This is a genomic window from Nonomuraea jiangxiensis, from assembly GCF_900099965.1.
Classification (GTDB): Bacteria; Actinomycetota; Actinomycetes; order Streptosporangiales; family Streptosporangiaceae; genus Nonomuraea; species Nonomuraea jiangxiensis.
In genome coordinates, this window is record NZ_FNDJ01000015.1 from 168848 (window position 1) to 224001 (window position 55154).

The following is a 55154-nucleotide window of genomic DNA, read 5'->3' on the forward strand; positions in this document are numbered from 1 at the left end:
GGCAGGTCGTCCCGGAATGGCAGGCGGTCCTGACCGCGCTCCAGCGACTCGACCACGTCGGCCGCGGACCCGTGGGCTACTGGGGCGTGTCGCTGGGGTGCGGGCTCGGTGTCCCGTTCGTCGCCGCCGAACCCCGGGTCGGCGCCGCGGTGCTCGGCCTGCAGGGGTCGCCGGCGCTGGCCGAGACCGCCACCCGGATCACCGTGCCGGTGCAGTTCCTCGTGCAGTGGGACGATGAACGGGTGCCGCGGGCCCACAGCCTGGCGCTGTTCGAGGCGTTCGCGTCAGCCGAGAAGACGATGCACGCCAACCCCGGCAAGCACGGAGACCTGCCGCGGTTCGAGATGGACGACGCGCTGCGGTTCTTCATCCGGCAGCTCGGCTGACACCCGTCCGTGACCCTTCGGCGCGCCGGCCGAGATCCGTTCCCGGCCGGCGCGCCGTACGGCGTCCGGGCAGGTCACGGGCACCGGCCGGCGTCGTGATCACGTCGGAGCGGCGCTAACCGGTACGGTACGGTTTGCGAATGATTTCCGCATCGCGCCCTGACGACCGGATCTCGGCCGGGTTCCGGTTCGCCGCCGAGCTGGTCGCCTGGGTCGCGACCCCCTGGGCCCTCGCCCCGCATTCCGTGCCGCTGGCCGTGCTGTCGGTCGTGGTGCTGATCGGGCTGCCCACGGTGTTCGCCACGCCGGGGGACAAGCGGAACGTGATCATCGCGGTGCCGGGAGCGGTGACTATCCTGCTGGTGCTGCTGCAACTCGTGGCCGCGGTGGCGGCGGCGTGGGCGGCCTGGAACCCGTACGTGGCCGTGCTGGTCTCCGTGCTGGCCGTGGTCGCCGTCGTCCTGGAGCTGCCGCGCTGGCGGTGGCTCGCCTCACTGCGGGGGTGGCGTCGCGCGCCTGGATGACCGATGCTGCAAGGCATGGGTCACTCGCCGCTCTCCTACACCTCCGGGGTCTCCGCCGTCCGCCTGCTGGGCGAGACGATCGGGGAGAATCTGGAGCGCGCCGCGGCCCGGCACAGGGACCGTCCGGCCCTCGTGGACGTGGCGACCGGCCGGCGCTGGACCTACGCCGAGCTCGACGCCGCGGTCGACGAGGTCGCCCTCGGCCTGCTGACCATGGGCATCGCCAAGGGCGACCGGGTCGGCATCTGGGCGCCCAACCGCGCCGAGTGGGTGCTGACCCAGTACGCCACCGCGAAGATCGGCGCGATCCTGGTCAACGTCAACCCCGCCTACCGCGGCCACGAACTGGACTACGTGATCCGCCAGTCCGGCATGCGCCTGCTGATCAGCGCCGTCGGGCACAGGACCAGCGACTACCGGGCGATGCTCGCCGAGATCGGCTACGAGGACGTGGTGTTCATCGCCGAGCCCGGCTGGGACGAGCTGGTGGCGGCCGGCCGCCGCGCCGACCCCGCCACCCTGCGCGCGCGGGCGGCCACGCTGGCCTTCGACGACCCGATCAACATCCAGTACACCTCGGGCACCACCGGCTTCCCCAAGGGCGCCACGCTGTCCCACCACAACATCCTCAACAACGGCTACTTCGTCGCCGAGGGCCTCGGCTACACCGAGGCCGACCGGGTGTGCCTGCCGGTGCCGCTCTACCACTGCTTCGGCATGGTCATGGGCAACCTGGCGGCGACCTCGCACGGCGCCTGCGTGGTGCTGCCCGCGCCCGGCTTCGACGCGGGCGCGACCCTGCGGGCCGTGGAGAGCGAGCGGTGCACGTCCCTGTACGGCGTGCCGACCATGTTCATCGCCGAGCTCGACCACCCGGACTTCGCCACCTTCGACCTGTCCAGCCTGCGCACCGGCATCATGGCCGGCTCCCCCTGCCCGGTCGAGGTGATGAAACGGGTGGCCGGCGAGATGCACATGAGCGAGGTGGCGATCTGCTACGGCATGACCGAGACCTCCCCGGTGTCCACCATGACCCGCCGCGACGACGGCCTGACCCGCCGCACCGAGACGGTCGGCCAGGTCATGCCGCACCTGGAGGTGAAGATCGTCAGCCCCGAGACCGGCCTGCCGGTGCGCCGCGGCGAACCCGGCGAGCTGTGCACCCGCGGCTACTCGGTGATGCTCGGCTACTGGGAGGAGCCCGGCAGGACCGCCGAGGCGATCGACGCGGCCCGCTGGATGCACACCGGCGACCTGGCCACCATGGACGACGACGGCTACGTCAACATCGTCGGCCGGATCAAGGACATGGTCATCCGCGGCGGCGAGAACGTCTATCCGCGCGAGGTCGAGGAGTTCCTCCACACCCATCCCGACATCGCCGACGTCCAGGTCATCGGCGTCCCCGACAGCAAATACGGCGAGGAGCTCATGGCCTGGATCGTGCCGCGCCCCGGCGCCACGCCGATCACCGCCGAGGCGGTCAGGGCCTTCTGCGCCGGCCGCCTGGCCCACTACAAGATCCCCCGCTACGTCCATCTGGTGGACGAGTTCCCGATGACCGTCACCGGCAAGATCCGCAAGGTGGAGATGCGGGAACAGGCGGTCGGCCTGCTGGGCCTGCACGACGCGGCGGCCATCGAGAACGCGTGAACAGAACGCGGCGGCCATCGTGAACGCGTGAATAGAACGCGGCGTCACCGGTAAGGACACCAGCATCCGACATCGGCTGCGGGGGGCTCAATGCCGGACAAACTGCCCAGACGTGTGCCCAAAACCGGAGCGACGTGGCTGGCCGGGTGGCGGGAGCACGGGTCGCCGGGGCCGTTCCGGCCGGCGTTCTGGCGCAGCCCGCTGCGCGGCCCCTGGCTCACGTCGGTGCTCGGCCTGGTGCTGCCGGCCGGGCTGATCATCGTCGCGGTCACCGGGCTTCTCCCGATGGTTGCTGGTCACCCTGGCGCTCTTCGTCGGCTCGGGTCTGCTCTACCTGGTACGGCGCGCCGCCTCACGCAGGGCGAGGCGGCGCCAGCCACGGCGATCACGGGGTGAACAGCCCCCAGTACGCCGCCCACGGCACGAAGACCAGCCCGCCCGCCAGCAGCAGCCCCCGCCGAACCCCGCCACCGGCCTGCCGCAGCCGGAGCGCGAGCCGCACGCCCGCGGCCACCACCGTGACCGCGAGCACCTGGAGGAGCAGCCAGACGAGGGGACGGCCCAGGACCGTGCTCCCCGCGGTGGTGGCCCCGGTCGCGACGATCGAGAAGAGGTACGTCACGGTGCCGAGCACGCACACCAGCCCACCGGCGGCCAGCACCCTGCCGGCCCACCGGCCGGTCGCGGGGCGCGTCCGGCCCCTCCTGCGGAACAGCCCGGCGGCCGGGTAACCGAGGAACGCGATCAGCATCACCGCCACCGTCGCGATCTGCAGGCCGCCCGTTTCGTACCAGGCCGGCGGCCGGAGCGGCGCGCTGGCGAGCTCCTGCGCGGGCGGCGCGTCGGCGCTCGCCCGGGGCGCTCCGCCGGCGAGCGCGGCGATCCACGACGTGACGAGCTCCAGGTATCCGGGCGCGAACCCGGAAGGCCGGACCGGGACGAAACCGTCGGTGCTGTGCCGCAGGTCGTGGTCGGCCGCAGGGACCACCCGCAGTGTGTAGTGCCGGTTGCCGCCCTCGTCCAGCGCCTGCCTGAACAGCCGGACGCTCTCACCCGGTACGGTCGAGCGGTCGTGCTCGGCGAAGACCGCCAGCAGCGGCTGCCGGACCTGCCGCAGGGTCGCCACCGGGTCGTGGCCGGTGTCCCCGAACAGGCCGGCGGCCACCATCATCCGGCTGAGGTTCACGCCGATCGGCTCCAGCAAGGACCGGGTCACCCCCGCGTGCGACAGGTACGTCCGGTTGCTCCAGAGCTGGGTCCGATCCGAGGGCAGCGCGCCGGCCCCGGCGGTGATCACGAAAGCGACGTCGGGGGAGCGGACCGCGGCCAGCGGGGCCACCCAGCCGCCCTCGCTGTGGCCCCACACGCCGACCCGCGACGGCTGCACGTCCGCGCGGGCCCGCAGCAGCCGTACGCCGGCGATGGCATCGTCGGCCAGGTCCGCGAACGAACTGGTCGCCCGGGAGTAGCCGGACCGCTTGTCGTAGATCAGCACCACGACGCCGGACCTGGCGAAGGCCTCCGCCTCGGCGCGGTAGGACTCACGGGACACGCCACCGGCGCCCGCGATGAGCACCAGCCCGGGGCGTCTCGCGCCCCCGGCCGCGGGCGCGAGCACCGTCCCGTGCAGGGGCACGGCGCCGTTGTGGAAGGTGACCTCGGTGCCGACGAGGTCATCGGCCGCCGCCGCGGGCGCGGCCGGGATCACCAGTGGGGACAGGACGATCAGCAGGGCCGCGATCCAGCGGCCTAACCAAGGGGATTTGCGTGAAGGCAGCACGAAGTGCTCTCCTTTGCTCGGAGGTCATCGGACATCAAGGACTCGCCGGAAGGCGAGGTGTCATGGCTTCCGCCTCCTGGGCCGTCGAGTGGCCGCTCGACGGCCCAGGCTTCGGTCAGGGCTCAGGTGGTCTCCTCCTGGGGCTCGGGGAAGGCGAAGAAACGGGTCAGCACCGTACGGGCCTCGAGCGGCGTCTCGTCGGCCGGACGCTGATATTTCTGAAGCAGGGCCAGGTAGTCCTCGAAGAAGGCGGCCAGCTCGTCCAGGGTCAGGCGGATGGAGCCCCGCGAGTAGGGCACGGCGTCCGCCCACGGCCCCATCCGCGCGCGGACGTCCTGGAAACGGGCGAAGGTCTCCGCATCCTCGGCGAGCCACAGCCGGTTGAGCTCCTCGATCGCCGCCCGCAACTCCGGGCTCTGCCGGCTGCGGACGGGAAAGCGGACGCTCCTGCGGGTGAGCCGCCACCAGCGCTGCCTGCCGTGGGCCCGCTCCCTGACCTCCTCGACGAAGCCGTGCTCCGCCAGCACCCGCAGGTTGTAGCTGGTGCCTCCGCTGGTGACGCCGAGCCGGGCGGCGAGCACCGTGGAGGTCGCCTCGCCCACGAGCTCCAGCTCGCGCAGGATGCGCTGGCGCAGCGGATTGGCCAGCGCCTTGGCCATCGCCAGGTCGAGAAAGTCATCAGCCACGGCTTCCACGATATTGCATGCACGACTTTTCGTGCATCCCTCGTGGGATGAGATTCTGAGCGAGCCGGCCGTTCCTCCCCCTGAGCGTGATTCCGAGGTGACGCATGACCGTCAGCAACCTGGCCAGGACCCCGCGGAGTGTGGACGTCGCCGTCGTCGGCGCGGGCATCATCGGCGCGAGCTGCGCCTTCCATCTCGCCCGGCGCGGCCTGCGGGTGGCCGTGCTGGAGACCTACGAGGGGCCGGCGATGGGCAGCTCGGGCCGGTCGTTCGCGGGGGTGCGCGCCCAGTGGACGGATCCGGTCAACATCCGGTTGTCCTGGGCTGGCATCCAGACCTACCGGGACTTCGCCGCCTTGTACGGCGTGGACGCGGGCTACCGGCCGCTCGGCTACCTGCTGCTGGTCCCCGAGGACCGCTGGGAGGCCCAGCTCGCGGCCGTCGAGCTGCAACGCTCGCTGGGCGTCGAGGTGGAGGTGCTCTCGCCGGAGGAGGCGCAGCGGCACACGAGCTTCGTCCCGGACGGAATCGGCGGGTGCACCTGGGGGCCGGGGGACGGGGTGGTCGATCCGCACCAGGTCACGGCGACGTACCTGGCGATGGCCCGCGACCTCGGCGCGACCGTGTCGTACCGGCGCGAGGTCGTCGCCGTGGAGCGGCGCCAGGGGCGCTGGGAGCTGACCACGACGGAGGGCGCGCTGAGCGCCCGGCAGGTCGTCAACGCGGCCGGTGGCTGGGCCGGGGAACTGGCGGCGCTGGCCGGGCTGCGGGTGCCGGTGCGGCACGTCAGGCGGATGGTGTTCGGCAGCGCGCGGGATGCCGTCGAGCGGCCGTTACCGATGACGATCGACGTGGCGAGCGGCTTCTTCCTGCGCGGCGAGGGGGCCCGCCTGCTGATCGGGCGGGCCAATCCCGGGGAGTCGCCGGGATACACGACCCGGGTCGACTGGGACTGGCTGGAGCACGTACTGGCCTCCGGGGTGCGGCGCTTCCCGTGGCTGGCCGAGGTGCCGATCGATCCGGCGGGGTCCTGGGCGGGCACGTACGAGATCACGCCCGACCACCTGCCCTTCCTGGGGGCCATGCCGGGCGCGCCCGGCTGGATCAACGCGTGCGGCTTCTCCGGCCACGGCGTGATGCAGGCGCCGGCGGTGGGCCGGTTGATCGCCGAGGAGGCGCTGGACGGCCGGGCGCACAGCATCGACATCGACCCGCTGCGGATCGAACGCCTCGCGGAGGCCGGCACGCGAGGCGACGCCCTCGTATTCTGACCGAAACCTTTCGGAGCCAACGCGCTGGATAACCGGGATTTTCAGCTAGTTTCCGAAAGTTTCGACATGGGATTCGACATCAAGCCAGCTCACGATGGCGCATGTGGATTCGTCTCCGAAATATTTCGGGCGTATTCTTGACATGTTTCGAGTGGATTCTCAGACTGATCGCCAACACCCCACCCGGAAGGGAGAGCCCTGGTGATCACCGGCTTGGGCCGCTCAAAACTCCGCTCGAAGGTCGTCGCGCTGGCGCTGGCGGTGATGCTCTCGGCCGCCGGAGCGGTGACGTTCGCATCCACCGAGGCAGCCGCGGCCGCCGGCGTCGAGAACGAGGGCGCCGACTGCGTCGTGACCGGCCTGCCCGACGCGGGCTCCCTCCCCACCAACTCCAGGCTGCCCGACCCCTTCACAAGGCTGAACGGCACCCGCATCACCACCAGGTCCGACTGGCGCTGCCGGCGGGAGGAGATCAAGCGGCTGGCCGAGCGCTTCGTCTACGGTGAGAAGCCCCCGAAACCGGCGAGCGTCACCGGGACCGTCTCCAGAACCGGAATCACGGTCAACGTCAACCACAACGGCAGGAGCGCCAGCTTCTCGGCCAGTGTGTCGCTGCCGAGCGGGTCCGGGCCGTTCCCGGCCGTCGTGGTGCTGGGCGGGTTCGGCGCGGACGCGGCGGCGATCAGGGCGGCCGGTGCCGCCGTCATCAGCTACGACCCCTACGCGGTCGGGCGTGAGGGCACGCCGCGCAACAACAAGCAGGGCGCTTTCTACAGCATCTACGGCTCATCGAGCAGCACCGGGCTGCTCCTCGCCTGGGGGTGGGGCGTGAGCCGGATCATCGACGTCATCGAGCAGTCGGACGGCAGCATCCTCAGGGCGGACGCCACCGGCGTCACCGGGTGCTCGCGCTTCGGCAAGGGCGCCTTCGTGACCGGCGCGTTCGACCAGCGCATCGCCCTGACCATGCCGATCGAGTCGGGCAGCGCCGGGGTCCCCATCTTCCGCGGCATCCCCGGGGAGGGCGCCCAGAGCCTGAGCAGCGCCTACGGAGAGCAGCCATGGCTGGGTGACGCGTTCGGCTCCTTCACCGGAAGTCCGGGCAGGCTGCCGGTGGACACGCACGAGATGGTGGCCATGGTCGCGCCGCGCGGGCTGTTCATCATGGACAACCCGCACATCACCAACCTGGGCCCCAGGTCCGCGATCGTGGCCGCGCTGGGCGGGGCGGAGGTCTACAAGGCGCTCGGCGCGGGCGACAACATCACCTACTGGTCCGACGTCCAGGACGGCACCCACTGCGCCAGCAGGTCCGAATGGCGGACCCCGTTGCAGCAGAACATCCAGAAGCACCTGCTGAAGACGGGCAACGCCGCCGGCGCGATGAGGATCTCCTCCAGGGCGTCCGGCAACCTGGCCGAGTGGCGGGACTGGCAGACGCCGGCCCTCGGCGACGGCGGCGGTGACACCACCGCGCCGAGCACGCCGGGCACCCCGGCCGCGACCGGCGTGACCGCCACCAGCGCCACGCTGACCTGGCCCGCCTCCACCGACCAGGGCGGTTCCGGGCTGGCCGGCTACAACGTCTACCGGGAGCAGGGCGCCACCGACCCGCAACTCGGCCAGTCCGCCACCAACTCGATCACCCTCACCGGGCTGACCGCCAACACCCAGTACCAGGTGTACGTACGGGCCCGGGACGGCGCCGGCAACCTGTCCGGCAACTCGCCGGCGGTCACGTTCACCACGACGACCGGCGGCGGCGACACCTCGCCGCCCACGGCTCCGGCCGGCCTGGCCGCCTCGGGGACGACGTCCACGGGCACGAGCCTGAGCTGGACGGCCTCGACCGACGACAACGGCGTCACCGGCTACGACATCCTGCGCGCGCCCGGCGCCAGCGGCGGCACGTTCACCCAGGCCGGGACCTCGGCCACGACCTCGTTCAACGACACGGGCCTGACCCCGAGCACCACCTACCGCTACCAGGTCAGGGCGCGGGACGCCGCGGGCAACACCTCGCCGGTCTCGAACACCGTCTCGGTCACCACCGCGCCCGGCACGTCCACCGGGGCCTGCACGGCCGCCGCGACCGTGCAGACCCAGTGGGCCACCGGGTACGTCGTCCAGCCGCTGACCATCACCAACACCGGCACCGCGACGATCACGGGCTGGACGGTCACCTTCACCCTGCCCGCCGGCCACACGCTGACCGGCTCGTGGAACGCCACCACGACCGTCAGCGGGCAGACCGTGACCATCAGGAACGTCGGCCACAACGGCACCCTCGCCCCGGGAGCCGCCACCACCAGCGTCGGTTTCCAGGTCAGCCGCCCGAACGGCAACACCGCCCTCCCGTCCGGTTACACCTGCGCCTGACCCCGAGTCACGGACCGCGGTAGATCACCCGGGAGAAGCCCATGCCCCGGCCGGACCGCCCGGGGACGGGGCCGGGCATCGGGCCGGGCAGGAAGGGCGGCTCGCCGGGCTCCTCGTCGCCCTCGGGCGTGCCCTCCCCGGAGCCCAGCAGGGACCTGGTCAGCGACTCGCGCTCGCCCAGCATCTCGTCCAGCGCCCGGGTCAGGTGGTCGCCGGTGAGCTCGGGCGCGGCCTCGCCGTTCCTGATCGCGGCGAGCACCGCCCGGCGCAGCAACTCCTTGAAGAAGGACGCCGTCGCCCCCTCGGTCCTGGTCACCACGGGGTCGAGGTCGGCCGTGAGCGACAGGCCCCGGGCGTAGAGGCGCAGCAGGGCGGCCCGGCCCGCCTCGTCCGGCTTGGGGATCCGCACGGCCAGGTCCACCCTGCCGGGCCGGTCGGCGAGCGCGCGCTCCAGCACGTCGGCCCGGTTGGTGGTGAGCACGAACGTGACGTCGGCGTCCGCGCCCACCCCGTCCATCGCGTCCAGCAACGCGAACAGCAGCGGATTGCCGCCCTCGGCCATGAAGGAACGGTCGCGGGCGACCAGGTCCACGTCCTCCAGGATGAGGATGGCCGGCTGCAGCCGCCTGGCCAGGCCCGCCGCCTGGGTCACGAACCTGATCGCGACGCCGGTCATCACGATCACCGTGCACTCGCTCATCCGGCCCATGAGGTAGCGGACGGTGTGCGTCTTGCCCGTCCCCGGCGGACCGTGCAGCAGCAGGCCGCGCTTGAGGTGCTGGCCGTGCTCGCGCAGCCGTACGGCGTGCTCGGCGATGCCGACGACGTGCCGCTCGATGGTGTCCAGCACCCCGTCGGGCAGGATCACCTGGTCGGCGGTGAGGTCCGGCCGGGGCAGGAACGTCACCAGGTCGTTGCCCCGATGCTCGCTCCAGCTGAAGGACAGCACCTGGCCACGGTAGATGTCGTGCTCGCGCATCAGCCGCTCGATCTCGTCGCGGGTCTGCGTGGCACTGGACCGGTCCGGTGCGAGCACGACCACCTGGCACTGCCCGGAGCCGTGCTCCTGGGCGCCCCGCAGCGCGACGACGACGGGTGTGCCGCCGGGGGAGCGGGTCAGGACCAGGCCGAGGGAGATGACCTCGGTGGTCTTGTCGGGCCCGATCGCCGCCGTGGCGTAGTCGACCGCGCCCGGCTCGAAGCGCTCCCATCCCCGGGCGGCGCTGGCCAGCATGTTGACGATGTCGGTGTGCTCGCGCCCCTGCCCGGCGATGCCGAACCACTCGGCGTGCGGGCTGTGCGCGGCGAGGTAGGCGTCGACGCCCCGCTGCAGGTTCGCGTGCTCCCAGGTGGGGAAGTCCTCGACCACGTTGACGACGTGCCGCAGCTCGCATGACAGGTGCCCGGTGACCCGGGCCACCAGCTCCGGCGGGGGCGACGCCTGCTCCAGTTGACGGCGGGCGTCGTTCAGCAGTTCGCTCAGCGCGCGAGCCAGGGTCGTGGCATCACTGAGATCCATTCCTTCAATCTGGCAGGCTTGGCCGCCGTCCGCGCGGCCGTTCACGCTCGACGGGACCGGCCTGAAAACCCTTTGCGCGGCGGCGGACAGGTCGCCAGACTGCCCGGGTGACCGAGAACTCGCATGCCGACGGGCGTGCCGGCATCGACGCCGGGCTGGTGAAGCGGCTGGTCGCGGCCCAGTTTCCGCAGTGGAGCGCCCTTCCCGTGACGCCGGTCGAGGTCGACGGGTGGGACAACCGTACATACCGGCTCGGCGCCGAGCTGACGGTACGCCTGCCCACCGCCGCCGGCTACGCCCCGGCGATCGACAAGGAGCACCGCTGGCTGCCGTTCCTCGCGCCGTCGTTGCCGGTCACCATTCCAGCGTCGCTGGCCAAGGGTGAGCCGGGCGAGGGTTACCCGTTCAACTGGTCGATCCGCGGCTGGCTCGACGGGGACACGGCGAGCGCCGCCCGCATCGACGACCTGTCAGCGTTCGCGACCGCGGTGGCGGACTTCGTGCTCGCCCTGCAGCGCGTCGAGGCGACCGGCGGGCCGGCGGCGGGCGCGCACAGCTTCTACCGGGGGGCGTCGCCGGCGCACTACGACGAGGAGACGCGCCGCACCCTTGCCACGCTGGACGGCCGGGTCGATGTCACGCGGGCGGCGGCGGTGTGGGACGCCGCCCTCGACGCGGCCTGGTCCGGGCCGCCGGTGTGGTTCCACGGCGACCTCGCGAGCGGCAACCTGCTGGTCAGGGACGGGAAGCTGGCCGCCGTCATCGACTTCGGGACCTCAGGCGTCGGGGATCCGGCCTGTGATCTGGTGATCGCCTGGACGATGTTCTCCGGCGACAGCAGGGAGGCCTTCCGCGGGGCCGTCGGCCAGTCGCCGGCCACGTGGGCGCGGGCCCGCGGCTGGGCGCTGTGGAAGGCCCTGATCGTGCTGGCCCAGCACATCGACCGGGACGAGCGGCAGGCCGCCGAGCAACGCCGTGTCATCGACGAGGTGCTGACAGACCATGATCGCGCCCGGTGACGTGCCGCCCTTCAGACGACGACCGAGTCGTGGGCCGCTTCGAGGATCTTCGCGGCCAGGAGCCCCGGATTGGTGAAGATCACCTCGTGGCTGCCGGGCATCTCGACGAGGCGGTAGATGCCCAGCCGGTTCGACATGCGCGGGTGCCAGGCCCACTCGCCCCGCAGCACGAGGTCCTCGGTCGCGTTGAGATAGCTCTTCGGGATCGTCAGCCCGTAGAAGCGGCGCAGGTCGAACCGGTCGATGAGCGGCTGGAAGGGCTCCGGGGAGAGCGACGCGTACGCGGAGGCCGCCAGGTCGTGGTCGGCGTCCTGGATGAACGACTCCCACCAGAGCCCGAACGGCATGGTGATGGAGTTGTCCGGCGATGCCGCCGCCAGCTCCCGGAACACCGCCCGGAGGTCCGGGGGCACCTCGTCCAGCAGGCAGTTCCCGCGCTCGGGGACGAACGCGTTCCAGAAGATCAGCCGTTCGAGGCGGCCGGGCACCTCCTCGGCGACGCGGGCGATCACGCTCCCGCCGAAGCTGTGCCCGAGCAGCACGACCTCGTCGAGGTCGTGCGCGGTGAGATGGTCGACGACGGACCGTACACAGGCGTCGTGGTCGACCGCCTTGTCGGCTCCCTTGCCGTGGCCGGCAAGGGTCGGCGTGTGGACGGTGTGGCCCGCCTTGACCAGCTCGCCGGCGACCGCCCCCCACGCCGCCCCGTCATGCCAGGAGCCGTGTACGAGCACGAAGGTCGTCACGCTCCACCCCCTTAGCGAAAAGCGATGAAACACTCAGAAGGGCGATAACGTAACAATTCTTGACATTTCGTACTAGCCGTAAAGCGTATGCCGCGTGCCATGGGGACGAAGACTTTTCCGTGGCTTCTGCGTCGGGGGGGCGGCGGAGCGGATCAGATCCCGGCGGCGACCCGGAGGAGGACGACCCCGCCGATGATCGCGCCGAAGGAGATCAGCTTGGCGGGCGTGATCTTCTCCTTGTAGATGAGGGCGCCGAGGACGACCGTGCCGATGGAGCCGACGCCGGTCCAGATGGTGTAGCCCACGCCGACGTCCAGGGTCCTCAGCGCGAGGCTGAGGGTGAAGATGCCGCCGGCGGCGCAGGCCAGCGTGAAGACCGACGGCCAGAGCCGGGTGAAGCCCTTGGTGGCGTTGGTGCCGAGCGCGAAGCCGATCTCGAAGACGACGGCGATGGTGAGATAGAGCCATTCCATGGTGACACTCCTGAGGTGGCGGGCGGGGAGGCCGATCAGCGGGTGGAGGCGGGGGAGGAGTCGCCGGCGGAGAGGCGGTCGGCGAGCTTGAGTCCCAGCACCCCGCCGATGATCAGGACGAAGGCCAGCACCTTCCACGGGGTGAGCTGCTCACCGAAGATCACGGTGCCGAAGACGACCGTGCCGACCGAGCCGATGCCGGTCCAGATGGTGTAGCCGACGCCGACGTCCAGGGTCTTCAGTGCCAGGCTCAGGAAGAAGATGCCGCCGGCCGCCGCCACCGCGGTGATCAGCGAGGGCCACAGCTGCGTGAAGCCTTCCGTGGCATTGGTGGCCAGGGCGAACACGACCTCGAAGACGGCCGCGACGAGCAGGTAGATCCAAGCCATGAGGGGCTCTCCCGAAAATACTTGTATGTATGAGCAAGTTTCTGCGAGATGAAAGCTTGCATGTACATGTATCCTCTTGTCAACCGGGTGCACGACAGTCACCGGCGAGCCACCGACCAGGAGGTCTCCATGGCAGCCTCTGCCCCCAGCACGGCACTCCCCGCGGACGCCGTCGCGATGTGGAACCGCGTCATGCTCCTGCACGCCCGCGTGGAGAGCCGGCTCGCCACCGCGCTGCAGCGGCGGCACGGCATCGGCCTGTCGGAATACCGCGCGCTCGGGCATCTGGCCGCCTCCCGCGACGGCGAACTACGCATGCAGGAACTGGCCGACCTGATCGGGCTCAACCAGAGCTCGGTGACCCGGCTGGTGGCACGTCTCAACGCGGCCGACTTCGCCTATCGGGACCTGTGTCCCGACGACAAGCGAGGGGTCTACGGCGTCATCACGGAGGCGGGCCGGGCGAAGCACGGGGAGGCGAGCCGCACGTACGAGGAGACGCTGGAGGCCGCGCTGAGGGAGGCCGGGCAGGCCGACCCGCGGCTCGCCGTGGCGGTGGCGATGCTGGGCGGCGCCATCGCCTAACCGCCCAGGGTTTGCGCGGCCCGTGCCCTCGCCGAGCTGTAACGGCTCCGGGGCCTCGGGGATCAGCGGTCTGCGGTTAGAATCCGGCAGGTGAGCCAGCAAACCGGCACCGGCGCGTCCGCCGAGCCGCAGGCCCTCGACATCGGGCCGGCGGTCGAGGGGGATCTCGCCGAGATCGTCAGAATCCTCAACCACACGATCGTGCACTCGGTGGCCTCGTTCGCCACCCGGCCGACCAGCGTGGCCGAGCAGCGCGGCTGGTTCGAGCGGTTCTCCTCGACCGGACCCCACCGGCTGCTGGTCGCCCGGCGCGGCGAGGCGGTCCTGGGCTACGCCTGCAGCGGGCCCTATCGTGACCACGAAGCCTTCCGGGAGACGGTCGAGGTGAGCGTCGCGCTGGATGCGGGTTGCCGGGGCCAGGGCGTGGGGAGCGCGCTCTATCGGGAGTTGTTCGAGTGCCTGGCCGGCGAGCCGGTGCACGTCGTCGTCGCCGGCATAGCCGTGCCCAACGACGCGTCGGTGGCCCTGCACCGGAAGTTCGGCTTCACGGAGGTCGGCACGTTCCGCGAATACGCGGTCAAGAACGGTCAGTACATCAGCTCCCTGTGGATGCAGCGCGTCCTGCCGGGCCGCTGACCGCCTGAAGATCAGCGGTGCACGGTCAGCATGCGGTCGGCGCCGCGCTGGAACTCGTAGGGGACCCTGCGCACCGCGCACACCAGCCCGTCGCTCCGCAGCTCCGCCTGAAGCTCGTCGAGGAAGTCGACCGGCTCGCCGTCGCCCATGCGGACCAGGGGGAAGATCCTCACCTCGGCCCGGCTGACCCGGCTCATCTCGGTGATCGCCGCCCGGTGCCACTCCCGGTCCAGGCGCCCGGCCCAGGTGAACAGCAGGTGCGAACAGAGCACCAGGTCGACGCTGTCGTCGGCCAGCGGGAGCCGCGGCAGCCCGGCGGCCAGGTAGGAGCCCGGATGCCGGCGGAGGTCGCTCATGAACGCGCTCCTGGCATTGAGGCGCATCTCCCGGCGCCGTTCCGCCGAGCCGTACCACTTCCACACGAACCGGTCCGCGTTCGCGTCGATCATCGCGTTGCCCTGGCTCAGGTCGGCCGCCAGCCGGTCGGCGATCGCGCCGACGCCGTGTGAGTAGAGCGGGTCCGCCGCCAGGGCCCGGACCCCCGCCGCCCTGGCCTCCGCGACGAAGCTGGACGCCCCGCCGGCGCAGTCGAGGACGACGCCGTCCAGGTCGCGGTCGTCGATCGCGAACATAGCCCGGTACTCGGCGAAGGAACGGGACGACATGATCATTTCCGCCTGGCTCACTGCCCACTCCCGTCCCCCGGCCACCCCGCGCCGCCCGGCGGTATCGGGCGTCGGGCACCCGATCATGCGGGCGCGTTCTCATAGTGACAAACACCGCGCCCACCCCTACCACGGGCCGGCCTTCACAGAGCCGGCGGAGGTCAGCGCGGTCACGATCCCGGCGACCGCCTCGTCGGCGCTGAGGGCCGGGCAGCGCGTCGCGGAAGCCTCCGTGCACTGTACGGAAAACCGTACGGCTAGCTTGGCCATCCCGCGTCGAAGGAGGATCGATGACCGAGTGGCCACGCGACTACGCGATGCTGGCGTTACGGATCAACCGGCTGATCGGCGGCGCCGCGCTGAGCGGCGGCGTGCTCATCTACCGAGGCCCCGAGGAGTGGGGCGCGCGGGCGGGCAGTGAACCGCCGGCCGCGCCGGGGAAGCTGGCCGACGACGCCGAGCGGCTGCTGGAGAGCGCCCCGACGCCCTACCTGGCCGCTCACGTCCGCGCGATGCGCGCCGTCGCCCGGTACCTGGACGGCGAGCGGCCGCCGCTGGCCGCGTACGCCCGCGAGTGCCTGGGCCTGGAGCCGCGGCGGCTGCCGGAGGAGGTGTTCGAGGAGGCGCACGCGGAGCTGGACGCCGCCCTGCCCAAGGGCCCCGGCCCGCTGGCGGACCGGCTCCGGGCCTGGCAGGCGGCGCACACGCTGGAGCCGATCGAGCGGCTGCCCGCGCTGGTGGCCAAGGCGGTGACCGAGACCCGGGCGCGGACGAACGCCATCGTGCCGTTGCCGGAGGGCGAGGTCGTCGGCTGCCGGCTCGTCGAAGGCGTGTCGTTCCACGGGGCCGGCGCGTACGAGGGCGAGCTGAGATCCACGATCCACATCAACAAGGCGATCCCCTACAACCTGGCCGACCTGCTGTATCTGGTTGCTCATGAGGGCCATCCGGGGCACATCGCCGAGTCGATGCTCAAGGAGCTCCACCTGGCGGACCGGCGGGACCAGGAGGTGCGGTTCATGGTGTCGCCGTCGTTCGTGCTCAGCGAGGGGCTCGGGCTGCTGGCCGAGGAGATCCTGTTCCCCGGCGACGAGGCACAGGTATGGCTGAACCGGCACATCTTCCCCGACCTGGGCATCCGATCCGACGGGAGCGACTTCGCGGCGATCCACCACGCCAAGAACGTACTGTGGGGCGTGTGGGGGAACGTGGCGTTCCTGGCGGACGAGGGGCGGCCGGACGCCGACCTGGTCGCGTACCTGACCCGGTGGGCGCTCTACAGCGACGAGGAAGCGGGGCGCGCCACGGGACTGCTCAAGCCGTCACCGACGAGTCCGTACATATTCGGCTATTTTCACGGGTGGGAGCTGCTGCGGCCCTGGGCGGCGCGGCGCGCCGAACGGGTCCGGCGCCTGCTCACCGAGCAACTCCTCCCAGCCGACGTGACCTCCGGGGCCGAGTCAGACCCCGGAGCCGATCCGAGAGGAACCTGACCGATCCATGGGAACTGTGCGGGCCCTGCACCGGTATCCGGTGAAGTCGATGCTGGGGGAGAGGCTGACCAGCGCGGCGATCACCGAGCGCGGGCTGGGCGGCGACCGGGTGGCCGCCGTGCTGGACGAGACGGGCGCGGTCGGCAGCGCCAAGCACCCGCGCAAGTGGGGCCGGTTGCTCGCCTGCCGGGGCAGCCTGACGGGCGGCGGCACGGTCGAGGTCGAGCTGCCCGACGGGACCGTCCAGCGTGCCGGAGACCCCGACCTGGACAAGCGGCTGACCGAGCTGCTGGGCCGGCGGGTCTTCCTGTCGGACACCCCGCCCGGGGAGGGCGGCACGCTGGAGCGGGCCGTGCCGGAATACCCGGGCGGGGTCGCCGACAGCGTGCGCGAGACGGCCTCGGCCGACGCCACCGGCGCGCTCATCACCTCCGGCCAGGTCGCGCCCGGGACGTTCTTCGACTTCGGAGCGCTCCACCTCGTCACCACCTCGACCCTGGACCGGCTGCGCGCCGCCCACCCCGCCGGTGACTTCGACCCGCGCCGCTTCCGCCCGAACCTCGTCATCGACACACCCGGCGAACCCGGCTTCGTCGAGGACACCTGGATCGGCTCGGACCTGCGCGTCGGCGAGGCCGTCCTGCGGCCCGTGCTGCCCACCCCGCGCTGCGTGGTCCCCACCTTCGCCCACGACGACCTGCCGCCAGACCCCGGCATCATGCGTACGGTCGCCCGCGAGCACCGCGTACCGGTCCTCGACCTCGGCCGGCTGTCGTGCGTCGGCGTCTACCTGGAGGTCGTGACACCCGGCACGGTACGCGCCGGCGACCCGGTCACCCGAGTGCCCCGCCCGTGAGAGACCGGCGTCCAGGCGACCACGGGCTTGGCGCACCCGTCGCGGTTGCCTAAATGCATTAGGCAACCACATAATGTCTTTCGCTCGATGGGAGGACGACGATGGTTCGCGCGGGGCTGACCGTGGAACGCCTGACGAGGGCGGGGGCGGAGCTGGCCGACGAGGTCGGCTTCGACCAGGTGACCGTCTCGGCGCTGGCCCGGCGGTTCGACGTCAAGGTCGCGAGCCTCTACTCCCACCTCAAGAGCTCCCAGGACCTCAAGACCAGGATCGCCCTGTTCTCCCTGGCGGAGCTCGCCGACCGGGTCGCCGCCGCCCTCGCCGGGCGGGCCGGCAGGGACGCCCTGGCCGCCTTCGCGGACGCCTACCGCGACTACGCCAAAGAGCATCCCGGCCGATACGCCGCCACCCGGCTCAGGCTCGACCCCGAGACCGCGGCCGCCAGCGCCGGTGTCCGGCACGCGCAGATGACGCGGGCGATCCTGCGCGGCTACGACCTGACGGAGCCGGACCAGACACACGCGGTGCGGATGCTGGGCAGCGTCTTCCACGGCTACGTCAGCCTGGAGACGAGCGGGAGCTTCAGCCACACCGCCGTCGACCTCGAAGAATCCTGGTCCTGGATCGTGGACTCCCTCGACACCCTGCTGCGCACCTGGACGCCCGGAAGAACCCCGAGCTGAGTCCCCGCGGTCCACGGCTTCCTCGACACCATCCGGTAAGGGCATCGGGACACGCCCACCGAACCGGCTGACCGGCATCGCCGGGTTCTCAGCGGTCGGGGGCGGACGCGTTCAGGTCGGACATGATCGAGGTGACCGCCTCCATCGCGCCCACCCGTACCACGAAGCGGGTGATGCCCCAGCGGCGCTCGTGCTCCGCGATCGCCGAGACGATCTCCGCCCTGGTGCCGACGAGGACGAACGGGGAGGCGAGCAGCTCGGCCTCGGTGAGACCGAGGCGCTCGGCGCGGTCGGCGACCCGCGCGCCGGCGTCGTCGGTCACCTCGACGATCTGCACGAGCGCTTCGAGGGCCGGGGGCCGCTCGCGTCCGGCGGCGCCGGCGGCGACGTGCTCCAGCTGCGCCTCGATCTCGGCGGGACGCCAGCGCACCTCGTGGCTGTGCCCATCGGACAGCGTGCGCCCGAAGCCGGTCAGGCCGACCACGTCGGCGTGCGCGCCCGCCCAGCGCAGCAGCCGCGAGTTGGCGGTGCCCAGGGTGAGCGGGATCCGGTCCTGGACGGGCCGCGGCCCGGCGAGCCGCGCGCCCCTGGCCACCAGCTCCGGCGTGTCGACGTCGATCTCCTTGCCGTCGAGCAGGCCGCGTACGGCCTCCGCCACGGCGACGCACCGCCGCACCCGGCCGGCGACGTCGGGGTAGGGCCGGCCGACCGCGTCCCACTCGCCGGGCGTGTGACCGGCCCCGATCCCGAGCCGGGCACGGCCGCCGGACAGCGCGTCCAGCGTGGCCACGTCGCCGGCCAGCAGGATCGGCTCCCTGATCCCCGCGTTGGAGACGTAGGAGCCGAGGCCGATGGTGGAGGTGACGGCCGCGGCCGCCGCCAGCTCGACGAACGGCGAGGCCGCGGTCCCCGGGTGGTCGGCCGTCAGCAGGGCGTCGAAGCCCGCCGCCTCGCACCGCCGCGCGAGGTCCAGCCAGGAGTCGACGTCGGCCGCGTTGGCTTGGAGGGAGAAGTGCGTCATACGACGAGCCTCTCGTATCGCTCCCGGGACCGGTCCCGGTTCCGCTCGAAGCGCATCACCCGGGGCCGAGCAGGGCCGTGGCCATCCGCTGTACGGAACGGGTGAAACACCGCGGGTCGCCCGGCGGTGTCAGATGGCGGATCAGGTCGCCGTCGAAGACGGACAGCAGGGCGTGGGCCAGGAAATCGGCGTCGAGATCGGGACGGCCGGCGGCGAGCAGGGCGCTGAGGTGGCCGTGCCAGAACCGGTAGCTGGGATCACCGTACTTGTCCTCGGCGCAGGCCTGCTCGTGCGCGGACAGCAGGACGGCGTTGCCTTCCGCGATCGCGCCGAGGCCGTCGAGGAAGGCGAGCAGCCGCTCCCTGGCGGGCGCTCCGGGGCCCAGGGGCGGGGGGCCGTCCGTGACCGCTTCGCGCAGCTCGCGGGATCTCTCCTCCAGCAGCGCCTGCAGCAGCCCGGCGCGGTTGCCGAAGCGGCGGAACACCGTGCCCTTCCCGACCCCGGCGAGGGTGGCGACCCGGTCGAGCGACACGTGGTCCCCGCCGCCTTCGGCCAGGAGTTGTTCGGTCGCGCGCAGCACGGCACGGCGGTTGCGGGCCGCGTCGGCGCGTTCGGTGCGCTGCTCTGCCATCGGACCGTTCCTCGTTAGACGGACTGTCGGTCCGCATATGCTATCGTCCCGCTATCCGGACTGTCGGTCCGGATGCCCCTCACCCATGGAGGAATGGACATGCGTGCACTCGTCGTCGCCCCCGACGCCCCCGGATCCCTGCGCCTCGGCACGGCTCCCGAACCCCGGCCCGCCCCCCACCAGCTCGTGCTCGGCGTCCGGCACATCTCGCTCAACCGCGGCGAGGTGGCGTTCGCCGGCCGCCGCCCGGCCGGAACCGTTCACGGGTACGACGCCGCCGGGATCGTCGAACATGCCGCGGCGGACGGCACCGGACCGGCCGCGGGCACCCGGGTCGCGGCGTTCGGCGTCGGGGCGTGGGCCGAGCGGATGGCCGTGGACACCACCGCCGTGGCCGTCGTCCCTGACAGGGTCGACCTCGCCGACGCCGCCGCGCTGCCGATGGCCGGCGTCACGGCGCTGCGCACGTTGCGCTCCCGTTCCGTGCTGGGCCGCCGGGTGCTGATCACCGGAGCGGCCGGCGGCGTCGGGCGGTACGCGGTCCAGCTGGCGGCCCTCGGCGGCGCCCACGTCATCGCCTCGGTGGGGTCGGCCGCGCGCGCCGACGGGCTGGCCGAGCTGGGCGCCCACGAGGTGGTGGTCGGCCTGGCGGGCATCGACCAGCCCGTCGACCTCATCCTCGACAACGTGGGCGGGCCGCAGCTGGCCGCCGCCTGGGAGCTGCTCGCGCCGGGCGGCGGCGTGCAGAACATCGGCTGGGCGTCGGACGAGCCGGCGGTGTTCGCGCCGTACTCGATGTTCCACGTCGGCCCGGCCAAGACGATGAGCACGTTCGGCGACGTCCATGAGGTGGGACCGGACCTGTCCACCCTGCTGGGGTTCGTGGCGGCGGGGCGGCTTTCGCCCGAGGTCGGCTGGCGCGGCTCCTGGGAGCGCGTCACCGAGGCCGCTCGCGAGCTGCTGGACCGGCGCGTCGCCGGGAAGGCGGTGCTGGACGTGGAGCCGGCCACCGCCTGACCGGCCACCCATCAGGACGCCTCCCTCGACAGCCGCTCCGACCGCGACGGGCCGCGTGTGCTACAACCCGAAGGCGCCGCCCTCGACGAGGATGAGCACGCCGATGCCGATCAGCACGACCGGCAGCAGCACGTGGCCCCAGCGGCTGAGCGCCCTGGCGACGAGCGGGCGGGTGGCGAAGAGGCGTCCTGCGGCACACCACACCGCGACCAGTACGAGGAAGACGATGACGTAGACGGTCATCGAGCCGGCCCCGGCGGTGGCGAACACCGGGACGTACACCCCGAGGTTGTCGCCCCCGTTGGCGAACGTGACCGCGGCCACCTCCAGCGCCCTCGGGCCACCGGCGGGTGCGGCCTCCCCGGTTTCCTCCGCATCGCCGTCGCGGCGGTGGTCCCGCCACGCCTGCCAGGCCGCCTTGAGCCCCAGGGCGAGGGGGAGCAGGCCCAGATAGGGCAGCACCGGCTCGGGCAGGAAGGTGGCGCCTAAGGCGGTGGCCGCGGCCACGGCGAGAATGCCCAGGAACCCGAGGTACTGCCCGGCCACGACCCGCGCCGCCGCGCCCTTGCGCCCGGCGCCCTGGGCGAAGAACAGCGCCAGGATCAGGAGGTCGTCGACGTTGGTGACGGCGAACAACCCCGCGGCCTGCCCGACGACGCCCACGCCGGGTGCGAACGCCTGCCCCGCGACACCCACATCCACGCCAGGTGCTTCCTTTTCGTCGCGTTGTGCCCCGGGAAGACCCTACCGGGTGCCGGCGAGCCGGATGATCGTGGTCATCGGGGCCTTTCAGGCCGTGCCGTGGATCACCGCGCGGGGCGCGGGACGAACCGGCAGTGGCCGGCCCGGCACTCCTCCAGGCTCTCCAGGGCGGCACGCCGGACTCTGCCCAGCTCGGCCATCCTGGCGTCGATCCGCTCCACCACCGCCTCCAGCCGCCACCGTTCGCTGTCGCACGTCGCATCGCCGGCGTCGTGCGCTGCCAGCGCGTCGACCACCTCGTCCAGGGTGAAGCCCAGCTCCTGCAGACCCTTGGCGAGGCGGATGCGCTCCACCGCCGCGGCGTCGAAATCCCGGTATCCCGACGGCCTGCGCTCGGCGGCGGGCAGCACGCCGCGCCGCTCGTAGAAGCGCACCGTGTCCACGCTGACCCCGGCCTCGCCGGCGACCTGACCGATCTTCACGTGTCTCATCCCTTGACTCTGGACCGTACTCCAGACTTTAGGGTCGAGGGCGGTGGCACTCAAGGCCATCGGAAATCCCGGTTCACCGAAGGAGCCCGCCATGGACGTCCCGCCCGCTTCCACCCCCGTCGTGTGCGACATGACCACCGCCGTGGACACGCTCCGGCAGCGCATGGACGACTACCGGCACCTGTTCGGCCGCCACCTGCTCGGCCGCGAGCGGACCGCCGAGGGCATCCGCTTCCGGCTGCGCGCCGAGCCGGGCGTCGAGGAGCGGGTACGGGATCTCGCCGCGCGGGAGAAGGCCTGCTGCGCGTTCTTCGCCTTCGACATCACGACCGACGGCGAGCAGGTGCTCTGGGACTGCGCGGTCAGCGACGACGACACCGCGCGCGCCCTGCTGGGGGAGTACTACCACCTGCCCGAGACCGCGGCACGGGGCCTCGACGACCTGGGCGACCACCTGGCCGCCAAGGGCCTGCGCTTCGCCGCCGCCCCGGGCACCACCGTTCGCCACGTGGCCCGCGACCCGGCCTGAGCGTTCCCCGCAGGGACCTGGAACGCAACAGTCGAGGCCCGGAACGCGAGCAGCCGGGGCGCCCTTGTGTCGGGCGCCCCGGCTGCTCGTCCGGGTGGGAAGGTCAGGCGATGGCCGGCTCGCCGGCGCGGCTCGGCGTGCTCGCCGGGGCCTCCTCGAGCGGCTGCGGGGGAGCGTTGAGCACCGTGTCGTCGATCCGGCCCTCACCGCGGGCGACCAGGAGCGGGACGACCATCTGGCCTGCGACGTTGGTGGCGGTCCTGATCATGTCGAGGATCGGGTCGATGGCCAGCAGCAGGCCGACACCCTCCAGCGGCAGGCCCAGCGTGCTCAGCGTCAGCGTGAGCATGACGGTCGCGCCGGTCAGACCGGCCGTGGCGGCCGAGCCGACCACGGAGACGAACGCGATGAGCACGTACTCGCCGATCCCCAGCGGGATGTTGAACACCTGTGCCACGAAGATCGCCGCCAGCGCCGGGTAGATCGAGGCGCAGCCGTCCATCTTGGTGGTCGCGCCGAACGGCACGGCGAAGGAGGCGTAGTCGCGGTCGACTCCGAGCCGCTCGATCGTGACCTTCTGCGTCACCGGCAGCGTGCCGACCGAGGAGCGGGAGACGAAGGCCAGCTCGATCGCGGGCCACGCGTTGCGGAAGAACGTGTTCGGCTTGACCTTGGCGACCACCGCGAGCAGCGTCGGGTAGACGGCCAGCAGGACGATGAAGCAGCCGATGTAGACGCCGAGACTGAACTTGGCCAGCGGCGCGAGCAGGTCCCATCCGTACGTGGCGACCGACTTGCCGATCAGGCCGGCGGTTCCGATGGGAGCCAGGCGGATGACCCACCACAGCGCCTTCTGGACCAGTTCGAGGACCGAGCGGCTGAAGTTGAGGAACGGCTCGGCCTTCTCGCCGATCGCCAGGGCCGCCGCGCCGAGGACGATCCCCAGAAAGACGATCTGGAGGACGTTGAGCTCGGTGAACGCCGTGACGATGTTCGTCGGGATGATGCCGGTGAGGAAGTCGACCCAGGAGCCGACGTGCTCGGGCGCCTTGGCACCCTCCGTGCTCAGGGTGACGCCCTGGCCGGGGTTGATGATCAGGCCGAGGACGATGCCGACGATGACGGCGATCAGCCCGGTGGCCAGGAACCAGAACAGCGTCTTGCCCGCCAGCCTGGCGGCGCCGTTGACGTTGCGGAGGTTGGCGACGCTGACCACGACGGCGGTGAAGACCAGCGGCGGGACCGCCAGCTTGAGCAGCTGGACGAAGATCGATCCGACTTCGGTGAGGGTACTGGCCAGCCAGGAGAGGTCCCAGACGCGGGCGGCGAAGCCGAGGGCGACACCGACGACCAGGCCCAGCAGCAACTGCAGGGAGAACGAGAATCTCTTCACGATGAGGTGGGCTCCGTAAACGGCATGCCGAAGCAGGGCACGCGAAAAGGGGTGGGTGAGGAAGGGGGGCAGGGATCGAGCGCTACGTCAGAGCGCGATCAGCGACAGCGGGAGCCGGTCAGACGACAGAGATCGATGTGCAGCCGCTCGACGAGCCACACAGACATCACGGTAAACCTCACACGGGTGATCAAGCCGCACCAAAGCGACATTATTCCGACCGTAAATGTGATCTACCTCACAGTCAAGATCTGCCTGGCCGGAAGTCCTCGGCAAGATCCGAAGAGCGGCTTGACCTCAAGCTTGGTTGAGGCTTCAGGGTGGGGTTCATGAGTACAGACGTTGACGTGCCGGGCCGTGAGGCCGACCTCGACGCGATCAGGCAAGTGATCGCCACGGTCGAGCACGCTCAGAACAACGAGCTGCCCGACGAGTTCCTCGGCCTGTTCCGGGCCGATGCGATCTGGACGACGGGCGGCGGCAAGCGCCTGTTCGGCCTTGAGGAGATCTCGGCGTTCACCCGGCAGGTGCTTCCCGGCGGGATGACGGGGATGACGGTCACGTTCGAGCTGGAGCACGTGCTGTTCATCCGTCCCGACGTCGCGGCCGTCAAGGTGCGGCAGGTGTACGTGACGCCCGACGGGAAGGACGTGGGCTCGCCGCTGTGGGTCATGGCCAAGGAGGACGGGCGGTGGCTCCTGACCGCGTGCCAGAACACCGGCGTGCTGGAGGATGACGAGGAGGGGGTGTCGCCGGACCGTCCCGTCTTCGGCGCCGCCGAGTGAGGCCCCGGCCGGTGCGCCGGCCGAGGCCAGATGCTGGGGGCGGTGCTCAATCCGCGCGGGGGTCGGGGTCCGAGGGGTCGGGCCAGTTCCAGATCGGCACCTCGCGCAGCGGATGTAGTTCGTCGTCGGTGCGGGCGTGGGAGTTCCGCATGGCCACCTGGGTGCCGAAGTCCACGTGCGAGTACAGGGCCTCCCGGAACGGCGCGTCGCCGGGGAGGCCGCTCGCGTCGGCGGCGGCCAGGTAGAGCTCGATGAACCGCTGCCGCTGCTCCTCGTCGATCCGCAGGCCGCGATGCGCGTCGATGAGCCGCTGGAAGCCCCCCATCTGCTGGGAGAAGTGGTCGGGCCCGCCGAAGGTCTCCGCCGTGAACGCGGTGAGATGGGCCACGTGGTCGGGCCTGCCCGCGCCGAACAGGGGTTGTAACAGCGGGTCGGCCAGCACACTCGAATAGAACGTGTCGACGAAGCGCCGGAGCCCGTCCTCGCCGCCCGCGTGATCATAGAGAGATTCCACGATTACACGATTACAGCGTGCCGGGAAGGCGTCAAGATCGACGATCCGGGACGGGCCCGCCCGCCCGGCGCGTGTGCGTGGGCATCCTCAGCGGGGCGCGGGCAGCACGGACAGCTCACAGGCGTAGGCGTCGGCCGGTGCGCTCAGGACCCAGACGATCATCGCGGCCAGCGTCTCCGGCTGGATGCAGGTCGCGGGATCGTACGGGCGCCCGAACGTGCGCCTGACCTCCCCCAGCAGGTCGGTCGCCGTCGCCGCCGGATAGACCGTGGTGACGCGGATCCCGTGGCCGGCCTCCTCCTCCCGCAGCGAATCGGCCAGCTCCCGCAGCGCCGCCTTGCTGCCCACGAACGCCGACCAGCGGGGCACCCCCGTCATCCCCGGCGAGGCGTTCACGAAGATCACGTGGCCCCTGGAGCGCCGTAACGCCGGCAGCGTCAGCCGTACCAGCTCGGCGGCGGAGGCCACGTTCACCGCCATCGTCCGCCGCCAGCTCTCGGGCCCGGCCTCGGCGACGGCTTCGATGGGGGAGATCCCCGCACAGTGCACCAGCGCCTGCACGTCCGCCAGCTCCCCGGTCTCCTCCAGCGCTCCCACGGCGGCGGCCAGCGTCTCAGGGTGGGCCAGATCCGCCTCAATTCCCCGTACGTCCAGCCGTCCGACGTCGCGCCCCACGGCGGTCACCCGATGCCCGGCTTGAACGAGCGCGCCGACCAGCGCCGTCCCGATCCCGCCGGTCGCCCCGGTCACCAGTACGTGCCCCATGACGTTCCCCTCCTCCACGTGTCTCCTGCCGAACCAGGGACCATTGTGGTGGAGAGCCGCCTTTCTACTGTTCCGCCATCCAGGGCCGGAGCTTGTCGGGGTTGCGTACGGCCCAGATGTGCCTGATCCGGTCGCCCGCGATGTCGAACGCCATCACCGTCACCGTGACGCCGTCCCGCTGGGCCACCAGACCGGGCTGGCCGTTGACCGTACGCTCCAGGATCGTCATGTCGGGCACCCTCGCGGTGATCTCCAGGGTGTGGTGGGCGATCAGCTCGCCGCCCACGATCGGGTGGAGCATGGCGTTGACCAGGCCGCCGCCGTCGCTGGTCGCCGTGGCGTGCGGGTCGAGCAGCGCGACGAGGGCGTCGATGTCCTTGGCCTCCCAGGCCCGCTTGAACTCCCGGACGATGGCGTGCCGGGTCGCCGGGGTCGCGGGAGGCTGAGCGTCGCGGATGCGGCGGCGGGCCGAGGAGGCGAGCTGGCGGCATGCCGCCGGGGTCCGGCCGACGATCTCGGCGACCTCGTTGAAGGGGTAGCGGAAGACGTCGTGCAGGATGAACGCGACGCGTTCCGCTGGGGTCATCGACTCGAGGACGACGAGGAAGGCCATGTTGACCGACTCGTCCAGGGTGACCCGGTCGGCGGGGTCGGGGGTGGGGCCGCCGGGCCGGGCGTTGATCCACTCGGTGCGGTCGGGGAGCGGTTCGGGGATCCATTCGCCGACGTAGGTCTCGCGACGGGCGCGGGCCGAGCCGAGCAGGTCGAGGCAGATGCGGCCGGCGACCCTCGTCAGCCAGCCGCCGGGCGACTCGATGGCCTGCTGCTGCCGCGGGGACATGGCGTACCAGCGGGCGTAGGTCTCCTGGACGACGTCCTCGGCGTCGGCCAGGGAGCCGAGCAGCCGGTAGGCGAGATTGATCAGCTGGCGCCGTTCGCTCGCGATGGCGCTCAGGCCCGGGTCGAACCGGTCGTCCGCCGGCTCGGATTGCGTGGTCATCGTGTCGTCGGCTCCCTCTGGCGCGGCTTCCTTCACCAGTCCGACGAGACAACGGCCCGGAATGTCAGGTCGGCACGCGCCTGACATTTCGCGGGGCTGTGCCGTCGGACTACTGACACACCCTCCAGCACGCGGGAAACCCCCGCTGACCCCCGCCCGGTATGCGGACCGTCGCCGGGAGCCCGCGTCGGAGCGCGTGATCGTCCCCGCGGCCGGCCACTCCGTGACGGAGGGGCGAGGGCCGCGGGCCTCACGAACACCACCGAAAGGAAGCTTTCACGATGTCCACACAGGATGACCTCCGGTCGCGTCTGCCCGACCCCATCCAGCTTTTCCCCGATTTCGCCACGGTGTCCGGGGGCATGAACAAGGCCGTCCACAACGGTCTGATCCCGCGGACCACGATTCACCTGGTGCAGCTCCGTGCCGGGCAGATCGTGGGCAGCACGTACCACACCGTCCGGCAGACCGACGAGCTGCGCAAGGCCGGGGAGACGGAGGAACGCATCACCGCCGTGGCGTCGTGGCGGGACGCCCCGTACTTCACCGGAGCCGAACGGGCCGCACTGGAGCTGGTGGAGGCCGTGCTCACGGCCAACCCGTCCGGCGAGCGCGTCCCCGACGAGCTGTTCGCCCGGGCATCCGCCCACTACGACGACCAGGCGCTCTGGACGCTCACCCTGGTGATCGGCCAGGTCTGCTTCTTCATCCCCGTCGCCCTCATCGCCAAGCCGATCCCCGGACTGGCACCAGGGAAGAACTACAGCAAGTGACCGCCCGGCCGGCGCAGGATGATGCCTCATCCTGCGCCGGCCGGATCGCGGCACAGGGTCGCCGTCATGCCGCGGCGGACACGCGCGTGCGCCGGTCGCTCCAGGCCCGGCCGAGCTGAAGGACACTCAGGCCGAACAGCAACGCGCCCAGGGGGACGTGCAGCGTCGTCATGTGCGCGATGCCCAGCGCTATCTGCGCCAGCACGGCCGCGAAGAAGCCCGCCGCGTACAGGATGGGCTTGGGCGAGCCGCCTCCCGGCCGCCATGCCAGGATCGCGGTGATCAGGTGCAGCAGCCCCACGGTGAAGACCGCGTACGCCGAGGCACTGTGCAGGACCCGTCCGCCGGGCGCGGACAGCAGCAGACCCGCGGTGATCGGGGCGGCGAAAAGCGTCAGGGTCTGCAGGGCGATCACGACACGCAGGAACACGGTGACTCCTCGATGACGGTTGCGAGACGGGTGAGTACGGCGACGGCCGGGGCGCTTTCCCGCGCGCTCCGGCCGGCTGTCCCAGTAATCCGACGACACAACCGCCGGGAATGTCAGGCCGGACCCCGGCTGGAAGCGGGATCGAGGTGCTCGTGTCCCTCTGCCGGTGACGCGGCCTCCGTACGGAAGAAGCGGGCGGTGTGCTCGTCGGCGGGGAAGTACGCCTCGACGGCGATCTCGTCGAGCGTCACGTCGAAGGCGGCGCCGAAGGTCGTGACGGTGTTGAAGAAGCACAGCTCCGCACCGCGATGGCCGATGCGGATGGGCATGGCGATGTCGGCCGGGTCGGGGGGTGGCGGCGGATCGCCGTCGGGGCCGTAGGACAGCAGCTCCTCGTACAGCGCGCTCAGCTTCGGATCGCCGGTGTGCGCCACCTGGCGGGCGAGCCGGGGCAGCAGGTACGCGCGGACCTGCCCGAGATTGCGCAGCCGCGGCGCGAACCCGTTCGGATGCAGCCCCAGCCGCATCATGTTGACCGGCGGCCGCAGCAACGACGGCGCCACGCCCTCCAGGAAGACGTCGATCGCGGCGTTGGCGAACAGCAGGTTCCAGCGCCGGTCCACGACGAGCGCCGGATACGGTTCGTGCCCGCGCAGGATCTGCTCCAGGACGTCGCGCGCCGAGGCCAGGTGCGGATCCTCCAGCGGCCGCTCGCGTACGACGGGCGCGTGCCCGGCCGCGATCAGCAGGCGGTTGCGCTCCCGCAGCGGGACGCCCAGTTGCTCGGCCAGGTGCAGCACCATCGCGCTGCTGGGGATGGTCCGTCCCGTCTCGACGAAGCTGACGTGCCGCGCGGACACGTCCGCCTGGATCGCCAGGTCGAGCTGGCTGAGCCCTCTGCGGCGCCGCCACTGGCGAAGCAGCTCACCGACCGGCCGGTCCTGCGTCATGCGGCGATTATCGTCCCGGCCCGTCGATCACCGCGATTACCTGCCATGTAGTGGTGAACGCCCACAGAAAGGGCCAGAACCTCGTGGCCGGCACGTTCGCCGGATCTCCGCTGAAATCGTGGGCCGCGGTCACGTTGTGAGGCCGAGAGAGGCGATGAGGTCGTGCATCTCGTCGCGGTAGACGTCGGCGGGGTCGTGAATGAGGGTGCGTAGGTGGCCGTAGATCTCCAGGGCCATGAGCCCGTGCATGCGGCCCCACACCCTCAGCGTCATCGCGATGCCCGCCGGTGGCAGGTCCGGAAAGTCCTCCCGGACATGGGCTACCAGGTCCGGGTCGAAGTCGGCCCAGTCGTAGGCACGGTCCCCGGATCGGCGCGCCTGAACTGCCGGCCAGGCCGCGGCGACGAGACCGACCAATCCGGCGCAGGCACGCGCCTCGGCCTGGCTGCCGGGGCCGCCGTCGGGAGGGCGGTAGCCGGGCACGGGGTCGCCGTAGATCAGCCGGAAGCCTTCGGGGTTGGCCAGCGCCCACTCGCGCATGGCCTGGGCCCAGGCCAGGATCCGGCCGCCTGGCTCGGTTTCCGGCACCGCGTCGCGGGCGGCCTCGGCGGCGTCGACCGCCGAGGTGTAGACGTCGCCGATGAGCGTCGTGATCAGGTCATCGCGGGTGGCGAAATAGCTGTAGATCGCGCCGGCCGTCATGCCCATCTCGCGGGCGATCGCGCGGAGCGAGATGGCGTCCGGGCCGCCGTCCGCCATGAGCTTCAGCGCGATCGCCTTGATCTCGGCACTGGTCTGGGCGCGCAGCCGGTCCCGGCGGCTCATCGTGTGGTCGATCACACTTGACAGTTTACAGGGTTGGCCTAATCTACGTTGTATTGTTCTCTGAACGCCGTGTAGAAAATGAACGCCATGAAAGGCGCCGTGTCGGAGAGCCACGGATTTCTCCGCGACCACGGCGAACGTCCCCTTGGAAGGAGTGAGCAAGTGAGCGCCACCGATGTGATCTTCGCCTACCTCGACGTTTGGAATGAGCCAGACGCCACCGCCCGGGTGACCCTGATGAAGTCCGTCCTCACCGAGGACGCGCTCTACGTCGACCCCGATAACGCGGGCCTGCGTGGGCACGCCGAGCTGTCCGAGGTGATCGGCCGCGTCCGGGAGCAGCTCGGCGACCTGAGGTTCACCATTGACGCCGTGGTCGGGGTCCACCACGACCGCGCGTTGTTCCGCTGGAGACTCGGCACGGTCGCCACCGGCTACGACGTCGTCGAGTTCGCCGGGGACCGCATCCGCAGCATCGTCGGGTTCTTCACCTGAGGCGCCCGCCGCGCGGCCGGACCGCCGCTCGGGCCACCCTGCCGCAACGGCCGAGGGCCCGCTTCGCGCGCTGGACTCGATGACCATCACGACATACCTGGCCGAGCCATCCGGACCGGCGGCCCACCACACCCATCGCGGCGGAAGCCGCATGAGCTATGCAGGAGCACATATGTCCACCCTTTCGCCATCGCCGGTCACCGTTGTCGGCCTGGGACTGATGGGCCATGCGCTGGCCGCGACCTTCCTGAGGAATGGCCACCCGACCACCGTCTGGAACCGCTCGGCGGCCAAGGCGACGATCTCGTCGCCGGCGGCGCCACCCTGGCCGACTCGATCGAGAGCGCGGTCGAGGCGAGCCCACTCGTCGTTGTCTGCGTCTCGGACTACGACGCCGTGCACGAGTTGCTGGACCCGGTCGGCTCCTCGCTGGCCGGCCGTACCCTCGTCAACCTGACCACGGCCGGCTCTACCCAGGCACGAGAAACCGCCGGATGGGCGGCCAAGATCGGCACTGTCTACCTCGACGGGGTGATCCTGGCCCTTCCCGAGGCCATCGGCACCGCCGATGCCATGCTGTTGTACTCGGGCCCGAAGCCCGCCTTCGACGAGCACCAGGCCACCCTGCGGGCACTCGGCGAGGCCGGAACCGTTTACCTCGATGAGGACCACGGCCTGTCTGCCCTGTACGACATGTCCGTTCTGAGCATCATGTGGGGTGTCCTGAACGGCTTCCTGCAGGGCGCCGCACTGCTGGGCACCGCGAACGTCAAGGCGACGACTTTCGCGCCCCTGGCCAGTACCGCGATCAACGTGGCGGCCGGCTACGTTTCCACGTACGCGCGGCAGATCGACGAGGGCAGGTATCCGGCCGCCGACGCCACCGTTGCCACCCACCTGGGCGGGATGGAGCACCTGCTTCAGGAGAGCCAGGCGCTGGGCGTCAACACCGAGTTGCCGAACGTCTTCCTGGAGCTGGCCAGACGTACGGCAGCCGACGGCCACGCCGACAACAGCTACGCGGCGATGATCGGACAGTTCCGCAAGCCCTCCGCCTGAGCCCCCGCCGTACGGTCCATCGCCGCCTTCAGCGCCCAGCCGTGCGACCTCAAGACGCCACACGCGAGGACGACCTCGTCCGTCCTCGCGAGCACGGTGAACATGCTGGACCGCCGCTTGGACGTGGGCCTCAGGGTCAACGGCGGCCCCTTGCTACCGTGCTGACCGACCGCCCTTCCCCCTGCGGGTGCCAGTTGCCCCCGCAGCCTTCCGCCGCCGCGCCGGCTCGGCGACGTCGTGGCGGCGTCAGGTGGAAGGGGCCTCGGCGTGCCCGGTGTCGGCGGTCGCGGGCGAGCCGAGGGGCGGCAGATGCCGGAGCGCGGTGACCACGAGGACCGCGGCCGCCAGGAGGATGACCACGCTCGCGACGGCGGCGACGGCCAGGCCATCGGTGAACGCTGCCCGGGCGTCGGCCAGCAGGACCGCGGCGACCTCGGCGGGCTGGTCGGCGGCGACCGCGAAGGCACCGCCGAAGGTGCCGCGGGCCGTTTCGGCGGCCGCGCCGTCGAGGTCGGCCGGCGCGGTGAAGCTCGTCCGGTAGACCACCGCCGACAAGCTACCGAGTACGGCGAGCCCGAGGGCCGCCGAGAACTCCTGCCCGGTCTCCGACAGCGCGGCGGCCGAGCCCGACCGCTCCGGCGGCGCCGCGCCCACCACCATGTCGATCCCCAGGACCACGAGCGGCGAACTCCCGGCGAAGAACAGCGACTGCCCCACCACCACGTACGCCAGCCCGCCGGTGCCCTCGACCTGGGCCAGCAGAACCATGCCCAGGACGGCCAGGGCGAGCCCGCCGACGATGACGTGAGCCGGACGGAACCGGCCGGCGAGCCTGGGGGTGATGACGAAGCCGACGATCACCGCCGCTGTCATCGGCACCATCCACATCCCGGCCGCCAGCGGGGACAGCCCCTCGGCGAGCTGAAGGTACTGACCGGTGAGCAGACTGAGCCCGGGACCCAGCAGGGTGACCAGCATCAGGGTCCCCAGGCAGGCACTGACCTGGCGATTGGCGAACAGGCCCAGGTCCAGCAACGGGTCGGCCAGGAGTCGCTGCCGCCGGATGAACACCGTGCCCAGGACCAGGCCCGCCACGACGGCGAGTACGGACGGCCAGGAGAGCCCGTTCGCCGCGAACTCCTTGACTCCATAGATCGTCGGCAGGACCGCTCCCAATGACAGCACCACGCTCACCAGATCGACCCGGCCCGCGCCCGGTGCGCGGTACTCGGGCAGCAGCAACGGCCCGGCCACCAGCAACACCACCATGACCGGCACGTTCAGCAGGAAGACCGCCCCCCACCAGAACCACTCCAGCAGCAGCCCGCCGACCAGCGGCCCGACGACCATGCCACCGGTGAACCCGGTCATCCACAGGCTGACCGCCTTGGTCCGCTGCCGCGGGTCCAGGAACATGTTGCTGATCAATGACAGCGTGGACGGCATCAGCGTGGCCCCGGCGACGCCAAGCAGCGCCCGGGCCAGAATCAGCAGCAGGGGCGTGGTGGCGTACGCCGCGAGCACCGAGGCCGCCGCGAACGCCACGCCACCTAACAGCAGCAGCCGTCTGCGACCGATGCGGTCGCCGAGCGTCCCCATCGTGATCAGGAAACCCGCTATGAGGAATCCGTAAATGTCAGAGATCCACAGCAACTGCGCACCGGTGGGCCTCAGATCCTCGGTCAGCGAGGGAACCGCCAGGTGCAACACGGACATGTCGATCGAGAGGAGCAGGGTGGGCAGGATGAGTACGGCCAGACCGGCCCACTCCCGCCGTCCGGCCTGCGGCCGCGAGAAATCGTTCACGCCAGCCCACCCTAGAAACTCAACTTGGATTGAGGTCAACCGGTAGTCGCGCACCGGTTGAGCGACCAGCTGAGCGACAACCGCCACGAACCTACCCAGACGAAGCCGGACGCCCACGGACCCGCCATCACGATTACATGGCATGTAATCGACAGGGCCGGGCGGCCGCTGCGACGGTGGGGCCCATGAGTGACAGCAGCAAAGCCGCACGCAACAGGGAAGTGGGTCTTCGCGGGTTCACCGAGTTCGCGAAGGGGAACATCGACGTGCTCCGCGAGATCATCCACGAGGACTTCATCGAGCACAGCCCCGGGAATCCGTCCGGGCGGGACGCGTTCATCGCGTTCATGGCCGAGGCTCCGGTGGCCGGTGCCCGGCTCGACCTCAAACGGGTCATCGCCGACGACGACTACGTGGTGATGCACTATCACATGGTCACGGCCGAGGAACCGCGTGGCGTGGCCGTCATCGACATCTGGCGGCTGGTCGACGGGCAGATCGTCGAGCACTGGGACGTGATGCAGGCGGTGCCGGACGCGGAGCAGGTCCCGCACGGAATGTTCTGATCGCGGCGATCACGGGGGAGCACGTGCCGGGCGGACGGGTCCGGGCGACCCCGAGTGTTCAGGCGCGGGGGAGTAGGGCGTCGATCAGGGCGGAGGCCGTGGCGCGCAGGCGGTCGGCATCCTGGTAGACGCGCTCCATCACCACGATCCCACGGGTCATGGTGATCAGGACCCGGGCCGCCTCGGCCGGGGGGATGGTCAGCCGCGCCCGGGCCTCCTCCGCCGAGAGGCGGTCGCGCAGGAGCCGCTCCAACTCGTCGAGCAGGCCCCGCAGGGCGGCGCGGATCGCCTCTCCCTCGGCCTTGGTGTCGACGGCCGTCTTCGTCGTCAGGCAGCCGCGGGTGGGCACTCCCGCTGTCATGGACGTGATGGTGAGGTCGAAGAAGTCGAGAAGGGCGTGGCGGGCGTCGGGGTGGGCCAGCGCGTCGGCCACGTCGCCGCGCATGTCGTCGGCATAGCCCTCGTAGGCGCGCAGGAACAGGGTCTCCTTGTCGCGGTAGGCGTTGTAGAGCGAGCCGCGCTGCACACCCGAGGCTGTGGCGAGGTCCTGCATGGACGTCGCCCCGTAGCCCTTGGCCCAGAAGACGTCCCTGACCCGGCCCAGCGTCTGCTTCTCGTCAAACTGCCGCTGTCCGACCATGCCGCGACCCTACGTCATCTTTGACATCATCGTCAAACTTTGCAAGTCTGTCAAAGATGACAGTGGTGTCAAGGACGGTGCCCGTGAGCCCGTCCTTGCTGGAGGGCGATCCTCTCCCCGCGGCACGCCGTGCCGCCCGGACAGGTTCCTCGCCTTCGATATGCGAAAGGACATGAAGATGCAGGATGTAGCCCTTGACCTGCGGGGGCGCCGTACCCTCATCACCGGTGCGGGCAGCGGGATCGGCCGCGCCCTGGCCGTCGAGCTCGCCGCGCGCCAGGGGGCGCTCGCGCTGGTCGGCCGTCGCGCCGCCGCCCTGGCGGAGACCGCGGCGCTGGTCGCCGAGCGCGGCGGCACCGCCCACCCGATCGCCGCCGACCTCACCTTGGACGGGGAGCCGGAACGGGTGGTGGCGCGGGCCGTCTCCGTGCTCGGGGGTCTCGACGTCCTGGTCAACAACGCGGGCAACGTACGGGCGGCGCCGCTGGAGGACATCGACGTGGCCGACATCACAGCCATGATCCGGCTCAACCTGCTCGCCCCGGTGCTCGCGACCAGGGCCGCTTTGCCGTATCTGCGTGCCGCCGGCGCCGAGCACGGGCACGCCGCCCTGGTCGGCATCGCCTCCGCCAGCGCCCTGGTCGGCCTGCCCTACTACGCGGTCTACGCCGCCACCAAGGCCGGCCTGACCCGGTTCGACGAGTCGGTACGCCGCGAGCTGATCGGCAGCGGTGTCCACGTCGCCACCGTCTACCCTGGGCCCGTCGACACGCCCATGATGGCGACCACTCAGGCGGGCGAGGACCTCGGCTACGGCCTGCGGCCCGTCGGCGACGTGGTCGCCGAGCTGATGGCCGGTCTGGAGGCCCGGCACATCGACATCAACACGCAACTGCCCGAACGCCGCGCGATGGAGGACCTCAACGCCCGCGACCCACTGGCCATCGACGCCGCCCTCGCCCCAAGCCTGGCCGAACGCCGCGCCGCCGTCAGCGGCCACCGCAGCATCTGAAACCGCCTCATCGGGATCGCCTCATCGGGATCGCCTCATCGGGATCGGCTCATTGGGATCGGCTCATCGGGAACTGGCCCATCGGGAACCGCCTCATCCGGAACCGGCCCATTAGAGACCGGCCCCATCGGAATCGGAGACCGGCCCCATCAGGGAGCGGTCCGTCGGAGGCGGGCTCAGCGGAAACCGGCCGGCGAGACGGGGGCCTCGCCGGCCGGTCGGTTGGGTGGCTCACTTGGTGCTGATCTTGGTTTCCAGTTCCCAGTCGCCGGTCAGGTTGTCCGCGCCGAGGTTTCGGACGCACATCCGCCAGTTGAGGAGGCCTTCGGGTCCCACGTCATCAGTACGGACGACGTACTCCTCGCTCGGATCGCGGTCGCCGCTGCCGTCCACCCGCGTCCAGCCCTTGCCGGCCCTGGTGTTGATCGGGTCCGACCCGTGGTAGAACTCCAGGCGCCAGGCGGGGGCGCCGCCCGAGGAGTCGCCCTTCCAGGCCACCACATACCGCTTTTTCGCCAGGTCGGGGGCCTTGATGCCCAGGACCGAGCTGCACGCCGTGCGGCCTGACGGCACCGTGGGGTACTTCCCGCTGCGCACGTCGTCGGCGCCGCTCTCGACGTAGCCGGAAGCGCTCTCCTCCTCCATGAGGGCGCCGCCGGTGCCCTCCGCCGCTTCCGAGCCGCCGACGGTCCCGGTGCTCTCCGCGTCGTCCGAGCCGCCGGTGCCCTCGTCCGTCGCGGACCCCTCGACCTCCAGCGTCGACTCGGACACGGCGTCCCAGTTCTCCGCCTTGACGGTGATCTCGTCGGAAACGGGCTCCTCGGCCTCCTCAGCGGCGACATCGGCAGACTCGTCCATCAGGCCGGTCTCGTCGCCGGGCATGGCCGCCGCGGCCAGGGACGCGTCGGTGCAGTCGATGCCCGCCTCCGCGGCGCACGGGTCGGGGTCCGCGTTGGCGTGGCTCATCGTCAGCTGCCCGCCGCCGGCCAGGACGGCGAGCGCGCCGGCCACGGCCACCAGCCGGACGCGAGTCGATCGGGACTTCAGATTCATGGATTCACCTCGTTGATCGTGGCTGACAGGCCAGGCACCCGCTGGGCCCGGCCCGCGCATCGGTTGGAACCGGGCGGGAGCGGTCGGCTCCCGCCGGGCTGCTACTGCGGGTACGTCGGCGCGGCCGGTCAGCGGCGCCGGATCCGGCCCAGCACGTCGACGACCTGCTCGTTGCAGGTGTTGACGTACTTCACGAGCACGGTGTAGGTGACGCCCCGGTCCAGGAAGTTCGCGGAGTAGCGGTTGCGGTCTTCCAGGACGGTGTTCTTGGCCACCTGGGGTTGCGGGCTGAAGGACTCGGCGTTGCGCCGGGACACGAAGAAGTAGTTGGCGGTGCTGCGCGCCTTGAGCTTGTCGCCGAAGAGGGCCAAGAAGGCGTCGCGGCCGAGGATCAGCGTCTTGCCGAGGTTCCGGCCGCCGATGAAGGCGTCGGAGGCGAGCTTGCCCTTGCGGATCGTCGTCCCGTACAGGCGTACGTACGCGGCCGGGCGGCATTTCTGCCCTTGCTGGCCCGGACGAATCCGGCCGTACCAGTCGTTCGACCCGTACGAGCGGCTGTCGCGGCTGACGGCCTTGCCGACCTTCTGGTCGTACCAGCGCTTCAGGGCCTGGCTGCCGAGCTTCTGCAGCGTGTCCTTGGCGAAGGTGGGGAGATCGAAGCCGCTGATGGTCGTACGGCCGGTGGACATGCCCGATGACCCGCTGCCCGTGCGCGGGGCCGTCAGGTCGGAGCCACCGAGCAGGTCGTCGGCGATGTCGCCGAGGGGGTCGCCGCCGCCGAAGGGGTCGGGCAGGCTGAAGCCCGGGTCACCGCCGGACCCCAGGAACCCGTCGCCGAACCCGCCGAACGGGTCGGCGGCGCTGGTGCTCGCGCTCGCACTGGTCGCGTCGATGGCGAAGACGCCGGTGGCGACGACGCCGCCCACCGCCAGCCCGGCCACCGCACGACGCAACTTCGAAGGTGGTGTCACCTTGAACGCTCCTCTCGCGTTGAAGTGATCCGGCGAGCTCGGCGCCTGTGAACCCGAGCCACGGGAGCGCCGAACCACGTCCGGACGTTTTCCGGTGACTCCTGCTTAAGCGGCCGGTCGTTGACCAGCCAGGCGGCGACGTTGTCCACCGTTCGCAGCCGTTGACCAGCGAGGTCCGCCCGTCGCCGGCGGCCCAGCGCCGGACGATGACCCTGGATGACCAGGACCGCGCCGGACGACGATGCTGGACGACGGGGACCGCGCCGGGCGACGATGCTGGGCGACGGGGACCGCGCCGGGCGACGATGCTGGATGACGGGGACCGCGCCGGGCGACGACGCTGGATGACGGGGACCGTGCCGGCACCCGACAGGCGAGTGTCGCGGCAGGGTCGGTCGGTGCGGCGGCGGTCGCGGCGACCACGGCGTCCGCGTCGGCTTCGGCGTGCGTGGCGTCCGCGTTGGCCTCGGCGTGCGTGGCGATCGGTCGCGGCGAACAACTTCCTGGCCGGCGGGGGCGACGGTGCGGGAAGGAGTCCGGTCAGTCCGTGTCGATCAGGTGGTTCTCCCAGGCCCAGGCCACGATCTCGACCCGGTTGCGGACGCCGAGCTTGTCCATGATGCCCGACACATGCCCTTTGACCGTGCTCAGCGAAAGGAAGAACTCGTCGGCGATCTCCCGGTTGGTGCATCCCCGGGCGACCGCCTCGACGATCTCGGTCTCCCGCGCGGACAGGGGAGAGGCGGGCGCGCGGGCGGCGGCCCGGGCCTCGCGGTCGGCGAGGTGGCGCAGCAACCGCAACGTGATCGACGGCGAGATGAGCGCGTCCCCCGCGTACGCCGCCCGCACGGCCTCGACCAGCAGCCTGGGACCCGCGTCCTTCAGCACGAACCCGGCCGCCCCGCGCCGCAGCGCGCCATAGACGTACTCGTCCAGGTCGAACGTGGTGACCATGACCACCCGGGTCGGCGCGCCGGCCAGCGCGCGGGCGACCTCGATCCCGTCGAGGCGGGGCATCTGGACGTCCACCAGGCACACGTCCGGGTTCGTCCGGCGGGCCTGCTCGATCGCCTCCACACCGTCGCCCGCCTCCGCGACCACGGTGATGTCGGGCTGGTCCTCCAGGATGATCCGCAGGCTGGCCCGGATCATCGCCTGGTCGTCGGCCAGTAGCACGCGGATGGTCATGGCCGAGGGGGTTCGCCGGTGGGGATGGTGGCGCGGACGGCCCAGCCGGTGCCGGGACGGGGACCCGCGGTCAGGGTGCCGCCGAGGGCTTCGACGCGTTCGCGCATGCCGGCCAGGCCGTATCCGGCGCGGCGGTAACGGAGGGCCGGAGCCTGCGGGGCGTCGTCCTCGACCTCGACCGTGACCCCCTCGTCGTGCTGGGTGATGCCGACGGTGACCGTGGCGGCGTTCCTGGCGTGCCTGGCGGCGTTGGTCAGCGACTCGCGTACGACCCGGTAGACGGTGCTGCTGACCTCGGGCGGCCAGCCGGAGGGCTCGGCGTCCAGCCGCAGACTCGCCCGGCGGCCATGGCTCTCGAAGCGCTCGATCAGCTCATCGAGGCGTTCGTGGCCCTCGGGCGCGGGAGCGGTGTCGCGTAGCAGGCCGACCGCGCGGCGGGTGGCGGCCAGGGCCTCGGAGCCCGCGGTCTCGATGCCGGCCAGGGAGTCGGCCGTCCTGTCCGGGTGCTTGGCGGTGACGAGCCGGGCGGCCTGGGCTTGCAGCACGATGCTCGTGATGTGGTGGGCGACGACGTCGTGCAGCTCCCTGGCCAGCTCCAGGCGTTCGGCCCGCCGTACGAGCTCGGTGGCCGCGCGGTGGCGGGCGGCCAGCAGCCGCAGGCCGAGCCCGACCGCCACCCCGGCGAGCCAGGCCAGGCCGCTCAGCACCGGCACGGCAGAGCCGGGACCGGCCAGCAGCCCGCCCGCCACCACGGCCAACCCCGCGCCGCCCACCACGCAGGCCCCGCGGGCGGGCAACGTCCTGAGCGCGGAGCCGGTGAGCACCGCCAGGCCCAGGGACGCGGCGGGGCTCGGCTCGGCGGGCAGGTGAACGAGACGGGTGACGAGGACGGCGAGCACCGCCACGGTCAGGCCCGCCACAGCGGTCCACAGCGGGCTGACACGGCGCACCAGGGCGAGCACGCACACCGAGGCCGCGACCGCCGCGCCGAACGGCCAGTAACGGGCGCCCCAGACGTCGGCCACCTGGTACGCCTGGAAGGCCACGGCCGCCGCGAACACGACACCGAGCCCGGCATCGACCACCGTGCCGAATCGAACGGGAACACGCACGGCGTCCAGGCTAGGACGGGACCCGCCCGGCCCATACCGGCCGAAAGTACTGTTCTCCGCCGTCACTGGAGCAGAGCGGCGACCGCCCGGGCGATCGGCATGCCCACCCGGTGCTCGGCGAACGAGAACTCGGGGCAGGGATTGATCTCCAGGAAGACCGGTACCCCGTCGGGGGTGAGCCGCAGGTCGGCGGCGCCGTACTCCAGGCCGAGCCGCTCCCTGACCTGGTGCAGCGCCGACTCGGTACGCGGGTCGAGGGGGTGCGGCGTCATGGGGACGGACTGGTCCAGCCGCCAGTCGAGCGGGCTGTCGCCCTCCTGGCTGTGGATGGCGCAGCTGAACGTCTCCGGCCCCACGAGGGTGACGCGCAAATCGAGGGCGGCGGGGACGAGCTCCTGGAACAGGACGACGCCCGGGGTCCCCCGCTCCAGCACGGCGAGATGCCCGGCCGTGACGCGCCGGGTGACGATGGTCTCCTTGACGTGCCTGCGGGACAGGCTGCTGACCGCCTTGGTCACGACCTCGCCGCCGTGCGCGTGCCAGAACCCGGCGAGCCGCTCGGGGTCGTCGGAGATGAGTGTCGCGGGCGTGCGCAGCCCGGCCTCCCGCGCCACGGTCAGCTGGCGGAGCTTGTGCTCGGCGATCGTCTCGGCCCCGGGGTGGTTGACCCAGCGGGCGGCGGTGCCCAGGAGGGCGCCGACCAGCGTCGACTCCGCCTCCGTACGGACGAGATGGTGATAGCCGGGATCGGTCGTGCCGCTCGGCCTGATGAGGTAGTCGCAGTAGAGGCCGCGCGGGTCGTGGCTCACGGTGGGCCGGACGTAGACCGCGGTGACGTCGTCGCCCGCCGGCGTCCGGGAGCCGAGGTCGAGACCCGTGCCGGACCAGGTGAGCGTACGTCCCTGGTCGAGCCAGTCGGGCCGGACGATCAGGACGCGGCCGGCGGGCAGGTGGGCCGCCACGTCCGCCACCTCGTGGCTTCGCGGATCACCCAGGATGACGATCATGCGCACTCCCGATGAGAGAGGATCGCGCGGGTGGCGCAGCTCCACCCGCGCGACCACGTGTCAGGATCAGCTCGCCGACAGGATCTTGATCACCACGACGCCGGTGACCGGGTCGCGGCCGGGGCCCTTCACGGTGACCGGCTCGGCGATCTCGGCGATGAACGGCTTGTTCTCCATGTTCGTTCACCCCCTTCGGGGTCTAGTGTCTGACCGGGCGCCACCCGAGCAGCGTGGCCAGGAGCAGAGCGCGTGGAAGCGGGTTGCGCTCGCTCCACCTCGGGCGAGGGACACGCGGCAGATTGAGTGACATGCCGGAAAAGTAGAACGGGCCCGGCAGCACGGGCATCAGGGCCATCCCCGTAGAGACCGGCCCTGCTCCCCGCTCAGTGCCGGTCGTCGGGTGGCTCCGGGGCGAGGCAGACCTCCAGCGCGTTCACCAGCTCGATCACCCCGTGGAAGGCGAGCGCCGGCCTTCCGGCCTCGCCTTCCACGACCCCCTCCAGATGCCCAGTCCTGGACCTGCGCAAATCAATGGTGATGCGCACAGCCCGACCTCCTCAGGACTCGGCTTGGAGTCGTCCGGCCGTGAGGTTACGCGGATGGCGGACTGCCGCACATCCGGGTTGAACCCGTATATCCGGCTCGATCAGCCCTCATCGCCGTAGTATTTCCGGAACTCCCGCCGGTCCCTGACTTCGAGCTTTTCGAAGATTCTCGCCGCCTGATACTCCACGGTCCGATGGCTCTTCCCCAGCGCCGCGCCGATCTCCGCGTACGTCTGGTCCCCCAGGAGAGGGTGTGCGAGCTCCCGCTCCTTCCCGGTCAGCCCGGCGAAGCGGTCGTCGGCGACCTCGTCCGTGTGCCCGAGCTCCCTGGCCAGCTCCTGCGCCAGGAGCACGTAGGCGTCGGCCCCCGCCGCCGCGAAACGCTCCCGCGCCGACCGCAGCACCGCGACCGCGCGCCTGCGCGGTTTCAGCTCGTGCAGTGACCGGGCCAGGGCCAGCTCCACCCGGCCCCGCTCCAGTGGCAGGTCGGCGCTCAGCCCGGCCGCCTCCTTGTAGTGCGCCACCGCCTGCGGGTGCTCTCCCCGGGCGGCCGCGATCTGCCCGCGAACCCGCGCCGTCACCGCCCGCGCCGAACGGCGGCCGCTCGCCTCCAGCACGGGCATGAAACGTTCCAGGGCCTTCTCGGCCTCGCCGGGCCGCCCGAGGAGGGACAGGGCGTCCGCGCGTGCCGGACCGAAGAGGTGGCAACCGGGCTCCCGCGCGTCGTAGTGCTCCTCCAGCCGGATGCTCGCGTCCAGGAACTCCTCATGGTGAGCACGCGCCTGAGCGATCGTCGCCCACGCGGCGGCGGCGTACGCCCGGCCGACATGCGTGCCGACGTGGTCGGCCCATTCCGTGGCGGCCGACGCGTGCTCCTGCGCCCGCTCCCATTCGCCCCGTGCCGCCAGCGGATAACAGGCCAGCGCGTTCAGCACCGGCAGGTCCCAGTAGCGCTGGTTGACCACCGCGTTGCCGAGCGCCGCCTGCGTGGTGGCGACCGAGTCGATCAGCCTGCCCTGCCGGTACTCGACCTCGCCGAGGAAGGCCTGCGCCTGGCGGATGCGCAGGGCCTCGCCCTGCTCGACGTGCCGCACACAGGCGCTCAGATCCTCGTACGCCCTGGGCAGATCGTCGGTCCAGAGCCGGATCATCCCCCGGGCCACCCGGCCGTCGAGCCCGGCGGGGGATCCGGGCAGATGGGCGCCCGCCAGCTCCGACAGGGCCTGGCCCGCCTGGCCGACCAGGGCCAGCCCGACTGTGCGGGCGAACCACGCGTGGGCGGTGATGAACCGCTCCTCGGATCCCGCCTCGATGGCCTCGGTCCCGTACCGCAGCATGTCCTCGCGTTCGAGCCGGACCAGGGCGGCGATCGCCAGCTGCGCCGCGATCCTGGCGTGCAGGTCGGGCGGGTCGCCGGGCGCGGCCCCGGTCCGGACGGCCCGCAGGGCGAGGGCCAGCTTCTCCTTCGCGGGGTTGATCCGGGCGCTGATCAGCGTCACGTATCCGGCCACGTAGTCCCGCCACGGACCGGCCGGGCAGCCGGCGATCTCGTCCTCGTAACCATGGGCACTGCTCGCGTCGCCGGCGATCAGCAGGATCTCGACGGCGGTGAGGAGGAGGGCGGCACGGCCGGAGCCGCGCGGCATGAGTTCGAGCGCGTGCCGGGCGTACCGGGCGGCCAGCGACAACCTGCCCCCGGACAGGAAGGCCCGGGCGGCCCGTACCGCCTCCTGGGCGATCTCCGCGCTGCTGTCCACCGAGCGGACGCGGTGCCACAGCACGGGCGCGACGCCCCGGTCCGCCGCGGCGGCGTGGAGCAGGCGACGGGAGCCCGCGCTCACGTCGTAGAAGATCGCGTTCCTGATGGCGAGCGAGGTGAAGGCGAACTCCCGGCCCGCCGTGCCCGGGACCTCCTCGACCAGCCCCGCCGCGGTCGCGCCTTCCAGGATCTCGGCAGGGCCGCTCACCTGGGACAGCGCGCAGGCGTCGGCGACCGCGAAGCTGCGGCCGAGCACGGCGGCGGCCACCAGGAGCTTACGGCTGTCCGCGGAGAAGGAGGCGATCTGCGCGGCGATGGCCCGGGCGACGGAGTCCGGCGCGCCGAGGGGGTCGTGGCCGAACGTTATCCCGCGCGGGCCGACCTGCCGTAGCAGATGGGTGGCGTACAGCGGGATGCCGTCGGTGTACTCGTGCAGCTGCCGTGCCACGGGCAGGGTGAGACCGGCCACCTCCAGGCGGTCGGCCAGGGTCATGATCTCCTCGACCGAGAAACCCCGCAGGGTGAGCAGCACTCCGTCGTCGGAGTCGAAGTGGCGCCGCCACTGGTCCTGCAGCCCTTCGTGCGTGTACTTGGACCTGCCCGGCCGGAAGGCGAGCACCGTGAGCACCGGGTCGAAGTACAGCTCGTGGACCGCGAGGTGGATGGCGGCCAGCGACTTCACGTCGGCGGTGTGCGCGTCGTCGACGACGAGGAGCAGCCGTCCCGCCGCCCGCAGGTACGGCACGACGCGCGCGGCCACCGCCTCCGGTTCGGGATCGCCGAAGACGGCCGCCAGGTCGGCGGGCGGGACGCCGAGGTGCCGCAGGATCCTCCTGATCACGTCGTAACTGGGCGACACCGGATGCTGGTATCCGTTGATCCAGATGACCCGGTCCCCGTCGAACCCCCGCGCGAACCGCTTGAGCAGCTCGCTCTTCCCGACCCCGGCCGGCCCTTCGACCCCGACGACCCGCAGCGCCCTCAACCGCTTTTCCCGGGCGGCCAGCCACTCGGCCCGCAAGCGGCCGAGCTCGTGCTCTCGTCCGACGAAAGACGCCATGTGACCCGCTCCCTGCCAGCGAGCCGGGCCGGTATCGCCGCGGCTGATCCGATTATGCGCCGGTCGCGTCGCCGATCGAGTGCTTTCGGTGACACTCCATCCCCGGCGGGGCTACCGCCTGCGGGCCAGCGCCACCAGGCCGATCAGTACGGTGGCGAGGACGGGGAGCCAGGCGAGCCGGGCGAGCAGCCAGAGCGGCCCCGTGGGAGAGTCGTTGAGGCCCGCGATCGGCCCGAGCCGAGCCGTGGCCAGTGCCGCCAGGACGAGCGCCGTCGGATGCCAGAGGAACAGCGGCAGGGCGAAGCGGTTGATCAGCACGACCAGGCGGCTTCCCGGCGGCAGCAGCTCCGGCCCCGGCCGGCCCCGTCCCCAGGCCAGACCGGCCAGGTACGGCACCGCCCAGAGCGGCAGATACGGGATGAGACAGGTCAGCGGCCCGAGCGCCGCGTCCAGGATCTGCAGCACCGCGTCCCGCGAGAACCCGTTGGCCAGCAGCACGACGAGACCGCCACCCCAGGCCACCAGGAACGTCACCACCGGCCGCACCACCTGGCCCGCCGGCCACGGGGCGGTGGCCCGGGCGTGACCGGCGGCGAAGCAGAGCACCACGAGGGCGAGGTGGAGCAGCCAGCCGGCGGGCGCCCACGGGGGCAGGGCCGTGAACAGGCTGGTGACGCGGACCTGGTCCGTGGTGGCGAAGGCGGTGAAGAGCCAGCGTTCGAGGATGACGACCACGAGCGCGACGGCGGTGAGCCCGCTCACCCGGCGGTCCCGGTGACGGCGATGCGGGCGATCCGCTTCAGCGTGGGGCTGCCCGGACGCAGGTACGAACCGTGCGTGGCGTCGCCGCCGTCGAAGACCCGGGCGCCGAAGCCGGGACTCACCGGATCCGTCCCGAACCCGAACGGGCCGAACATCACACCGGGCCGCAGCACGTCGTCACGGCGCCCGATCCCGGCCCACACCCGCGCCGGGGTACGCAGCTCACCCACCGTCCGGACGCCCAGGCCGGGGCTGCCCGTCACGACGAGGTCGTTCACCCGCAGCCCCGGCACGGCCCGGCCGCAGACCACGGAGCCGTAACTGTGACAGACCAGGCTGATCCGCGCCCGCGCGGGGAGCGCGCGGACGAGCGTCCGCAACCGGGCCGCACCGCGTTCCGCCGGCCAGACCGTGATGACCTCCGGGTTGATCAGATCGGGCGGGTCGTAGCCGAGCCAGCCGATCACGGCCGTCCCCGGGTCGATCGCGGTGGCCTCGGAGTGGAGCGCGCGGGCGGCCCGCCCGGCTCCCTCGAAGGAGCCGTCGAACGACCCCAGGCTCTGGCCCGAGCCCGGCACGTAGACGATGATCGTACGGGCCGTGGCGAGATCGCCCACCACCTCGATCGCCTGGCCGTCTCCCTTGCGGCTCAAGGCCAGGAAGTGCCGGCCGGGGCGGCCGTCGGCCTCGTACCTGGCTCGGAGCGCGTCGGCGGTGAACGCGGGCGGCGGCGGCAGTTCGGCCGACACCGGCCGTCCGGCGGCGGCCGCGATGCCGGCGAGCAGCACGGCGGGCAGCAGGCTCCGGGGAAGTCTCATGCGAGCACGTTAAGATCATCGCCTGCCGGTCCACCTCGGCCGAACAGCTGATTCCCGCCGGGCCGGCAGCCTCCGTTCGGCTGATGAAGCGACGTCATACCGCACCGGGAGCCGGCGTCCGGCCGATAGGGGGCTTCACCCTCGCGTCGATCATGCGCTCCACCATCCCCCGGAACCGGGCCGCGACGCATCCGTCCCAGGACCGATGTGCGAGATCACCCGCGCGGATACGTTCGTAGGCGTGCGCGAACAGATCCGCCCTCCGCTGCTGAGCCGGATACCGACCTGGACCTGGGTGACGATCGACACCGTGGTCGCCGTCGTGCTCGCGGCCTCCTTCGTCGGGCTCGCCACCTCGCGGAACGACACCCCGCCTGACGTGATCGACTACGCCGCGGCCCTGGCCACCAGCCTGCCCGTCGCGGTCAGGCGGTTGTGGCCGCGGGCGGTGTTCGTGGTCGTGCTGATCGGCGGGCTCGGCATGCGCGAGTTCCTCGACCCGCACGCCGACCCCTTCTGCCTGCCGCTCGCCCTCTACACGCTGGCCACCCGCAGGCAGGCCGTCGTCGCCCTGGTCGCGGCGGCCACGGTGGGCGTGCAAGGGGTGGTGGAGCTGCCGCTGACGGCCGGCGTACGCGACGATCTCGGGCTGCTGCTGGCGATCCTGGTCGCCTCCTGGGCCGTCGGCACGGCGGTGCGCCAGCGCCGGCGCTACACCGAACGGCTGGCCGCGCACGCCGAGGAGCGGGCCCGGGCCGAGGCCGCGGAGGAGCGGTTACGCATCGCCAGGGAGTTGCACGACGTCATCGGCCACAGCCTCAGCACGATCGCGGTGCAGGCGGGCGTGGCGGGCCACGTGGAGGGGGCGGAGGAGATGCGCCTCACCCTGGCCTCGATCGAGGAGACCAGCAGGTCGGCGCTGCGCGAGACCAGGCGGCTGCTCGGCGTGTTGCGCGAGGACGGCCACGCGGAGCGCGCCCCGGCCCCCCGGCTGGCCGACCTGGACACGCTCGTCGAACGGACCACGGCGGCGGGCCTGCGGGTGGAGCTGGTGATCGAGGGCACCGTGGGGGAGGAGCTGGAGCCGACCGTCTACCGGATCGTCCAGGAGGCGCTGACCAACGTGCTCAAACACGCCGGAGCCCGCCATGCCCGCGTACGGATCGAGCGCCAGGAGGACGGCCTGCTCGTCGAGGTCACCGACGACGGCACCCGGGCCCAGGCACGGCCGTACGGTCACGGCCTGACGGGACTGCGCGAACGCGTCCACCTTTTCGGCGGGGAGTTCGAGGCCGGCGCCCACCCGCCGCGCGCAGGCTTCCGCGTCATGGCCAGGCTGCCGCTGTGATCGGCGTGCTGGTGGCCGACGACCAGGCGCTCATCAGGGCCAGTTTCCGCAAACTGGTCGACAGCGCGCCGGGGTTCCGCACGGTCGGCGAGGCCGCCACGGGTGAGGAGGCGGTACGGCTGGCCCGCCGCGAACACCCCGACCTGGTGCTCATGGACGTGCGCATGCCGGTGATGGACGGCATCGAGGCCACCCGCCGCATCTGCGCCGACCGCCCGGAGACCCGCGTGCTCATCGTGACCACGTTCGACCTGGACGAGTACGTCTACGGAGCGCTCCGAGCGGGCGCCGCGGGCTTCCTGCTCAAGGACACCCGCCCGGCCGACCTGCTCAAAGCCGTCGAGGTGATCGCCTCAGGCGAGTCCCTCCTGGCCCCGACCGTCACCCGGCGGCTGATCGAACGCCACGTGAGCCCCGCCCCGCCGTCCCCGGCCACTCCCATCACCGACCGCGAGCGCGAGGTGCTCGCCCTGGTGGCCAGGGGCCTGTCCAACGCGGAGATCGCCGAGCGGCTGTACGTCAGCATCGGCACCGTGAAGACGCACGTCGGCCACCTGCTGACCAAACTGGGCGCCCGCAACCGCGTCCACCTGGTCATCGCCGCATACGAGACCGGCGTCGTAGGCCCCTCGCCAGGATCGCCGGTGCTGCCTCACACAACGACGCCCCTGCGTCGTCAATGAGGCATGAACATCACACAATCCTGGCGGGCGCCGCTTCCGGGTGGCGGTTACGCTGGCGTGATGTGCGCCGACCGCCTCGCCGGAACGATGCGGGGGCGCGCCATCCCCTCCGGACCCGCCCGCCGCTTCGCGAGCCATGTCTGAGCACCGGTGGCCCGCGAGCCGGCCCGACGCGGGGATCAGCGCGATCGTCGGCGAGCGGCGGCTGCTCGGCGAGGTCGCCCTGCGCCTGCTCGGCTCGGCGCACGAGGCCGAGGACGTGGTGCGGGAGACCTACGCCCGCTGGTACGCGATGCCGGAGGCATTGCAACACGAGATCGACTCGCCCACCGCCTGGCTCGTCAGCGTCGCGAACCGCCTCTGCCACGACTGGCTGAACGGGCCACGCGCGAACCCGAACCCGTCCGTCACGCGCGGCCCCTCGATCACGACCGGCCCGCCCGTCGCGACCGGTCGCCGCCGCCCGGCGGAGGCCGCGCCCCACCGCACCCCGGCGGGCTCCGGGCCAGGGACGCCCGCGGCCGGGCACGCCCACCGTCATGACCACATCACGCGGGCGTTCAAGGAGGCGTGCGAGCGGGACGGCGGGGTCGGCGCGCTGACCGCGCTGTTCGCCCCCGACGTCGCCGTCATCGCGGACGGCGGCGGTCGCGTACGAGCGCCGCTCCACCCGATCATCGGCGCCGAGCGGGCCGCCCGTTTCGTCCTCGGCCTGTTCGGCGGGCAGACCGACGTGACCATCGTGGAGCGCCCGGTCAACGGCGGCCCTGGGCTCGTCGTCCATGTCGCCGGCACCACGGCCGCGGTCGTCTCCCTGCACATCGGCGACGACCGCGTCCAGCACGTATGGATCGTGATGAACCCCGACAAACTCGCCCCGTGGCGCGCGGACCCTCCGGCGGACACGATCCGGACCGGGTGAGGCGGCCCCGCCGCGCAGGAGCCGTCACGTTTGCGCCGGCCGCATTGTCATATGGGCATGAAGGACGATGTACGGCAGGACGTGTGCGCCCTTGACGAGTCGGTTTCCGCCGAGCAGCGGACCCTGTTGGGCCTCGCCTACCGGATGCTCGGTTCCATTCACGACGCCGAGGACGTCGTACAGGAGGCGTACTCGCGCCTGTACGCGATGCCCGAGGAGGCGCGGCGCGACATCCGAGCGCCGATCGCCTGGCTGACCCGGGTGGTGGGGCGGATCTGCCTGGATCAGCTGACGTCGGCGAGAGTACGGCGGGAACGGTACGTGGGGGAGTGGATCCCCGAGCCGCTCCGGGACCACGGGGCGTGGAGCAGCACCAGGGCCGGGCAGGCCGACCCCGCCGACCAGGTGACGCTGGACGAGTCCGTCAGCATGGGCATGCTGGTCATCCTGGAGTCGGTCACCCCCGCCGAACGCGTCGCCTTCGTGCTCCACGACGTCTTCGGCCTGCCCTTCACGGAGATCGCCGAGGTGGCCGGGCGCACCCCGCAGGCCTGCCGCCAGCTCGCGGTCAGCGCCCGGCGGCGGCTGGCCGAGGGACGGGCGCGCCCGCTCGCCGGGGTGGAACGGCATCGCCACGTCGTCTCGGCGTTCAAGCGCGCCTGTGAGAGCGGGGACTTCGACGACCTGGTCGCCGTGCTCGACCCCGGCGTGAGCGTGCACACCGACGGCGGCGGCAAGGTACGCGCGGGGCTGCGCGCCGTCGTCGGCGCCGCCAAGGTGGCCCGGCTGTTCGCCGGCCTGCTGCGCAAGCAACCCGGGCTGGAGTTCGCCGAGGAGAGCGTCAACGGCCGGCCCGGCATCGTCATCCGCCTCCACGGGGCCACCGTGGCCGTGGTCGCGACCGAGGCCGGCGGCGACGCCCTCACCCGGATCTGGGTCGTGGTGAACCCCGACAAGCTGCACGCCTGGACCGGCCGGTACTGAAACCGGCCCGGCAGTGCGGCGGATCTGGTGTTCCTCAGGATCGCCGGCGGGATCGAGGAACCGCGGTTCCGGCCGGTCCCTTCAGCGAGCCGAGACCCGGTACGTGAGGATGACGATGCCGCTGTCCAGGCTTGTGGAGTCGGCGAGCTCCAACACGGCCCCCGATCCGGCGCGATGGAGCAGGTCGCCGCCGGTGCCGACGAAGAACGGGTGCACCCACAGGCGCAGCTCGTCGAGCAGCCCCGCGGTCATGAGCTCGTGGGCCAACCGGCCGAAGCCGTACTGCACGATGTCGGCACCGGGCCGCTGCTTGAGGTCACGGATGGCGTCGAGCGGGTCGCGGCCGATGACGGTGGTGTTGTTCCACTTGGGGTCGGTGAGCGTGGCCGAGACGACGTACTTCGGGAGCGCGTTCATCCGATCGCTGAGGGGATCACCGGAACGGGCGGACCACACCGGGGCGAACCCCTCGTAGGTGTGCCGGCCCAGCAGCACCGCGTCGCAGCGCTCCAGCAGCTCCAGCTGGATCCGTCCGCCGGCATCGCTGAAGCCGCCGAGTGAGGGCCAGTCCTGCGGGTTCTGGATGACGCCGTCGAGGGTGACGTAGGTGGAATTGACGATCTTGCGCACGGTGCCTCTTCCTTCGGTCGCGGACTCGGTCCCTGCCGATCAGCCCCGGGACGTCGAGGCAGGCGGCGGACGCACCGGTGAATCGTCCTCACTCGCGATGCCGCCGTCCAGGGCATCACCCGGACATTGGCCGGACATCCCGCTACGGCCGGTCGATCCCCCAGGTCACGGCCGCCGAACGGCGTTCTCGGGGGATGCGACCGGCCGTCGCCTGGCCGGGTCAGCCGGGCAGGTCGGTGAGGTGGAGGCGGGAGAGGCGCTCGGGGTCGGCCAGGAGGTCGATCGCGACGATGCGGCCCTCGGCGACGGTGAAGCTCATCACGGAGACCGGCTTGCCCTCCATGGTGCTGACCAGGCCGGCGATGCCGTTGACCAGCACCCGGTGCCCGACCACGGCGGCGCGCCGGAAGGCCATGGCCTGCCTGGACACGGCAGCGGCGCCTCGGGTGATCCGCAGGCCGCCGGTGAGCTCGCCGCCGTCGGCGCGCAGCACCACGTCGGGATCGAGGATGGCGAGCAGCGCGTCGAAGTCGCCGTCGCGTGCGGCGGCCTGGAACGCGTCCACCACCCGGCGCTGACCGGCCTGATCGGAGTCAGAAGCGGGGGCGGCCCCGCGAACCCGCAGGCGGGCCCGGCTGGCGAGCTTCTTGGCCGTCGCGGGCGTGCGGTCCACGATGGGCGCGATCTCCTCGAACGGCAGGCCGAACATGTCATGCAGGACGAACGCCAGCCGTTCCGCCGGAGCCAGCGATTCCAGCACGACCTGCAGCGCCAGCCCCACCGAGTCGGCCAGGAGCACCTCCTGCTCGGGGTCGGCCCGATCCTCACGGCTGACCACCGGGTCCGGCAGATGGGCTTCCAGCGGCTCCTCGCCGCGCCCCTTCCTGGCGCGGAGCATGTCCAGGCACACGCGGCCGACCACCGTGGTCAGCCAGCCGCCGAGGTTGCCGATCGCGCCGGCGTCCGAGCGGGCCAGCCGTAGCCACGCCTCCTGCACCGCGTCCTCGGCCTCCGCCAGCGAACCGAGCATGCGGTAGGCGACCGCCTTCAGGTGGGGGCGGTGGCCCTCGAACTCGTCGGCCAGAAAGTCATGGGGTGCCACGGTCACGTTCCCTTCCTCAGGTGAGTCGTATCGCTGACGGATGAGACCCGGGAAAGGTGACACCGCACGGCGCGACGGGTCAGGACTCGTCCGAGGTCTCGGCGGGAGCGCGCCGCCGGCGGTAGGCGCGTACCTTGGCGATGCTGCCGCATCCCCGGCCGCCGGACCCGGCCGGGGCCATCGCGCACCAGCGGCGGCTGGCGTTGCGGCTGTGATCGTAGAAGACCCACTGGCAGTCCGGGCACGCCTTCAGTCTGGCCCACCTGCCGGTGCCGATCTCGGCCGCCACCACGGCCAGCAGCGGGCCGATCGGGCTCTCGCCCTCGGGACGCAGCACCAGCGCGGGCTCGCCCGGATCCTGCGACACCTCGGCGCGCAGGGGATGTCTGCGCAACCACGCCTGAACCGCCCCCGGCCGTTCCTGGCCCAGCGCCGCCCGCAGGTCGTCGCGGAAGGCCACCACTTCGGGGGAGGCCGTCAGGCGGTCTTCGGGGACCCGCGTGTCGTTGGGGATCCACCACGTGTTGATGAACTCCCTGACCCGCTCCAGCTCGCCAGGTGCCGCGCTCTCCGTCATGTAACCAGTTTACTCCTTAGCCGGTTACCGTTACCGTCTAAACTTATGATCGGTAACCACTACCTTAAAATCCTGCGCTCGCCCGGGATGGCCGCCTGGCTGGCCGTTCTGGTCTGCCAGCGCTTTCCCGTGGCCATGGCCCCGCTCGCCCTCGTCTACCTAGGCCACGCCGTCACCGGCTCCTACGCCGTGGGCGCCCTGCTCGGCGGCGTCCACGCCCTGGCGGAGGCCGCCGCGGCCGGTCCGCTGGGCAGGCGCTTCGACCGCCGGCCCGCCCGCATCGAGGCCGCGCTGGCGCTGGGTGTGGAGGCGGCGGTCTTCCTGCTGCTCGCCGCCCTGCCCAGCCCGCCGGTGCCGGTCCTGGTGGTCCTGGCCGCCGCCGGGGGAGCGGTGCCGGCCGGCGCGCACGGCGGACTCAGGGCGCTCCTGGTCCGGCTGGTTCCGGCCGAGCGGCGGGTGGCCGCGCTCAGCCTGGAGTCGGCGGTGAGCACCACCGTGTGGACGCTCGCCCCCGCCCTGGTGGCGGTCGTGGTCGTGTTCGGCGCGCGCTGGCCCATCGCGCTGATGGCCGTCCTCGCGGGCCTCGGGGCCGTCGCCGCCCGGGGGCTGCGCGACCCGGCGCGCCCGGCCGCGCAGGTGGTGGGGGGAGGGCTGTGGCGCAGGAGCTGGCCCACGCTGGCCTTCGACGCCGCCCAGATGTTCGCCTTCGGCGCGGTCAGCCTCGCACTGCCGTCGTTGCTGCTGGCCTTCAAGGCGGGCGACGGGCTGGCCGGGCCGGTGCTGACCGCCTACACGCTGGCCGGCATCGGCGGTGGTCTCCTCTTCGGCGTCAGGGCCTGGCCGGGCACCGCGCTCGCGCAGGCCGTCCTGCTGGCGATGGGCACCTTCCTCGCCCTGGGCGCCGCGGCGCTGGTCCCGGCGCTCGCTCCGGTCGTGGCGCTGTTCGCGCTGGCCGGGCTCTTCCAGACCCCCGCGCTCACCGCCAGGGCGGCCGCCCTCCAGGACAGGCTCGACCCGTCGCAGTGGTCGGCCGGCTTCTCCGGCGCCTACGCGGCGGCGGGCCTCGGGTACGGCACGGCCGGATTCGTCGTCGCCTGGCTCGTGGACCGGCTCGGGGCGCAGCCCGCGATCGGCCTGTGCGTGGTGACCAGCGCCGTCATCGTGCTCGCCGCCTCCGCGGCCGAGGCGCGAGCCGTACGCCGGGCGGCCCGCCCGCCGACCGGCCTGGCCGTCGAACGCGGCTGACCGCGCCGCAGGCGAACAAGCGGTAGACGGTTGAGGTGGTAGGTGTCACAAAATTGCAATATTTAGTGACATCCCTGTTATGGACATGATCAGCTCGGCCTTCATGCTGTGGGGAAAGCCGCTTGAAAGGCCACGCCCATGAGAAGAGGCTTGACGGTCCTTGTCGCGCTCGCGCTCGGCCTGACCGCATGTGCGAGTACTCAACCCACCACAGAGCAGCAGCAGCAGGGACAGACCGCCACGAGCGCCGGCTTCGCCGAGTGTCCCAAGGCGCCGGCCACCTGCAACGGCGGCCAACGCCGTCAGGGCGGCCAACTCGTCTACGCCCTCGAACAGCAGTGGACCAACTGGAATATCGACTCCGCCGGAGGCAACCTGCTCTACAGCGCCCAGGCGCTGGCCGTGCTCAACCCCGGGATCTTCAACCAGACCCCGGACGCCAAGGTGCAGCTCAACACCGACCTGATGGAGTCGGCCGAACTCGTCGACCCCACCACGATCGTCTACAAGATCCGCAAGGAGGCGGTCTGGGACGATGGCACGCCCATCAGCGTCAAGGACCTGGAATACCTGTGGCGCGTGACCAACGGCAAGGACTGCGACGTCGCCAAGTGCACGCCCTACACCCAGGCGGGCTTCAACCAGATCGAGTCCATCGACTCGCCCGACGGCAAGACCGTCACGGTCAAGCTCACCAAGCCGTTCGCCGAGTGGCAGGCCTTGTGGCAGCAGTCCCGCATCTACCCGGCGCACATCGCCGAGAAGGCCGTCGGCCCGCTGGACAACGAGGCCAACCTGGTCAAGGCCGTGGAGTTCTTCAGCAAGACCGTGCCGACGTGGAGCGGCGGGCCGTACAAGCTGCAGGAGTACAAGCAGGGCGACTCGCTGGTCATGGTGCCCAACCCCCGGTGGTACGGCAAGGAGAAGCCGAGCCTCGACCGGCTCATCTTCAAGATCATCACTGACGTTCCGCAGCTGCCGACCGCGCTGGCCAACCGCGAGGTCAACGCCATCTACCCACAGCCGCAGGTGGACATGGTCCAGCAGCTCAAGCAGGACCAGAACTCCAACTTCTACATCGGTCCCGGGCTCGGCTGGGAGCACTTCGACATCCGTACCACCAACGAGTTCCTCAAGGACAAGGCCCTGCGCCAGGCGCTGTTCACCGCCGTGGACCGGCAGGCGCTGATCGACAAGACCGTCGGCCAGCTCGCGCCCGACATCAAGCCGCTCAACAACTACAACCTCTTCGAGGGCGTCTCGCCGCACTACAAGGACGTCATCACGCCCACCGGCGCCGGCGGCGGCGACATCGAGAAGGCCAAGAGCCTGCTGACCGAGGCCGGATACAAGGTCGACCCCGACGGCCTGGTCACGCCGGACGGCAAGAAGGTGGCGCCGCTGCGCCTTCGCTACACCGGCGGCAACGAGGTGCGCAAGGTGATCTGCGAGCAGTTCGCCGAGATGGTCAGGCCGCTCGGGGTGACGCTCAAGGTGGAGCCCACCGACGACCTGTCGGGCACGCTCGGCAACGGCGACTTCGACGTCATCATCTTCGGCTGGACGGGCACGATCTTCCCGTTCGTCAACGCCAGGCAGAACTGGTCCTCCGACAGCGCCAGCAACTACTCCAGGTGGGGCACCAAGGAGATCGACGGCCTGCTGGCCAAGGCGGTCGAGACGGCGGACGTGGCCGCCGCCAGCGACCTGCTCAACCAGGCGCTGGAGAAGTTCGCCGCCGGGTATTCGGTGCTGCCCATCTACCAGAAGCCGACGGTGATCGCGGTGAACAAGGACGTGGTGAACGTCCGCAACAACCCGACCGGTGACGGACCTGTCTACAACGCGAAGGAATGGGGCCTACTGGCCCAGTGATCATGCTCGCGTACGCACTTCGCAGGGTGGCCGCGTCGATCCCGGTGATCCTCGCGGCCACGTTCGTGGTCTTCCTCCTCGTCTCCCTCACCGGCAACCCGGTCGACCGGCTCCGGCTGCTCGACCCGCCGCCCCCGCCGGAGGTCCTCGCGGCCGAGGAACAGCGGCTGTTCCTCGACCAGCCACTGCTCACCAGGTACTGGCTCTGGTTGTCCGGCATCCTGCGGGGCGACTTCGGGCCGTCGGTCGACGAGTACCTCCAGATCGGCCCGGAGGTGTTCTCCAGGTTCGCGGTGACCTTCCGGCTGGTGCTGCTGGCCATGCTGGTGGCGCTGGTGCTGGCCGTGATCGTGGGCGTGGTCAGCG

General features: G+C 71.6%; 60 protein-coding genes and 1 pseudogene (2 of these 61 running past the window's edge). 28 read left to right on the plus strand and 33 right to left on the minus strand.

Annotation, left to right across the window (positions count from 1 at the left end):
- The 4 genes from BLS95_RS31310 to BLS95_RS31325 form a co-directional block, all read left to right on the plus strand.
- Positions 1 to 386 carry the 3' portion of a dienelactone hydrolase family protein gene (locus BLS95_RS31310; RefSeq protein WP_090939455.1) on the plus strand. Its footprint begins 346 nt before the window's first position, so the window shows 386 of its 732 coding nt (coding positions 347-732); its start codon lies beyond the left edge, outside the window; its stop codon occupies positions 384 to 386.
- A gap of 140 nt (positions 387 to 526) precedes the next feature.
- Positions 527 to 910, plus strand: coding sequence for a hypothetical protein (locus BLS95_RS31315; protein ID WP_090939458.1), 384 nt, complete (start codon positions 527 to 529; stop codon positions 908 to 910).
- Between the two features lie 15 nt (positions 911 to 925).
- Positions 926 to 2563, plus strand: coding sequence for an AMP-binding protein (locus BLS95_RS31320; RefSeq protein WP_090939775.1), 1638 nt, complete (start codon positions 926 to 928; stop codon positions 2561 to 2563).
- 114 nt (positions 2564 to 2677) lie between these two features.
- The gene (locus tag BLS95_RS31325) at positions 2678 to 2959 is read left to right on the plus strand and encodes a hypothetical protein (RefSeq protein WP_090939461.1); all 282 of its coding nucleotides are present in this window, start codon (positions 2678 to 2680) and stop codon (positions 2957 to 2959) included.
- On the opposite strand, the gene BLS95_RS31330 is transcribed toward BLS95_RS31325, so the two are convergent.
- Entirely contained in the window at positions 2949 to 4343 is a 1395-nt protein-coding gene (locus tag BLS95_RS31330; RefSeq protein ID WP_218136070.1) for an alpha/beta hydrolase family protein, read from the minus strand. The two genes, BLS95_RS31325 and BLS95_RS31330, sit on opposite strands and share 11 nt — an antisense overlap.
- Before the next feature lie 122 nt (positions 4344 to 4465).
- Positions 4466 to 5029 (minus strand): ArsR/SmtB family transcription factor, encoded by a 564-nt coding sequence (locus BLS95_RS31335; protein ID WP_245765391.1) that lies wholly within the window; start codon positions 5027 to 5029, stop codon positions 4466 to 4468.
- A 104-nt stretch (positions 5030 to 5133) separates the two neighbouring features.
- Between BLS95_RS31335 and BLS95_RS31340 the strand changes: the two genes are divergently transcribed.
- Positions 5134 to 6300 (plus strand): NAD(P)/FAD-dependent oxidoreductase, encoded by a 1167-nt coding sequence (locus BLS95_RS31340; protein WP_090939464.1) that lies wholly within the window; start codon positions 5134 to 5136, stop codon positions 6298 to 6300.
- A 201-nt stretch (positions 6301 to 6501) separates the two neighbouring features.
- Complete coding sequence (locus BLS95_RS58215) at positions 6502 to 8679, plus strand: fibronectin type III domain-containing protein (RefSeq protein WP_245765392.1); 2178 nt, start codon at positions 6502 to 6504, stop codon at positions 8677 to 8679.
- Positions 8680 to 8686: 7 nt separating this feature from the next.
- Here the strand turns inward: BLS95_RS58215 and BLS95_RS31350 are convergent, their stop codons facing one another.
- The gene (locus BLS95_RS31350; protein ID WP_090939466.1) at positions 8687 to 10198 is read right to left on the minus strand and encodes an AAA family ATPase; all 1512 of its coding nucleotides are present in this window, start codon (positions 10196 to 10198) and stop codon (positions 8687 to 8689) included.
- 107 nt (positions 10199 to 10305) lie between these two features.
- On the opposite strand from BLS95_RS31350, the gene BLS95_RS31355 reads away from it, so the two are divergent.
- The gene (locus tag BLS95_RS31355; RefSeq protein ID WP_090939468.1) at positions 10306 to 11217 is read left to right on the plus strand and encodes an aminoglycoside phosphotransferase family protein; all 912 of its coding nucleotides are present in this window, start codon (positions 10306 to 10308) and stop codon (positions 11215 to 11217) included.
- Positions 11218 to 11228: 11 nt separating this feature from the next.
- On the opposite strand, the gene BLS95_RS31360 is transcribed toward BLS95_RS31355, so the two are convergent.
- From BLS95_RS31360 to BLS95_RS31370, 3 genes are all read right to left on the minus strand, one after another.
- On the minus strand, positions 11229 to 11963 hold the full coding sequence (locus BLS95_RS31360) for an alpha/beta fold hydrolase (RefSeq protein ID WP_090939471.1): 735 nt from the start codon (positions 11961 to 11963) through the stop codon (positions 11229 to 11231).
- Between the two features lie 152 nt (positions 11964 to 12115).
- Positions 12116 to 12436, minus strand: coding sequence for a DMT family transporter (locus tag BLS95_RS31365; protein WP_090939474.1), 321 nt, complete (start codon positions 12434 to 12436; stop codon positions 12116 to 12118).
- 35 nt (positions 12437 to 12471) lie between these two features.
- Entirely contained in the window at positions 12472 to 12825 is a 354-nt protein-coding gene (locus BLS95_RS31370; RefSeq protein WP_090939477.1) for a DMT family transporter, read from the minus strand.
- Positions 12826 to 12954: 129 nt separating this feature from the next.
- On the opposite strand from BLS95_RS31370, the gene BLS95_RS31375 reads away from it, so the two are divergent.
- Both BLS95_RS31375 and BLS95_RS31380 read left to right on the plus strand, forming a co-directional pair.
- A complete protein-coding gene (locus BLS95_RS31375) occupies positions 12955 to 13410 on the plus strand; it encodes a MarR family winged helix-turn-helix transcriptional regulator (protein ID WP_090939787.1) in 456 nt (151 codons plus the stop codon).
- A gap of 90 nt (positions 13411 to 13500) precedes the next feature.
- A complete protein-coding gene (locus BLS95_RS31380; RefSeq protein ID WP_176993467.1) occupies positions 13501 to 14046 on the plus strand; it encodes a GNAT family N-acetyltransferase in 546 nt (181 codons plus the stop codon).
- Between the two features lie 11 nt (positions 14047 to 14057).
- Here the strand turns inward: BLS95_RS31380 and BLS95_RS31385 are convergent, their stop codons facing one another.
- On the minus strand, positions 14058 to 14732 hold the full coding sequence (locus tag BLS95_RS31385) for a class I SAM-dependent methyltransferase (RefSeq protein ID WP_218136071.1): 675 nt from the start codon (positions 14730 to 14732) through the stop codon (positions 14058 to 14060).
- Positions 14733 to 15001: 269 nt separating this feature from the next.
- Here BLS95_RS31385 and BLS95_RS31390 point away from each other — a divergent pair, with 269 nt between their 5' ends.
- From BLS95_RS31390 to BLS95_RS31400, 3 genes are all read left to right on the plus strand, one after another.
- The gene (locus tag BLS95_RS31390; protein ID WP_090939486.1) at positions 15002 to 16204 is read left to right on the plus strand and encodes a hypothetical protein; all 1203 of its coding nucleotides are present in this window, start codon (positions 15002 to 15004) and stop codon (positions 16202 to 16204) included.
- A gap of 7 nt (positions 16205 to 16211) precedes the next feature.
- A complete protein-coding gene (locus BLS95_RS31395; protein WP_090939489.1) occupies positions 16212 to 17060 on the plus strand; it encodes an MOSC domain-containing protein in 849 nt (282 codons plus the stop codon).
- 101 nt (positions 17061 to 17161) lie between these two features.
- Positions 17162 to 17743 (plus strand): TetR/AcrR family transcriptional regulator, encoded by a 582-nt coding sequence (locus BLS95_RS31400; protein ID WP_090939492.1) that lies wholly within the window; start codon positions 17162 to 17164, stop codon positions 17741 to 17743.
- Between the two features lie 88 nt (positions 17744 to 17831).
- Here BLS95_RS31400 and BLS95_RS31405 read toward each other — a convergent pair whose 3' ends face one another.
- On the minus strand, positions 17832 to 18764 hold the full coding sequence (locus BLS95_RS31405) for an LLM class flavin-dependent oxidoreductase (protein WP_090939494.1): 933 nt from the start codon (positions 18762 to 18764) through the stop codon (positions 17832 to 17834).
- 55 nt (positions 18765 to 18819) lie between these two features.
- Positions 18820 to 19395: a TetR/AcrR family transcriptional regulator gene (locus tag BLS95_RS31410; RefSeq protein WP_090939497.1), complete on the minus strand. Its 576-nt coding sequence runs from the start codon at positions 19393 to 19395 to the stop codon at positions 18820 to 18822.
- Between the two features lie 99 nt (positions 19396 to 19494).
- Here BLS95_RS31410 and BLS95_RS31415 point away from each other — a divergent pair, with 99 nt between their 5' ends.
- Entirely contained in the window at positions 19495 to 20412 is a 918-nt protein-coding gene (locus tag BLS95_RS31415; RefSeq protein ID WP_176993468.1) for a zinc-binding dehydrogenase, read from the plus strand.
- Positions 20413 to 20472: 60 nt separating this feature from the next.
- Here the strand turns inward: BLS95_RS31415 and BLS95_RS31420 are convergent, their stop codons facing one another.
- Together BLS95_RS31420 and BLS95_RS31425 are read right to left on the minus strand one after the other, a co-directional pair.
- A complete protein-coding gene (locus BLS95_RS31420; RefSeq protein ID WP_245765393.1) occupies positions 20473 to 21114 on the minus strand; it encodes a cadmium resistance transporter in 642 nt (213 codons plus the stop codon).
- A gap of 104 nt (positions 21115 to 21218) precedes the next feature.
- Positions 21219 to 21605 carry a MerR family transcriptional regulator gene (locus BLS95_RS31425; protein ID WP_176993469.1) on the minus strand — a complete coding sequence of 129 codons (387 nt, stop codon included), beginning with the start codon at positions 21603 to 21605 and terminating at the stop codon, positions 21219 to 21221.
- Between the two features lie 91 nt (positions 21606 to 21696).
- Here BLS95_RS31425 and BLS95_RS31430 point away from each other — a divergent pair, with 91 nt between their 5' ends.
- On the plus strand, positions 21697 to 22134 hold the full coding sequence (locus BLS95_RS31430) for a hypothetical protein (RefSeq protein ID WP_176993470.1): 438 nt from the start codon (positions 21697 to 21699) through the stop codon (positions 22132 to 22134).
- A 103-nt stretch (positions 22135 to 22237) separates the two neighbouring features.
- Here BLS95_RS31430 and BLS95_RS31435 read toward each other — a convergent pair whose 3' ends face one another.
- Positions 22238 to 23527: a dicarboxylate/amino acid:cation symporter gene (locus BLS95_RS31435; protein WP_090939506.1), complete on the minus strand. Its 1290-nt coding sequence runs from the start codon at positions 23525 to 23527 to the stop codon at positions 22238 to 22240.
- A gap of 98 nt (positions 23528 to 23625) precedes the next feature.
- Entirely contained in the window at positions 23626 to 23739 is a 114-nt protein-coding gene (locus BLS95_RS59910; protein WP_425434758.1) for a putative leader peptide, read from the minus strand.
- 117 nt (positions 23740 to 23856) lie between these two features.
- Between BLS95_RS59910 and BLS95_RS31440 the strand changes: the two genes are divergently transcribed.
- The gene (locus tag BLS95_RS31440; RefSeq protein WP_090939796.1) at positions 23857 to 24312 is read left to right on the plus strand and encodes an SgcJ/EcaC family oxidoreductase; all 456 of its coding nucleotides are present in this window, start codon (positions 23857 to 23859) and stop codon (positions 24310 to 24312) included.
- Between the two features lie 46 nt (positions 24313 to 24358).
- On the opposite strand, the gene BLS95_RS31445 is transcribed toward BLS95_RS31440, so the two are convergent.
- The 3 genes from BLS95_RS31445 to sigJ (BLS95_RS31455) all read right to left on the minus strand — a co-directional run bounded on the left by BLS95_RS31445 (position 24359) and on the right by sigJ (BLS95_RS31455) (position 26591).
- A complete protein-coding gene (locus tag BLS95_RS31445) occupies positions 24359 to 24826 on the minus strand; it encodes a group II truncated hemoglobin (protein WP_090939509.1) in 468 nt (155 codons plus the stop codon).
- A gap of 87 nt (positions 24827 to 24913) precedes the next feature.
- Positions 24914 to 25609, minus strand: a complete 696-nt coding sequence (locus BLS95_RS31450; RefSeq protein ID WP_245765394.1) for an SDR family NAD(P)-dependent oxidoreductase — start codon at positions 25607 to 25609, stop codon at positions 24914 to 24916.
- Between the two features lie 46 nt (positions 25610 to 25655).
- Entirely contained in the window at positions 25656 to 26591 is a 936-nt protein-coding gene (gene sigJ / locus BLS95_RS31455) for an RNA polymerase sigma factor SigJ (protein WP_090939511.1), read from the minus strand.
- 281 nt (positions 26592 to 26872) lie between these two features.
- On the opposite strand from sigJ (BLS95_RS31455), the gene BLS95_RS31460 reads away from it, so the two are divergent.
- On the plus strand, positions 26873 to 27364 hold the full coding sequence (locus BLS95_RS31460; protein WP_090939514.1) for a carboxymuconolactone decarboxylase family protein: 492 nt from the start codon (positions 26873 to 26875) through the stop codon (positions 27362 to 27364).
- Between the two features lie 64 nt (positions 27365 to 27428).
- Here BLS95_RS31460 and BLS95_RS31465 read toward each other — a convergent pair whose 3' ends face one another.
- The 3 genes from BLS95_RS31465 to BLS95_RS31475 form a co-directional block, all read right to left on the minus strand.
- On the minus strand, positions 27429 to 27794 hold the full coding sequence (locus BLS95_RS31465; protein WP_090939517.1) for a hypothetical protein: 366 nt from the start codon (positions 27792 to 27794) through the stop codon (positions 27429 to 27431).
- A gap of 113 nt (positions 27795 to 27907) precedes the next feature.
- Positions 27908 to 28744 carry a helix-turn-helix domain-containing protein gene (locus tag BLS95_RS31470; protein ID WP_090939520.1) on the minus strand — a complete coding sequence of 279 codons (837 nt, stop codon included), beginning with the start codon at positions 28742 to 28744 and terminating at the stop codon, positions 27908 to 27910.
- A gap of 129 nt (positions 28745 to 28873) precedes the next feature.
- Positions 28874 to 29584 carry a TetR/AcrR family transcriptional regulator gene (locus BLS95_RS31475; RefSeq protein WP_245765395.1) on the minus strand — a complete coding sequence of 237 codons (711 nt, stop codon included), beginning with the start codon at positions 29582 to 29584 and terminating at the stop codon, positions 28874 to 28876.
- 147 nt (positions 29585 to 29731) lie between these two features.
- Here BLS95_RS31475 and BLS95_RS31480 point away from each other — a divergent pair, with 147 nt between their 5' ends.
- The 3 genes and pseudogenes from BLS95_RS31480 to BLS95_RS59595 all read left to right on the plus strand — a co-directional run bounded on the left by BLS95_RS31480 (position 29732) and on the right by BLS95_RS59595 (position 31123).
- Complete coding sequence (locus tag BLS95_RS31480; RefSeq protein WP_176993471.1) at positions 29732 to 30064, plus strand: nuclear transport factor 2 family protein; 333 nt, start codon at positions 29732 to 29734, stop codon at positions 30062 to 30064.
- A 220-nt stretch (positions 30065 to 30284) separates the two neighbouring features.
- Positions 30285 to 30652: pseudogene (locus BLS95_RS59590) on the plus strand (NAD(P)-binding domain-containing protein); the annotation flags it as partial.
- A 123-nt stretch (positions 30653 to 30775) separates the two neighbouring features.
- The gene (locus tag BLS95_RS59595; protein ID WP_342742789.1) at positions 30776 to 31123 is read left to right on the plus strand and encodes an imine reductase family protein; all 348 of its coding nucleotides are present in this window, start codon (positions 30776 to 30778) and stop codon (positions 31121 to 31123) included.
- 246 nt (positions 31124 to 31369) lie between these two features.
- On the opposite strand, the gene BLS95_RS31490 is transcribed toward BLS95_RS59595, so the two are convergent.
- On the minus strand, positions 31370 to 32929 hold the full coding sequence (locus BLS95_RS31490) for an MFS transporter (RefSeq protein ID WP_245765396.1): 1560 nt from the start codon (positions 32927 to 32929) through the stop codon (positions 31370 to 31372).
- A gap of 185 nt (positions 32930 to 33114) precedes the next feature.
- Here BLS95_RS31490 and BLS95_RS31495 point away from each other — a divergent pair, with 185 nt between their 5' ends.
- Positions 33115 to 33495 (plus strand): nuclear transport factor 2 family protein, encoded by a 381-nt coding sequence (locus BLS95_RS31495; protein WP_090939532.1) that lies wholly within the window; start codon positions 33115 to 33117, stop codon positions 33493 to 33495.
- 58 nt (positions 33496 to 33553) lie between these two features.
- On the opposite strand, the gene BLS95_RS31500 is transcribed toward BLS95_RS31495, so the two are convergent.
- Positions 33554 to 34135: a TetR/AcrR family transcriptional regulator gene (locus BLS95_RS31500; protein WP_090939535.1), complete on the minus strand. Its 582-nt coding sequence runs from the start codon at positions 34133 to 34135 to the stop codon at positions 33554 to 33556.
- Positions 34136 to 34313: 178 nt separating this feature from the next.
- Between BLS95_RS31500 and BLS95_RS31505 the strand changes: the two genes are divergently transcribed.
- Positions 34314 to 35147: an SDR family NAD(P)-dependent oxidoreductase gene (locus tag BLS95_RS31505; RefSeq protein ID WP_176993472.1), complete on the plus strand. Its 834-nt coding sequence runs from the start codon at positions 34314 to 34316 to the stop codon at positions 35145 to 35147.
- Positions 35148 to 35378: 231 nt separating this feature from the next.
- On the opposite strand, the gene BLS95_RS31510 is transcribed toward BLS95_RS31505, so the two are convergent.
- The 9 genes from BLS95_RS31510 to BLS95_RS31545 all read right to left on the minus strand — a co-directional run bounded on the left by BLS95_RS31510 (position 35379) and on the right by BLS95_RS31545 (position 45422).
- Positions 35379 to 36200: a hypothetical protein gene (locus BLS95_RS31510; RefSeq protein WP_090939541.1), complete on the minus strand. Its 822-nt coding sequence runs from the start codon at positions 36198 to 36200 to the stop codon at positions 35379 to 35381.
- A gap of 128 nt (positions 36201 to 36328) precedes the next feature.
- Positions 36329 to 37171: a hypothetical protein gene (locus BLS95_RS31515; protein WP_143043936.1), complete on the minus strand. Its 843-nt coding sequence runs from the start codon at positions 37169 to 37171 to the stop codon at positions 36329 to 36331.
- 540 nt (positions 37172 to 37711) lie between these two features.
- The gene (locus BLS95_RS31520; protein WP_090939547.1) at positions 37712 to 38359 is read right to left on the minus strand and encodes a response regulator; all 648 of its coding nucleotides are present in this window, start codon (positions 38357 to 38359) and stop codon (positions 37712 to 37714) included.
- Positions 38356 to 39471: a histidine kinase gene (locus BLS95_RS31525; protein WP_090939550.1), complete on the minus strand. Its 1116-nt coding sequence runs from the start codon at positions 39469 to 39471 to the stop codon at positions 38356 to 38358. Before BLS95_RS31525 ends, BLS95_RS31520 begins: the two co-directional genes overlap by 4 nt.
- A gap of 62 nt (positions 39472 to 39533) precedes the next feature.
- Positions 39534 to 40478, minus strand: a complete 945-nt coding sequence (locus BLS95_RS31530) for an MvdC/MvdD family ATP grasp protein (protein WP_143043937.1) — start codon at positions 40476 to 40478, stop codon at positions 39534 to 39536.
- Positions 40479 to 40861: 383 nt separating this feature from the next.
- Entirely contained in the window at positions 40862 to 41023 is a 162-nt protein-coding gene (locus BLS95_RS55955) for a hypothetical protein (protein ID WP_176993473.1), read from the minus strand.
- Between the two features lie 101 nt (positions 41024 to 41124).
- The gene (locus BLS95_RS31535; RefSeq protein ID WP_090939556.1) at positions 41125 to 43842 is read right to left on the minus strand and encodes an AAA family ATPase; all 2718 of its coding nucleotides are present in this window, start codon (positions 43840 to 43842) and stop codon (positions 41125 to 41127) included.
- A 111-nt stretch (positions 43843 to 43953) separates the two neighbouring features.
- The gene (locus BLS95_RS31540) at positions 43954 to 44604 is read right to left on the minus strand and encodes a hypothetical protein (RefSeq protein WP_090939558.1); all 651 of its coding nucleotides are present in this window, start codon (positions 44602 to 44604) and stop codon (positions 43954 to 43956) included.
- A complete protein-coding gene (locus tag BLS95_RS31545) occupies positions 44601 to 45422 on the minus strand; it encodes an alpha/beta hydrolase (RefSeq protein WP_090939561.1) in 822 nt (273 codons plus the stop codon). The genes BLS95_RS31540 and BLS95_RS31545 overlap by 4 nt, the downstream gene beginning before the upstream one ends.
- Before the next feature lie 241 nt (positions 45423 to 45663).
- Between BLS95_RS31545 and BLS95_RS31550 the strand changes: the two genes are divergently transcribed.
- The 4 genes from BLS95_RS31550 (at position 45664) to sigJ (BLS95_RS31565) (ending at position 49359) form a co-directional block, all read left to right on the plus strand.
- Positions 45664 to 46770 carry a sensor histidine kinase gene (locus tag BLS95_RS31550; protein ID WP_176993474.1) on the plus strand — a complete coding sequence of 369 codons (1107 nt, stop codon included), beginning with the start codon at positions 45664 to 45666 and terminating at the stop codon, positions 46768 to 46770.
- The gene (locus tag BLS95_RS31555) at positions 46767 to 47453 is read left to right on the plus strand and encodes a response regulator (RefSeq protein WP_090939566.1); all 687 of its coding nucleotides are present in this window, start codon (positions 46767 to 46769) and stop codon (positions 47451 to 47453) included. Before BLS95_RS31550 ends, BLS95_RS31555 begins: the two co-directional genes overlap by 4 nt.
- 136 nt (positions 47454 to 47589) lie before the next feature.
- Positions 47590 to 48375 carry a sigma factor gene (locus BLS95_RS31560; protein WP_090939569.1) on the plus strand — a complete coding sequence of 262 codons (786 nt, stop codon included), beginning with the start codon at positions 47590 to 47592 and terminating at the stop codon, positions 48373 to 48375.
- A 57-nt stretch (positions 48376 to 48432) separates the two neighbouring features.
- Positions 48433 to 49359 carry an RNA polymerase sigma factor SigJ gene (sigJ, locus tag BLS95_RS31565; RefSeq protein ID WP_090939802.1) on the plus strand — a complete coding sequence of 309 codons (927 nt, stop codon included), beginning with the start codon at positions 48433 to 48435 and terminating at the stop codon, positions 49357 to 49359.
- Positions 49360 to 49440: 81 nt separating this feature from the next.
- Here sigJ (BLS95_RS31565) and BLS95_RS31570 read toward each other — a convergent pair whose 3' ends face one another.
- The 3 genes from BLS95_RS31570 to BLS95_RS31580 form a co-directional block, all read right to left on the minus strand.
- Positions 49441 to 49989, minus strand: coding sequence for a dihydrofolate reductase family protein (locus BLS95_RS31570; protein ID WP_090939572.1), 549 nt, complete (start codon positions 49987 to 49989; stop codon positions 49441 to 49443).
- A 220-nt stretch (positions 49990 to 50209) separates the two neighbouring features.
- A complete protein-coding gene (locus BLS95_RS31575; protein ID WP_218136082.1) occupies positions 50210 to 51091 on the minus strand; it encodes a sigma-70 family RNA polymerase sigma factor in 882 nt (293 codons plus the stop codon).
- Between the two features lie 79 nt (positions 51092 to 51170).
- A complete protein-coding gene (locus BLS95_RS31580) occupies positions 51171 to 51668 on the minus strand; it encodes a CGNR zinc finger domain-containing protein (protein ID WP_090939579.1) in 498 nt (165 codons plus the stop codon).
- 45 nt (positions 51669 to 51713) lie between these two features.
- On the opposite strand from BLS95_RS31580, the gene BLS95_RS31585 reads away from it, so the two are divergent.
- The 3 genes from BLS95_RS31585 to BLS95_RS31595 form a co-directional block, all read left to right on the plus strand.
- Entirely contained in the window at positions 51714 to 52913 is a 1200-nt protein-coding gene (locus BLS95_RS31585; RefSeq protein WP_143043938.1) for an MFS transporter, read from the plus strand.
- 150 nt (positions 52914 to 53063) lie between these two features.
- Positions 53064 to 54788 carry an ABC transporter family substrate-binding protein gene (locus BLS95_RS31590; protein ID WP_176993475.1) on the plus strand — a complete coding sequence of 575 codons (1725 nt, stop codon included), beginning with the start codon at positions 53064 to 53066 and terminating at the stop codon, positions 54786 to 54788.
- Positions 54789 to 54790: 2 nt separating this feature from the next.
- On the plus strand, positions 54791 to 55154 hold the 5' end (the start) of the coding sequence (locus BLS95_RS31595; protein ID WP_090939805.1) for an ABC transporter permease. The gene runs 617 nt beyond the window's last position; the window shows 364 of its 981 coding nt (coding positions 1-364); its start codon is at positions 54791 to 54793; its stop codon lies beyond the right edge, outside the window.

What these genes read in the sequence shown, in the direction of transcription:
- BLS95_RS31315 (WP_090939458.1), top strand. Translation starts at nt 527, where the DNA reads ATGATTTCCGCATCGCGCCCTGACGACCGGATCTCGGCCGGGTTCCGG.
- BLS95_RS31320 (WP_090939775.1), top strand. Translation starts at nt 926, where the DNA reads ATGGGTCACTCGCCGCTCTCCTACACCTCCGGGGTCTCCGCCGTCCGC.
- BLS95_RS31340 (WP_090939464.1), top strand. Translation starts at nt 5,134, where the DNA reads ATGACCGTCAGCAACCTGGCCAGGACCCCGCGGAGTGTGGACGTCGCC.
- BLS95_RS31350 (WP_090939466.1), bottom strand. Translation starts at nt 10,198, where the DNA reads ATGGATCTCAGTGATGCCACGACCCTGGCTCGCGCGCTGAGCGAACTG.
- BLS95_RS31365 (WP_090939474.1), bottom strand. Translation starts at nt 12,436, where the DNA reads ATGGAATGGCTCTATCTCACCATCGCCGTCGTCTTCGAGATCGGCTTC.
- BLS95_RS31370 (WP_090939477.1), bottom strand. Translation starts at nt 12,825, where the DNA reads ATGGCTTGGATCTACCTGCTCGTCGCGGCCGTCTTCGAGGTCGTGTTC.
- BLS95_RS31375 (WP_090939787.1), top strand. Translation starts at nt 12,955, where the DNA reads ATGGCAGCCTCTGCCCCCAGCACGGCACTCCCCGCGGACGCCGTCGCG.
- BLS95_RS31390 (WP_090939486.1), top strand. Translation starts at nt 15,002, where the DNA reads ATGACCGAGTGGCCACGCGACTACGCGATGCTGGCGTTACGGATCAAC.
- BLS95_RS31395 (WP_090939489.1), top strand. Translation starts at nt 16,212, where the DNA reads ATGGGAACTGTGCGGGCCCTGCACCGGTATCCGGTGAAGTCGATGCTG.
- BLS95_RS31400 (WP_090939492.1), top strand. Translation starts at nt 17,162, where the DNA reads ATGGTTCGCGCGGGGCTGACCGTGGAACGCCTGACGAGGGCGGGGGCG.
- BLS95_RS31405 (WP_090939494.1), bottom strand. Translation starts at nt 18,764, where the DNA reads ATGACGCACTTCTCCCTCCAAGCCAACGCGGCCGACGTCGACTCCTGG.
- BLS95_RS31410 (WP_090939497.1), bottom strand. Translation starts at nt 19,395, where the DNA reads ATGGCAGAGCAGCGCACCGAACGCGCCGACGCGGCCCGCAACCGCCGT.
- BLS95_RS31415 (WP_176993468.1), top strand. Translation starts at nt 19,495, where the DNA reads ATGCGTGCACTCGTCGTCGCCCCCGACGCCCCCGGATCCCTGCGCCTC.
- BLS95_RS31425 (WP_176993469.1), bottom strand. Translation starts at nt 21,605, where the DNA reads ATGAGACACGTGAAGATCGGTCAGGTCGCCGGCGAGGCCGGGGTCAGC.
- BLS95_RS31430 (WP_176993470.1), top strand. Translation starts at nt 21,697, where the DNA reads ATGGACGTCCCGCCCGCTTCCACCCCCGTCGTGTGCGACATGACCACC.
- BLS95_RS59910 (WP_425434758.1), bottom strand. Translation starts at nt 23,739, where the DNA reads ATGTCGCTTTGGTGCGGCTTGATCACCCGTGTGAGGTTTACCGTGATG.
- BLS95_RS31440 (WP_090939796.1), top strand. Translation starts at nt 23,857, where the DNA reads ATGAGTACAGACGTTGACGTGCCGGGCCGTGAGGCCGACCTCGACGCG.
- sigJ (WP_090939511.1), bottom strand. Translation starts at nt 26,591, where the DNA reads ATGACCACGCAATCCGAGCCGGCGGACGACCGGTTCGACCCGGGCCTG.
- BLS95_RS31460 (WP_090939514.1), top strand. Translation starts at nt 26,873, where the DNA reads ATGTCCACACAGGATGACCTCCGGTCGCGTCTGCCCGACCCCATCCAG.
- BLS95_RS31470 (WP_090939520.1), bottom strand. Translation starts at nt 28,744, where the DNA reads ATGACGCAGGACCGGCCGGTCGGTGAGCTGCTTCGCCAGTGGCGGCGC.
- BLS95_RS59595 (WP_342742789.1), top strand. Translation starts at nt 30,776, where the DNA reads ATGTGGGGTGTCCTGAACGGCTTCCTGCAGGGCGCCGCACTGCTGGGC.
- BLS95_RS31495 (WP_090939532.1), top strand. Translation starts at nt 33,115, where the DNA reads ATGAGTGACAGCAGCAAAGCCGCACGCAACAGGGAAGTGGGTCTTCGC.
- BLS95_RS31500 (WP_090939535.1), bottom strand. Translation starts at nt 34,135, where the DNA reads ATGGTCGGACAGCGGCAGTTTGACGAGAAGCAGACGCTGGGCCGGGTC.
- BLS95_RS31505 (WP_176993472.1), top strand. Translation starts at nt 34,314, where the DNA reads ATGCAGGATGTAGCCCTTGACCTGCGGGGGCGCCGTACCCTCATCACC.
- BLS95_RS31510 (WP_090939541.1), bottom strand. Translation starts at nt 36,200, where the DNA reads ATGAATCTGAAGTCCCGATCGACTCGCGTCCGGCTGGTGGCCGTGGCC.
- BLS95_RS31520 (WP_090939547.1), bottom strand. Translation starts at nt 38,359, where the DNA reads ATGACCATCCGCGTGCTACTGGCCGACGACCAGGCGATGATCCGGGCC.
- BLS95_RS31530 (WP_143043937.1), bottom strand. Translation starts at nt 40,478, where the DNA reads ATGATCGTCATCCTGGGTGATCCGCGAAGCCACGAGGTGGCGGACGTG.
- BLS95_RS31535 (WP_090939556.1), bottom strand. Translation starts at nt 43,842, where the DNA reads ATGGCGTCTTTCGTCGGACGAGAGCACGAGCTCGGCCGCTTGCGGGCC.
- BLS95_RS31545 (WP_090939561.1), bottom strand. Translation starts at nt 45,422, where the DNA reads ATGAGACTTCCCCGGAGCCTGCTGCCCGCCGTGCTGCTCGCCGGCATC.
- BLS95_RS31560 (WP_090939569.1), top strand. Translation starts at nt 47,590, where the DNA reads ATGTCTGAGCACCGGTGGCCCGCGAGCCGGCCCGACGCGGGGATCAGC.
- sigJ (WP_090939802.1), top strand. Translation starts at nt 48,433, where the DNA reads ATGAAGGACGATGTACGGCAGGACGTGTGCGCCCTTGACGAGTCGGTT.
- BLS95_RS31580 (WP_090939579.1), bottom strand. Translation starts at nt 51,668, where the DNA reads ATGACGGAGAGCGCGGCACCTGGCGAGCTGGAGCGGGTCAGGGAGTTC.
- BLS95_RS31585 (WP_143043938.1), top strand. Translation starts at nt 51,714, where the DNA reads ATGATCGGTAACCACTACCTTAAAATCCTGCGCTCGCCCGGGATGGCC.